The organism is Streptomyces sp. NPDC017979, from assembly GCF_044328175.1.
Lineage (GTDB): Bacteria > Actinomycetota > Actinomycetes > Streptomycetales > Streptomycetaceae > Streptomyces.
In genome coordinates this window covers 227596-284706 of the sequence record NZ_JBIRGU010000011.1, presented here as the reverse complement: position 1 = coordinate 284706, position 57111 = coordinate 227596, and the positions used below count along the sequence as shown (strand labels likewise).

The following is a 57111-nucleotide window of genomic DNA, read 5'->3' as shown; positions in this document are numbered from 1 at the left end:
GCGCCACCAGGTCGTCGCCGGTCATCGCGAGCCGGATCTCGGCCTTGCGGCGCGGCGGGCCGTCGTGGACGTCCGCCACTTGGATGCGGCCGGCTTCCAGCCGACCCGTGAAGGTGACGTCCAGGTCCTTGATGTGACAGCTCAGGGAGCGGTCGAGCGCGGTGGCGCTGCGGACGTCGCCCTCCGCCCGCGCCAGGTTGTCACTGAGTCTGCCGAGCGCGCTGCGGCACTCTTCCTTCGTGGCCATCGTGATCGACGTTACCGCAGGGCTTCGGGGTAGCGTCGGGGCATGAACGACTCACCGGCCGACGCACCGACTGCCCCGGCGGCCGACGCACCGATCGACCCGGCAGCCGTCCCGTCGAGCGCCGTGGACCAGGTTCCGCAGCCGGCTCCGGCGCCGGAGCCCGCAGAGCCCGCGCCGCTCGGCGTACCGCGGACCCCCACCGGACACCCCGAGGTGGACGCCCAACTGGAGCGCCTCGCGGACGTCGACCACCTCACGTCCGACGGGCACCTGGAGGTGTACGAGGATGTACACGAGGGCCTGCGCACCACGCTGAGCGCGCTGGACGCCGGCGAGCACGCCCCCTCGCACCGCCCCCCGCACGACCACAGGAGCTGAACCGAACGTGGCAGGAGTCGCCCGTCGCCGTCTCGACGCCGAACTGGTACGCCGCAGCCTGGCGCGCTCGCGCGAACACGCGAGCCAGCTGATCGCCGCGGGGCGGGTGACCGTCGGAGGGAACGTCGCGACGAAGCCCGCGACCCAGGTCGAAACCGCCGCGGCGATCGTGGTCGCCGCGGCGGACGACGACCCCGACTACGTCTCCCGCGGCGGGCACAAGCTCGCGGGTGCGCTGGCCGCCTTCGTCCCGCTCGGACTGCAGGTGGCGGGGCGGCGCGCGCTGGACGCGGGCGCGTCGACCGGGGGGTTCACGGACGTGCTGCTGCGCGCCGGCGCGGCCCACGTCATCGCCGTCGACGTCGGCTACGGACAACTCGCCTGGTCGCTGCAGAGCGACGAGCGCGTGACGGTCAAGGACCGCACGAACGTGCGGGAGCTGACGCCGGAGGCCATCGACGGCGAACTCGTCGACCTCGTCGTGGGCGACCTCTCCTTCATTCCGCTGGGGCTGGTGCTGCCCGCCCTCGTCGGCTGCACGGCTCCGGACGCGGATCTCGTGGTGATGGTCAAACCCCAGTTCGAAGTGGGTAAGGAGAGATTGGGGAGCGGCGGCGTCGTCCGGAGCCCCGAGCTGCGCAAGGAGGCGGTGCGGACGGTGGCCGCCCGCGCCGCGGAGCTCGGTCTGGGAGTCCTGGGCGTCACCGCCAGCCCGCTGCCCGGGCCTTCCGGGAACGTCGAGTACTTCCTCTGGCTCAGGGCGGGCGCGCCCGAGCTGGATCCGGCGGACGTCGATCGCGCAGTGGCGGAGGGACCTCGTTGACCACACCGGCAGTGAACTCACTCGCAGCGAACACACCCGCGGTGACCACGAAACGCACTGTCTTCCTGCTCGCGCACACCGGCCGCAAGGCGGCCGTCCGCAGCGCCGAACTCGTCGTGCAGGGGCTGTTGCACAGCGGTCTGGGCGTACGCGTCCTGGAGGCGGAGGCGGCGGACCTGCCGCTGCCGCCGTCCGTGGAGACGGTGCCCGAGGCCACGCCCGGCGCCCTCGACGGCTGCGAGTTGCTGATCGTCCTCGGCGGCGACGGGACGCTGCTGCGCGGCGCCGAGTTCGCCCGCGCCTCCGGAGTCCCCATGCTCGGGGTCAACCTGGGGCGGGTCGGCTTCCTCGCCGAGGCCGAGCGCGACGACCTCGACCGGGTGGTGAAACGGGTCGTCGAGCGGGCGTACGAGGTCGAGGAGCGGATGACCGTCGACGTCGTGGTGCACCGCAACGGCGACGTGGTGCACCGCGACTGGGCGCTGAACGAGGCCGCGGTCCAGAAGGTGTCGCCGGACCGGATGCTGGAGGTCGTCCTGGAGATCGACGGCCGACCGGTGACCGCCTTCGGCTGCGACGGGATCGTCTGCGCGACGCCCACCGGCTCCACCGCGTACGCCTTCTCGGCCGGCGGCCCGGTCGTCTGGCCGGAGGTCGAGGCGCTGTTGATGGTCCCGATCAGCGCGCACGCCCTGTTCGCCAAGCCGCTGGTGACCTCACCGACCTCGGTGCTCGCCGTCGAGGTGCAGGAGCACACCCCGCACGGAGTGCTGTGGTGCGACGGGCGGCGCACGGTGGAACTGCCGCCGGGCGCCCGCGTCGAGGTGCGCCGCGGGGCGGTGCCGGTCCGGCTCGCCCGGCTCCACCACGCCTCGTTCACGGACCGGCTGGTGGCGAAGTTCGCACTGCCGATCGCCGGGTGGCGGGGGGCACCGCCGCCGCAGTGAGCCCGGCGGGCTCGCCTTGCGGGCGGCGCGCCCGGGCGTCGTGCAGGTTGTCGTGGCTCTTGGGTCCGCGGCCCGGCTGCGACTGCTCGCAGAGGCCAACGCACCCGCAGGGTCGCGGCGCTGGTGTCCGGGGCGCAGGGTCCTCCACGCGGTCGTGGGAACGGCGGCAGCACGCCGATCACCAGTTCTGGTGAAGCCGCGCGGGGCCCTTCGCGGCGGGCGCCCCGGTGGCCACCGGGCCCGGCGGACGGCGGCGGCACGGGGCCGGCGTCGCGCGCCGGAGCCGAAACCTCGTATGGTCGTGTCCGTGTTGGAGGAGATGAGGATACGGTCCCTCGGGGTCATCGACGACGCCGTGGTGGAGCTGTCCCCCGGTTTCACCGCGGTGACCGGCGAGACCGGCGCGGGCAAGACCATGGTCGTCACCAGCCTCGGGCTGCTGCTCGGCGGACGGGCCGACCCGGCGCTGGTGCGCATCGGCGCCGGGTCCGCCGTGGTGGAGGGACGGATCGCGGTGCGGCCCGGTGCGTCCGCGGCCGTCCGCGCCCAGGAAGCCGGGGCCGAACTCGACGAGGGCGCGCTGCTCGTCAGCAGGACCGTATCCGCGGAGGGGCGCTCGCGGGCGCACCTCGGCGGGCGTTCGGTGCCCGTCGGGCTGCTGGCCGAACTCGCGGACGACCTGGTCGCCGTGCACGGCCAGACCGACCAGCAGGGGCTGCTGCGCCCCGCGCGGCAGCGGGAGGCACTGGACCGCTACGCGGGTGCCGCGGTCGCCGAGCCGCTCGTCGCGTACGCCACCGCCTACCGTCGGCTGCGGGCCGTCGTCGGCGAACTCGACGAACTGACCGTCCGCGCTCGGGAGCGGGCCCAGGAAGCCGACTTGCTGCGCTTCGGGCTCGACGAGATCGCGGGCGTCGAACCGCGCGCCGGCGAGGACGTGGAACTCGCCGCGGAGGCCGAGCGCCTGGGCCACGCCGAGGCCCTCGCCTCGGCGGCCGCCGTCGCGCACGCCGCGCTCGCCGGGCACCCAGAGGACCCGGAGGACGTCGACGCCACGACCCTGGTCGCCGGCGCGGGCCGGGCACTCGACGCCGTGCGCGCCCACGACCCGGCGCTCGCGGCCCTGGCCGAACGCATGGGCGAGATCTCCATCCTGCTGGCGGACGTATCCGGCGAACTCGCGGGATACGCGGACAACCTGGACGCCGATCCGCTGCGGCTGGCGGCCGTCGAGGAGCGGCGCGCCGCCCTGACGGGGCTGACCCGCAAGTACGGGGAGGACATCCACGCCGTCCTCGCCTGGGCGGAGCAGAGCGCGGCCCGGCTCACCGAACTGGACGGCGACGACGACCGGATCGACGAGCTGACCGCCGAACGGGACGCCCTGCGCGGTGACCTGTCCGGGCTGGCGCAGGCACTGACGGACGCCCGGACCGAGGCCGCCGCCCGCTTCGCCTCCGCCGTCACCGATGAGCTGGCGTCGCTCGCCATGCCGCACGCCCGGGTGTCCTTCGCGATCCGGCAGACCGAGGACCCCGAGGGCGTCGAGGTCGGCGGACGGACCGTGGCGTACGGGCCGCAGGGCGTCGACGAGGTCGAGCTGCTGCTCGCCCCGCACCCGGGCGCGCCGCCGCGGCCCATCGCCAAGGGCGCGTCCGGGGGCGAGCTGTCCCGGGTGATGCTCGCCGTCGAGGTCGTGTTCGCCGGGACCGACCCCGTGCCGACGTACCTCTTCGACGAGGTCGACGCCGGCGTCGGCGGCAAGGCCGCCGTCGAGATCGGGCGGCGGCTCGCCAAGCTCGCGAAGACCGCGCAGGTCGTCGTGGTGACCCACCTTCCGCAGGTGGCCGCCTTCGCCGACCGGCAACTGCTGGTGGAGAAGACGAACGACGGCTCGGTTACCCGCAGCGGGGTCACCGTCCTGGAGGGCGAGGACCGCATCCGCGAGCTGTCGCGCATGCTCGCCGGACAGGAGGACTCCCAGACCGCGCGCGCCCACGCCGAGGAACTGCTCGCGACGGCCCGAAGCGACCGGTGACCCCGACCGGGCTGAGGCGGCCCGCGGGCCGGGCCGGGGCGCCGACGTGATCGCCGGCCCTGCGGCTGCGGCCGCGCCGCGGCGCGCGTGCGGTGCTGGCGTCTGCGGCCCGTCTGTGGCTTGCTCGCACAGTTCCTCCCGGGACCCCCAGCGCCCCCAAAAACCTCCACCTCCCGCCCGCAGACAAGTGACGGGGGCAGCAAATCAGGGGCGCTGGGGGTCCCCCTCCGTGCCCGCAGGGCACAGGGGGCGGACTGCGCGAGCAACCACGATGCACCCGCAGAAGACAAGCGCTCCCGCAGGGACACGGCGGGGTGGTCAAGGGGCGAACGGAGCGGCAAGCATCCTCGGTGCCCGCCAGAGCGGCGGCACCGTGGAGGGTGCGTGGCTCCGTTGGTGCGGTGGGTTCACCCGTGTGAGTGATACGTGAGTGCGCGGGCCCATGCCCCATACAGGCGCATTGCCGTAACGTCCGTACGGGCTGGCATCCTTGGCGGGTGACACAGCTGCGTACGGTCCAGGTGCTGGGCGGCGGCAGCGCGGGGAGCAGCGCGCACGTCCGGTCACTGGCCTCGGGGCTGGTGGCACGGGGCGTACGGGTGACCGTGTGCGGCCCCGCCGCGCTGGAGCGCGACTACGACTTCCCCGGCGCGGGCGCCCGCTTCGTGCCCGTGCCGCGACGCAGCGACCCCGCGGCGGTGGGGGCGCTGCGGTCGGCGTTCCTCGGCGCGGACCTGGTGCACGCCCACGGACTGCACGCGGGTCTACGGGCGGCGGTGGCCCTCAGCGGCCTGCGGGTGCCGCTCGTCGTCACCTGGCACACCCGCCCCCACGCCGAAGGAGCGCGCGGGCACGTCGTTCGGATGCTGGAGCGGCGGGTGGCCCGGGCCGCCGCGGTCGTCCTCGGCACCTGCTCCGAACTCGTCGACCGGGCCCGTCGCCGCGGCGCGCGCGACGCCCGACTCGCCCCGCTCGCGGCCCCCGTCTCCGCGCGGCGCCCCGACGACGTGGACGGCGACCTCGCAGTCGACAAGGCGAAGGCCGAACTCGGCGTCGTCGACCGGCCGTTGGTGATGACCGTCGGCAGCCTCGTGTCCCACCGGGGTTACGGCACCTTGCTGGACGCGGCCCGCCGCTGGCGGGACCTCGGACTCGACCCGATGCCGCTGGTCCTCATCGCGGGGGAGGGGCGGGAGCGGGCGGAACTCCAACGGCGCATCGACGCCGAAGGGTTGCCGGTGCGGCTGTTAGGGCGCCGGGACGACATCGCGGACCTGCTGGTCGCGGCGGACGTCGCGGTCCTGCCCAGCCGGTGGGAGGCGCGCTCGCTGTTCGCCCAGGAGGCGCTGCGGCTGGGGGTGCCGCTGGTGGCCACGGCGGTCGGGGGCGTGCCCGAACTCGTCGGCACCGCCGCGGAGCTCGTCCCGTACGCCGACGCCGACGCGCTAGCCGGCGCGGTCACCGGGCTGCTGGACGACGGCGCACGGCGGGCGGAACTGGCCCGCGCGGGGCGGGCGCAGGCCGCGACCTGGCAGACGGAGGACGAGATGGTCGCGCAGGTGCTGAGCGTCTACGACGAACTAGCCCCGACCGTCTGACCCCCCGCCCGGCCCCGGAGCGCCTGGAGCACCCGTGCCTCGTGCAGGTGCGCCCCCTGAGTACCGGCGGGCACGGGAGTACCCTCATCGTCCCCCCTTTGGCACATTCGCCGTTAGCATGCCGGCGCATTGGTCTCTGCGGGTGCATCGTGGCTGTTCGCGCAGTTCCCCGCGCCCCTGAAAGTCCTCGCCGTTGCCATGCGGGAGCATTGGCCTCTGCGGGTACGTCATGGCCGTTCGCGCAGTTCCACCCCTACGCCCGGAGGGCGTGGTGGTATCCCCAGCGCCCCTAATGGGCTCCGCCTCCAGCCCGCAAGCTAGGGGCACGGCGAGGGCTTTTAGGGGCGCGGGGAACTGCGCGAACAGCTCACCACCGGGTCGCAGGCGCCACTACCGCGTACTCATCGCGGCGCCATCGCGCCTGCCCAGGCAGCCGAAGCGTGCGTGCCAGCCTCCGGCCAGCCGGGCGCACGCCCTTGGCGCGGCGGCACGCAGGACCGGGCCGCCGAGGGTGTGTGACGGCTCGTCAGGGCAGATGGCGGCGGGCGCGCAGCGCGAGGCTGAGCGCCAGGACCGTCTGCGGGTCGTCGAGGTCCGCACCGAGCAGGTCCGAGATGCGGGCCAGCCGGTTGTACAGCGTCTGACGGTTCAGATGCAGATCGCGCGCGGTCTCCGCCTTGCGACCCGCGTGCGTCAGGTAGGACTCCAGCGTCGGCAACAGCGGCGGCCGGGACGTCGCGTCATGGGCGCGCAGCGGTCCGATCGCCCGCTCCACGAAGGCCGCGAGGTCCGGATGGTCGCGCAGGCGCCACAGCAGCAGCTCGGTGTCCAGGCGCCGGGCGTCGTACCAGGGGCGGTCGGTGAGGCCCTGCGCCGCGGCCGCCGTCTCCGCGGCGTGCCGCAGGCTCGCCGGGACCGACGACCAGCCGACGGCCCGACCCACCACCACGACCGGCGGATGCGCACCCGCCCGCTCCAGGCCGGCGCGCTCGACGCCGGCGCGCAGCGCCGTGGCGATCCGGTCCGCGACCGCCTCCCGGTCCGCTTCCGAGCGCAGCCCGGCCAGTAGCGGCACCCGGCCCTCAACCGGTCGTACGCCCAGCAGCACGGGCACGCCCACCGCCGCCAGCTCGTCCTGCACGGAGTGGGCGAGCGCCGCCCACGTGCCGGCAGGGCCGGCGGGCGGCGAGAGCCGCATCACGACCGGCAGCAGCGGGCCGTCACCCGGCTTGAAGCCGAGGACCCGCGCCTGCGCCGGCGCGTCCTCGACCGCGATGCGGCCCTCGGCGAGGTCGGAGAGGAAGTCGCCCCGGCCGCGCGCGGCCAACTCCTCCTCCTGGCGCGCCTGCATCAGCACCACGGCGAGCAGCCCCGCGGCGCGTTCCGCGGCCATGCGGTGCACGGTCAGCAGCGGGGAGCCGACGGCCGGCAGCACCAGCCGGGCCCGTACCGACGTCGAGCCCTGGCCGCCGCCGGGCACGTCGACCAGGACGGTGCCGGCGGGCGGCGACTGACGCGCCTCCCGCTGGCCGCGCAGCCCCTCCCAGACCTGGAGCGGATCGGCGCCGGCGGGCGCGGCGCCCGGGCCCGCCGCGTACAGCAGCTCGCCGTTCACGGTCTCCAGGAACACCGGGCTGGCGGCGAAGTCCGCGAGGATGCGCAGCACCTGCGGGACCCCGCCGCCGTCGAGCAGCACCTCCGTGCAGCGGCGGTGCACCTCCTCCGCACGCCGCAGCAGGGCGTAGTGCCCGTTGACGATCTCGGTGTGCACCTCTTCGGTGACCGAGACGAACGGGACCTCCCGGTGGAGCTGGACCAGCGGCAGCCCGGCGGTCCTGGCGGTGTCCACGATCGCCGCGGGCAGCCGGCTGAAGCGCGGCCCGAGCTCCACCACGAGCGCGGCGATGCCCCGTTCGACCAGCCGGTTGACGAAGGCGCGCTGCTCGGCGGGTCTGGTGCCCAGGCCCAGACCCGTCGTCAGCAGCAGCTCGCCGCCCTTGAGGAGCGAGGCGATGTTCGGCACCTCGCCGGCGTGCACCCAGCGCACCGTGCGGTGCAGCCGGTCCGCGCCGGCCACGACCTCCGGCAGCCCGGCGCGCAGCCCGGGCAGCTCCAGGGCCCTGCTCACGGTGATGCCGCCCTGGGGCTCCGGTGGGGTCTCCATGGGAACGTGCCGCCTTGCTACTCGTACGACGGATCCGGCTGCTCAGACTTCAGCCACCGTAGGCGCCCGACGCCGTCAACCGCAGGGCCGTGTCGATCAGCGGCACGTGGCTGAACGCCTGGGGGAAGTTCCCCACCTGGCGACCCAGCCGCGAGTCCCACTCCTCCGCCAGCAGACCGAGGTCGTTGCGGAGGGCGAGCAGCTTCTCGAACAGCTTGCGGGCCTCGTCGACCCGGCCGATCATCGCGAGGTCGTCGGCGAGCCAGAACGAGCAGGCGAGGAACGCGCCCTCGTCGCCCTCCAGGCCGTCGACCCCGGCCTCCTCGCCGGCCGTGGGGTAGCGCAGCACGAACCCGTCCTCCGTGGACAGCTCCCGCTGGATCGCCTCGATGGTGCCGATGACGCGCTTGTCGTCCGGCGGCAGGAAGCCCATCTGCGGGATCAGCAGCAGGGAGGCGTCCAGTTCCTTGGAGCCGTAGGACTGGGTGAAGGTGTTGCGCTCCTTGTCGTAGCCCTTGTCGCAGACGTCCCGGTGGATGTCCTCGCGCAACTGGCGCCAGCGCTCCAGCGGGCCGTCGACGTCACCGGCCTCGATGAGCTTGATGGTGCGGTCCACCGCGACCCAGGCCATCACCTTGGAGTGGACGAAGTGCCGGCGCGGGCCGCGGACCTCCCAGATGCCCTCGTCCGGCTCCATCCAGTGCTTCTCCAAGTACTCGATCAGCTTGAGCTGGAGCAGGGAGGCGTAGTCGTTGCGCGCCAGGCCCGTCATGTGGGCCAGGTGCAGCGCCTCGGTGACCTCGCCGTACACGTCGAGCTGGAGTTGGTGCGCGGCGCCGTTGCCGACCCGTACGGGGGTGGAGCCCTCGTACCCCGGCAGCCAGTCCAGCTCCGCCTCGCCGAGTTCCCGCTCGCCCGCGATGCCGTACATGATCTGGAGGTTCTCCGGGTCGCCGGCGACGGCGCGCAGCAGCCACTCGCGCCAGGCGCGGGCCTCCTCGCGGTAGCCGGTGCGCAGCAGCGAGGAGAGGGTGATGGCGGCGTCCCGCAGCCAGGTGTAGCGGTAGTCCCAGTTCCGTACGCCGCCGATCTCCTCCGGCAGGGAGGTGGTGGGGGCCGCGACGATTCCGCCGGTGGGCGCGTAGGTGAGCGCCTTGAGCGTGATCAGGGAGCGGATCACGGCCTCGCGGTAGGGGCCGTGGTACGTACAGTGCTCCACCCACTCGCGCCAGAACTCCTCCGTGGCCGCGAGCGACGCCTCCGGCTCGGGGAGCGCCGGCGGCTGGTGGTGCGAGGGCTGCCAGGAGATCGTGAAGGCGATCCGCTCACCGGGGGCGACCGTGAAGTCGGAGTAGGTGGTGAGGTCCTTGCCGTAGGTGTCGGCGGGGGAGTCGAACCACACCGAGTCCGGGCCGGCGACGGCGACCGTGCGGCCGTCCACCTTGTGCACCCAGGGCACGATCCGTCCGTAGCTGAAACGCATCCTCAGGGCGGAACGCATGGGCACCCGCCCGCTGACGCCCTCCACGATCCGGATCAACTGCGGGGCGCCGTCGCGCGGCGGCATGAAGTCGATCACGCGGACCGTGCCGCGCGGGGTGTCCCACTCGGACTCCAGGACCAGCGAGTCGCCGCGGTAGCGCCGGCGGTCGGCGGCCGGGGGCCGGTCGCCGTCGGCCGGGGCGGGACCCAGTCTCCAAAAGCCGTGCTCCTCGGTGCCGAGGAGTCCTGCGAAGACGGCATGCGAGTCGAAGCGGGGCAGGCACAGCCAGTCGGCTGTGCCGTCCCGGCAGACCAACGCCGCGGTCTGCATGTCTCCGATGAGTGCGTAATCCTCGATGCGCCCGGCCACGTGCATCTCCAGTCGAACGGCCACGTCCGCCCCGTAGGGCGCTTGCTGTGGTCGAGGACGCGTCCTTGCGCGCACGGGGCCCTTCTGACCTGCGGAAATGTGGCTCGAAGCCATCCCGCCCGTCGTCCGTCGCCACCCTGCTCTGATGCGCTTCACGCGCCCCTCGGCATCGCTCAGCAGAGCGAGTGTCCGAGCAGGATACGACGCAGCGGAGGCATCCGCGTGCTGGTCTTGACAACGTGCGTCATCCGAACGGGTGAGCCAAGGGTGAGCAGCAGTTGAGGGCCGGTTCAGAGCGGGGTGAACACGTGATGCACGTCGGGTGGCGGAGCCCGGTGCGGGGCCCTCGTGCAGCCGTCGTACGGCCTTCCCGGGGGTGTCCCGCGGTCGGCGACAGCGGTGCGTGCGCGGACCGTGGCGGGGGGTGCCCGGGCGCGTGGCCGGAAGCGGCCTCCTCGTGGCGCTGATACCCTGGTACCCCGTGGACCGGTGGCCTGCCCGAGGAAGAACCCTCGGGAGACTCAGCCCCGAAACCGCAGCGACGGCACCCCCCGACCCCGAGCGGGTTTCGGTGCGGGCCGCCGGTACGCACCTCACCTCGCGACCACGGGAGCCCCCTCTTGGCGATGCCGCCCAAATCCATGACGACCAAGCACATCTTCGTCACCGGGGGTGTCGCCTCCTCCCTCGGCAAGGGCCTCACGGCCTCCAGCCTGGGTGCGCTGCTCAAGGCCCGGGGCCTGCGGGTGACGATGCAGAAGCTGGACCCGTACCTGAACGTCGACCCCGGCACGATGAACCCGTTCCAGCACGGCGAGGTGTTCGTCACCAACGACGGCGCCGAGACCGACCTGGACATCGGCCACTACGAGCGCTTCCTCGACGTCGACCTCGACGGCTCGGCGAACGTCACCACCGGCCAGGTGTACTCGCAGGTGATCGCCAAGGAGCGGCGCGGCGAGTACCTGGGCGACACGGTGCAGGTCATCCCGCACATCACCAACGAGATCAAGAGCCGCATCCGGCGGATGGCGACCGACGACGTCGACGTCGTCATCACCGAGGTCGGCGGCACGGTCGGCGACATCGAGTCGCTGCCGTTCCTGGAGACCGTGCGCCAGGTCCGCCACGAGGTCGGCCGGGACAACGTCTTCGTCGTGCACATCTCGCTGCTGCCGTACATCGGCCCGTCCGGCGAGCTGAAGACCAAGCCCACCCAGCACTCGGTGGCCGCGCTGCGCAACATCGGCATCCAGCCCGACGCGATCGTGCTGCGCGCCGACCGCGAGGTGCCGACCGCCATCAAGCGCAAGATCTCGCTGATGTGCGACGTCGACGAGGCCGCCGTGGTCGCCGCCATCGACGCCAAGTCGATCTACGACATCCCCAAGGTGCTGCACACCGAGGGCCTCGACGCCTACGTGGTGCGCAAGCTCGACCTGCCCTTCCGGGACGTGGACTGGACGACCTGGGAGGACCTGCTCGACCGGGTCCACAACCCCGCGCACGAGGTCACCGTCGCGCTGGTGGGCAAGTACATCGACCTGCCCGACGCCTATCTGTCGGTGACCGAGGCGCTGCGCGCCGGCGGCTTCGCCAACCGGGCGCGCGTCAAGGTCAAGTGGGTCACCTCCGACGAGTGCAAGACCCCGGCCGGCGCCGCCAAGCAGCTCGGCGACGTGGACGCGATCTGCATCCCCGGCGGTTTCGGCGACCGCGGGGTGAGCGGCAAGGTCGGCGCGATCCAGTACGCCCGGGAGAACAAGATCCCGCTGCTCGGGCTCTGCCTGGGCCTCCAGTGCATCGTGATCGAGGCGGCGCGCAACCTCGCCGCGATCCCGGACGCGAACTCCACCGAGTTCGACCCCGCCACCTCCCACCCGGTCATCTCCACCATGGAGGAGCAGCTCGCGTACGTGGAGGGCGCGGGCGACCTCGGCGGCACCATGCGCCTCGGGCTGTACCCGGCGAAGCTCGCCGAGGGCTCGATCGTCCGCGAGGTGTACGACGACCAGCCGTACGTGGAGGAGCGCCACCGCCACCGCTACGAGGTGAACAACGCGTACCGCGCCGAGCTGGAGAAGAAGGCGGGCATCGTCTTCTCGGGCACCAGCCCGGACAACAAGCTGGTCGAGTACGTCGAGTACCCCCGCGAGGTGCACCCCTACCTGGTCGCCACCCAGGCGCACCCGGAGCTGCGCTCCCGGCCGACCCGTCCGCACCCGCTCTTCGCCGGGCTGGTGAAGGCGGCCGTCCAGCGGCAGGCCGGCGCCTGACGATCAAGGCGATACGGTTGATCGGGGTACGCGTCACTCAAGGGACGCGTACCCCGATCGAGCATGTGGGAGGACCGACTCATGAACGAGACGACCGGGGCGGGGCCCGAGGCCGGGGCCATCGTGGACGTGCCGGAGGAGTGGCGCGTCACGGCGAGCGTGACCCCCTTCCAGGGCAACAAGACCAGCGTCCGCACCGACGACGTGGTCATGCCCGACGGCACGGTCGTCCGGCGGGACTACCAGGTCCACCCCGGGTCGGTCGCCGTCCTCGCCCTCGACGACCGCGACCGGGTCGTCGTCCTGCGCCAGTACCGCCACCCCGTACGGCAGCGGCTGTGGGAGATCCCCGCCGGACTGCTCGACGTGCCCGGGGAGAACCCCCTGCACGCGGCGCAGCGCGAGTTGTACGAGGAGGCGCACGTCAAGGCCGAGGACTGGCGGGTCCTGGTGGACGTCTACACCACGCCCGGCGGCTGCGACGAAGCCGTGCGGATCTTCCTCGCCCGCGATCTGTCGGTCGCCGAGGGGGAGCGGTACGCCGTGTCGGAGGAGGAGGCCGACATGGAGTTGGCCCGGGTGCCGCTCCAGGACCTGGTGCGCGGGGTGCTCGCGGGGGAGCTGCACAACAACTGCCTGGTGGTGGGCGCCCTCGCGGCGGCCGCCGCACGCGCCGGCGAGGGGTTCGACGCGCTGCGCCCGGCCGAGGCGCCCTGGCCGGCCCGCCCCTTCACCGTCTGACCCGACGCCACCACGCCCCGTTCGGCCCCCATCAGTCCGATGATCTGTAGATGTTATTGATCCGATCGGATGATCCATCGGGCCTGCTCCGCACGTTCCGTTGCAGAGAGTGAACTACGCTCGGAACGCCCGTGCGGATTCCCGACGGGCTCGGCTCGTGCACGGACTGGACGGGAGCGTGGCCCGTGACGGATCAGGCGACGGATCAGGCGGTGAACCGGAGCGGCCGGACTGCCGCGCCCGGTGTGGCACGGAGTCAGTTCTTCGGCCGGCAAAGGCAGTTGGGTTCCCTGCTGGCCGACGTGGAACGGGCCGGGCTGGACACCATCGCGGGCCGCAAGGCGCCCCGGGCCCGCGTCCTGCTGATCGCCGGACGCGGTGGCTCCGGCCGCAGCGCGCTCGCCGAGCGGCTCGTCCGCGAGCTCGCCGACCGCTACCGCGGCGGCGTGCTGCGCGCCCGGCTGACCGAGCCGGACGGCCGGCGCGTCCCCACCGAGGAGACCGCCCGCGCGCTGCTCGACGCCCTCGGGGTGGCCGCCCCGCCGGGTGCGGACGCGGACGAGCTGTCGCAGTCGGTGCGCGAGGCGCTGGCGGGCCGGGAGGTCCTGCTGCTGCTCGACGACGCCGCCGACGCGGAGCAGGTCGACGAGCTGCTGCCGGAGGACCCCGACTGCCTGCTGGTCGCGGTCTCCGGCGGACCGCTCACCGGCATCCCCGACGTACGGCCCTGCACGCTCGGCGGCATGGACCCCAAGGCGGCGATCGAGCTGCTGGCCACTTTCACCGGGTCGGTCCGCATCACGGTCGACCCGCAGGCCGCGGAATCCGTCGCGGAGGAGTGCGCGGGGCAGCCCGCCGCCCTGGTCATGATCGGCGGCTGGCTCGCCGCCCGACCCAAGGCGTCGGTCGCGGACGCGACGAAGCGGCTGCGGGCGCTGCCCGACGACGAGGACGCGCCGAAGGCGCTGCGGCCGGTCGCCCGCGCCTTCCGGCTGGTGTACGAATCGCTGCCGCAGCCTGCCGCGCGCACGCTGCGGCTGCTCTCGCTCGCCCCGGCCGGGCTCGTCGACGCGCACACCGCGTCCGCGCTCGGCGGCTGCTCGATCGACGACGCCCGCACCGCCCTCGGGAACTTCGTCGCCCTCGGGGTGCTGCACCGGGACGCCGTCGATGCTGCCGATGCCGCGGCCGGGGAGTCGTACCGGGTGCCCGGCGTCTTGGTGCCGTTGATGAAGTCCCTGGTCGACGCGCACGACAAGCCGTCGGAAGTACAGCTCGCCCGGGCCCGGATGCTGGAGCGCGCGGTGCGCCGGCTCCAGTCCTGCCGGGCGGTCACCGAACCGGAGGGCTCGCCCGCCCGCGAGGCCGTTGGCGCGCTGCCGAGCAGCCTGCGCTTCCCGGACGCGGCGAACGCCGCCGACTGGCTGCGGGCGCGGCAGCCCGCGCTGCTGGCCGCCGCCCGGGTCGCGGTCGAGGACGGCGAGCTGGACACCCTGGCGCGCCGACTGGTGGCCGCGCTGGTGCGGGCGCTGGCGGCGCACCGGGGCACCGAGGCCGCGGCCCCCGAGCTGTACGGGCTGCACCAACTCGTCCTCGGGGTCGCGGAGCGCCGCGGTCTGCACCGGGAGATCGCCGCGGCCCTGCTGAACCTCGGCGACCTGGACGCGCAGACCGGTCGTACGGAAGACGCCCTGGCCCGCTACCGGGCGGCGCTGGACGCCGGCCGGGCCGCCCGGGACCCGTACGCCACCTGCCGCGCGATGGAATCCGTAGGCGGCGCCCATCAGGAGCTCGGGGACTGGCAGCGGGCCGCGGACTGGTACGGCCGGGCGCTCGCCCAGCGCCAGACGCGACAGGAGCGCGCCGACGAGGCCCGGCTCTACGGGCGGCTGGGCACGGTCCACACCTACGCCGGGCGCTACGGCGAGGCCCTGCGCTGCTGGCGGGCGGCGGTCGCCGGCTACCGCAAGGTGGGCGACGTCCCGTCCCAGGCGCGGGCGCTCAGCGAGGCGGCCCGGGTGCAGGAGTACGCGGGGCGGCCCGAGGAGTCGCTGCACACCTGCCGGGAGGCGGTGGAGTGGGCGCGGCAGGCCGGTGACGTGCGTCTCCAGGCGGCGCTGCTGCTCCGGCTGGCCGACACCCTGGACCGGCTCGGTGACCCCGCGGCGGCCCGGCTGCACCGGTCCGGGGCCGAGCGACTGCTGGCGGCGGAGGAGGCCGCGGGAGCGGAAGGCGCGGAGGGGCGCGGGGGAGCGCAGGCCACCGGCGCCGCTTCGGACGCCGACGTCGCAGGAGGCGCAGGAAGCACAGGAAGCACGGCGTCCGCCCCGGGCACCGCAGAGGCCGAGGGGGCCGCCCCGACGGGGTCCGACGCCGGGACTACAAGGGCAGTCGAGGGCTCTGCCTACGAAATCCGCAGTGGTGCTCGATAGAAATATTGGTTTGCAAGGCTAGACAGCGGGAAGTCCTTCATTAAACTGGCTCCATCGCGTTATCTCGCGGTGTGTACCCGTGTGCCGTGTGTGTACGGGTTATATGGAATTGCCCCATCCCCTGAGCCAAGGACCGTGATCGACGTGAAGGTCGGCATCCCCCGCGAGGTCAAGAACAACGAGTTCCGGGTGGCCATCACCCCCGCCGGCGTGCACGAGCTGGTGCGCCAGGGCCACGAGGTGGTCATAGAGCAGAACGCCGGCGTGGGCTCCTCGATCACGGACGAGGAGTTCACCGCCGCCGGCGCCCGCATCCTCCCCACCGCCGACGAGGTCTGGGCCGCCGCGGACCTGCTGCTGAAGGTCAAGGAGCCGGTCGCCGAGGAGTACCACCGGCTGCGCAAGGACCAGATCCTCTTCACCTACCTGCACCTGGCCGCCTCGCGCGAGTGCACGGACGCCCTGCTGGAGTCCGGCACCACCGCGATCGCCTACGAGACCGTGGAGACGGCGAACCGCCAGCTCCCGCTGCTCGCTCCGATGTCCGAGGTCGCGGGCCGGCTGGCGCCCCAGGTCGGCGCGTACCACCTGATGCGCTCGGCCGGCGGCCGCGGCGTGCTCCCGGGCGGCGTCCCGGGCACCGCCGCCGGCAAGGCGGTCGTCATCGGCGGCGGCGTCTCCGGCTGGAACGCCACGCAGATCGCCGTCGGCATGGGCTTCCACGTCACCCTGCTGGACAAGGACATCAACAAGCTGCGGGAGGCCGACAAGGTCTTCGGCACCAAGGTGCAGACGATCGTCTCCAACGCCTACGAGCTGGAGAAGGCCGTCGTCGAGGCCGACCTCGTCATCGGCGCCGTCCTCATCCCGGGTGCCAAGGCGCCGAAGCTGGTCAGCAACGAGCTGGTCGCCAAGATGAAGCCCGGAAGTGTCCTTGTCGACATCGCGATCGATCAGGGCGGCTGCTTCGAGGACTCCCACCCGACCACCCACGCCGACCCGACCTTCACGGTCCACGAGTCGGTCTTCTACTGCGTCGCCAACATGCCCGGCGCGGTGCCGAACACCTCCACGTACGCGCTGACCAACGCGACGCTGCCGTACATCGTCGAGCTGGCCAACCGCGGCTGGGTCGAGGCGCTGCGCCGTGACGCGGCTCTCGCTCTCGGCCTCAACACCCATGACGGCCAGGTCGTGTACGGCCCGGTCGCCGAGGCGCACGGTCTCCCGCACGTCGAACTGTCCTCGCTCATCGGCTGAGTCGACAGATAGACCGGACCGGCCGGTTCAACCGGTCCGACCGGTGCGGTCGGTCCGCCGCGGACGGTCAACGGGTGCCGTCAACACCCCACCTCTGGCCGGATCTTGCCCCTGCAAGGTCCGGCCGGACGTGTGTACGGGCGCATGCGCTCGCGCCGGATCGTGCAACTCGCCGCGAACACCGGCTTTGCGCCGATGTGCACACCTTGGATCCGTGGGCCGAGTCACACCGAGACGGTCGTGCGCCCTTGACAGAAGGGTGTTCCGTTGCCGACACATCAGGTCGGGTCCGGTGGATTGTGTTGCTGCGGAGCGGTGACACGCCATAGAGTCGCCAACCGTCGGCATGGTGCCACGCTGACCTATCGATAAAGTCCTGGTCATGTCCAAGGGGGTAAGACGACTTGTGAATGAGTCGACATTTACTTCCGGGGGTGGTCACGCGGGGATGCCCGCGGTGGGTCCGGGCCCCGCGTCCGGACGTGCGACTGTCGACTCTGTCGGCTCCAGGGGGTCCATGGGATTCGCCGGAGCCGTCGGTGCCGTCGCCGTGCGGACCGTCACCACGCGCCAGGACGCCGTGCCCACCAAGCACATGACGACAGCCCACACGATGAAGATGATGGACGGCCTACACGTGAACGCCACGGCCGGCAACGAGAGTGGCCGAGAGTCCACCCACTTCGCCGCCTACGAGGACCTCCCCGAGGGGCACTTCTACGACCCCGACGCCGAATACGAGCCCGACCCCGAGTACGCGGCCACCCTCGCGCCCGACGCGGCGCGCCAGCGCCGCGAGCGCATCGGCCCCACAGGACGACCCCTGCCGTACTTCCCGATCCCGGGCCCGCTGACCGACCACGGCCCCGCGAAGATCATCGCGATGTGCAACCAGAAGGGCGGCGTCGGCAAGACGACGTCGACCATCAACCTGGGCGCCGCGCTCGCCGAGTACGGACGGCGCGTCCTGCTCGTCGACTTCGACCCGCAGGGCGCCCTGTCCGTCGGTCTCGGCGTGAACCCGATGGAGCTGGACCTCACCGTCTACAACCTGCTCATGGAGCGGGGCATGTCGGCGGACGAGGTGCTGCTGAAGACCGCCGTCCCCAACATGGACCTGCTGCCGAGCAACATCGACCTCTCGGCCGCCGAAGTGCAGTTGGTGAGCGAGGTCGCCCGCGAGTCCACGCTCCAGCGGGCGTTGAAGCCGCTGATGTCCGACTACGACTACATCGTCATCGACTGCCAGCCCTCGCTCGGCCTGCTCACGGTCAACGCGCTGACCGCCGCGCACAAGGTGATCGTCCCGCTGGAGTGCGAGTTCTTCGCGCTGCGCGGCGTGGCGCTGCTCACCGAGACGATCGAGAAGGTCCAGGAGCGGCTCAACCCCGAGCTGGAGCTCGACGGCATCCTCGCCACGATGTACGACTCGCGCACCGTGCACAGCCGCGAGGTGCTGGCGCGGGTGGTCGAGGCGTTCGACGACCACGTGTACCACACGGTCATCGGGCGGACGGTCCGCTTCCCGGAGACCACGGTCGCCGGCGAGCCGATCACCACCTACGCCTCCAACTCGGTCGGCGCCGCCGCGTACCGCCAGCTCGCCAGGGAGGTGCTCGCCCGGTGTCACGCCGAGTGAGTCTGCCCGGAGCCGACGAACTGTTCCGTACGACCGGGGGGATGGCGCTCCAGCCGTCCTCGCCGCGGCGCGGGGCGAACGGCGAGCCGCGGGTGCCGGCGCCGGCGGGGGAGAGCGACCCCACCGAACGCGGCGCCGACGGGGAGCCCGCGCCGCGTTCCGCGCCCGCTCCGTCGCAGGAGCACGCCGCGGCGGAGGCGGAGGGCGCCACGGAGGGCCGTAGCAGGGGCGAGGAGCCCGCGACGCCGGTGCCGGGAGCGTCGGCCAATGCCCGCCGCTCCCAGGGCGCCCAGGAGCCTCCTGCGGGCGCGGGCGCCGGCGGGCGGCGCGCCCGGGGGCGTACGAACCGCCGGCCCAGCGGCCGCGAGCGCCACGACGAGAAGATCACGGTCTACGTGTCCGCCGAGGAACTGATGGACCTGGAGCACGCCCGCCTGGTGCTCCGCGGTGAGCACGGGCTCGCCGTGGACCGCGGGCGCATCGTCCGGGAGGCCGTCGCCGTCGTCCTGGCCGACCTCGAACAACGCGGCGACGCGAGCATCCTCGTCCGCCGACTGCGGGGCCGCTGAGGGTAGCCTGCGCGCTGCCCCGCCGTGCTCCCCCTGGACCGCCCATGCCCCCGCCCGACCCGTCGCACCGTCCGTCCCGCCGTCCGCTGGGGCGGGGGCCGGGCACGCCTCCGGAGCCGGAACGGCCCGAACCGCCGGAGCGGTCGGATCCGGAGCAGCCCGAGCCGAGCGGTGGGACGGCCGCCGCGGGCGCCCCGGACGGCAGGTTCACGGTACGGCTGGTGAACTTCGAAGGCCCCTTCGACCTGCTGCTCCAGCTGATCTCCAAGCACAAGCTCGACGTGACCGAGGTCGCGCTCTCCAAGGTGACGGACGAGTTCATGGCCCACATCAGGGCCATGGGCGACGACTGGGACCTCGACCAGACCACCGAGTTCCTGGTGGTCGCGGCGACCCTGCTGGACCTCAAGGCCGCCCGGCTGCTGCCCACGGCCGAGGTCGAGGACGAAGCGGACCTGGCGCTGCTGGAGGCCCGGGACCTGCTCTTCGCCCGGCTGCTCCAGTACCGCGCGTACAAGCAGATCGCGGACGTCTTCGAAGCGCGGCTGGACGCCGAGGGCCGCCGCTTCCCGCGCACCGTCGGCCTGGAGGACCACCACGCCGAGCTGCTGCCCGAGGTGGTCATCAGCATCGGCGCCGAAGGCTTCGCGAAGCTCGCGGTGAAGGCCATGCAGCCGAAGGCGAAGCCGCAGGTGTACGTGGACCACATCCACGCGCCGCTGGTCAGCGTGCGGGAGCAGGCCCAGGTCGTGGTGGCGCTGCTGCGCGAGCGTGGCCGGGCGACCTTCGGCGAACTCACCCGCGACGCCCCGGACACCCTGACCGTCGTGGCCCGCTTCCTGGCGCTGCTGGAGCTGTACCGGGACAAGGCCGTGGCGCTGGAGCAGGGGACGGCGCTCGGTGAGCTGCTGGTGCGGTGGACCGGCGGGGACGGGGCGGCGGGCGTCACCGACGAGTTCGACCGGCCCCCCGATGCCGTGTCCCCGAAGCCGGGGGCGCGCGCCGAGCGAGAGACGACGACGGAGGTCACGGCGTGAGCACCCCCCAGCCGGCAGCACAGTCCGTGGGCGAGCTGAAGCCCGCCCTGGAGGCCGTCCTGATGGTCGTCGACGAGCCGGCCACCGAGGAGCACCTGGCGAAGGTGCTCCAGCGGCCCCGGCGCGCCGTCTCCGACGCCCTGCGGGAGCTCGCCGACGAGTACGCGGTCCAGGGCCGCGGCTTCGAGCTGCGCCTGGTCGCCGGCGGCTGGCGCTACTACACCCGCCCCGAGCACTCCGCGGCGGTGGAGCGCTTCGTCCTCGACGGTCAGCAGGCCCGGCTCACCCAGGCCGCGCTGGAGACCCTGGCGGTGGTCGCGTACCGCCAGCCCGTCAGCCGTTCCCGGGTCTCCGCCGTGCGCGGGGTGAACTGCGACGGCGTGATGCGGACCCTGCTCCAGCGGGGTCTGGTCGAGGAGGCGGGCGCGGAACCCGAAACAGGTGCGATCCTGTACAGGACGACGAACTACTTCCTGGAGCGGATGGGCCTGCGGGGCCTGGACGAGCTGCCGGAGCTGGCGCCCTTCCTCCCCGAGGCCGAGGCGATCGAGGCCGAGACGCAGGAAGGCGTCCCGTCGTTCGATCCGGACGCTCCGGACCCAGACGCAGATGACAAGACGACGGAAACTTGATGCGAAGCAGCGGCAGGAACAGCAGCGGCGGTAAGAGCGACGGGCGCGGGAACTACCGCGGCGCGGGCAACAACCGCGACGACAGGCAGAAGCGCGCGGGCAAGCCCCGTCCCGAAGAGCGCCGCTACGACGTCGGCGGTTCCGGTTCCGGCCCTGCTTCCGGCGGCGGGGCCGGCTCGGGCGGCGGCGGTCCGAAGAAGGGCCGCGGCTCCGCGGCCCGCGGCGGCGCCAAGGGCGGGCCGAAGCAGTCGCCGAAGGCCGGCGGCGCCGGGAGGTCGACGGCGGGCCGCGGCGGACGTTCGGCCCCCGCGCGCTCGCGCGAGTACGACGCCCGCGTCGAGGAGCGCAACCGCGAGCGGTACGCGAACAAGCCGCAGGTCAAGACGGCCAAGACGTTCCCCGGCGCGGAGCAGGAGGGCGAGCGCCTGCAGAAGGTGCTGGCCAGGGCCGGCATGGGCTCCCGGCGCGCCTGCGAGGAGCTGATCGACCAGGCGCGGGTGGAGGTCAACGGCGAGATCGTCACCGAGCAGGGCCTGCGCGTCGACCCGGAGAAGGACGAGATCAAGGTCGACGGGCTGACCGTCGCCACCCAGTCGTTCCTCTTCTTCGCCCTGAACAAGCCGGCCGGCGTCGTCTCCACCATGGAGGACCCGGACGGCCGCCAGTGCCTGGGGGACTACGTCACCAACCGCGAGACGCGGCTGTTCCACGTCGGTCGGCTGGACACCGAGACCGAGGGCATCATCCTGCTCACCAACCACGGCGAGCTCGCCCACCGCCTCACCCACCCCCGTTACGGGGTGAAGAAGACCTACCTCGCCGCGATCCAGGGCCCGCTCCCGCGCGAGCTGGGCAAGCGGCTGAAGGACGGCATCCCGCTGGAGGACGGCTACGCCCGCGCCGACCACTTCCGGGTCGTGGAGAACACCGGGAAGAACTACCTCGTCGAGGTCACCCTGCACGAGGGGCGCAAGCACATCGTGCGCCGAATGCTCGCCGAGGCGGGCTTCCCGGTGGACAAGCTGGTCCGCACGGCCTTCGGCCCCATCGCCCTCGGCGACCAGAAGTCCGGCTGGCTGCGCCGGCTGACGAACACCGAGGTCGGCATGTTGATGGGCGAGGTCGGCCTCTAGGCGGAAGTCGAACGTCCCCCGGTGCCCCCGGCGCACCAGGGGGCACCCCAGAACACCCGAGACCCGCGGCGCACGGCGCCGCGGGTCTTCTTTTCGCCTTGTGCCGCACACCGCCATTCTTTATAGTCATGATGACTATAAAGGGGGGCTGGGTTTGAGTTTCACGGAAGTCCTGGACTTCTTACAGCGGCCGTTGTTCACGCTCCTTGACACCCCGGTCAGTTGGACCGAGGTGCTGGGATTCGGCAGCGGCGCCCTGACCGTCTGGCTCACGACTCGTCAACACATCGCCAACTGGCCCGTCAGCATCGCGAACGGCCTCTTCTTCATCGTGCTGTTCGGCCAGGCCGGGCTGTACGCGGACGCCGGCATCCAGGTCGTCGGCATCTCCCTGGCCTGCTTCGGCTGGTGGACCTGGCTGCGCGGGGGCGGCCCCGGCACCGACAAGCTCCCGGTGCGGCGCACCGGTCGCACCGAGTGGATCGGGTGGCTGGCCGCGATCGTGCTCGGCACCACGGGGCTCACCCTGCTCCTGGACCACGCCACCGACTCCACCGTCCCCTTCTGGGACGCGGTCACCGCCGTGCTGTCCCTGCTGGCGACCTTCGGGCAGAGCCGCAAGCGGCTGGAGGCGTGGTGGCTGTGGATAGCCGCCGACCTCATCTACATACCGCTGTACGTGCACAAGGACCTGTATCTGACCTCGCTGCTGTACGTCGGGTTCCTGACGCTCTGCGCGATCGGGCTGCGGAACTGGTCGCGAGACCTCACCGCGGCCTCCCGCCCCGCGGCGGCGAGCCCGTGACACCGCACCCGAGCCGCTCGTGCCACCCGGACCCGCCCACCCGGCCCCTCCCGTCCTCCCGCCCCCGTTCGACTCCAGGAGCAGCACGCATGCACCGCCGCGCCTCCCCGTCCGCCGCGCAGTCGGGCCCGGCCCCTGACGACCTGCACGACGTGCATGACGTCCCGGACTACGACCCGCGGGCCTTCCCGCCCTTCGCGGTCACCGTCGACCTCGCCGTCTTCACCGTCCGCTCGGCCCGGCTGAACGTGCTGCTCGTCGAGCGCGGCGAAGCGCCGTACCGGGGCGACTGGGCCCTGCCGGGCGGGTTCATCCGCCCCGACGAGTCCGCGGGCGCGGCGGCGCGCCGGGAGCTGGCCGAGGAGACGGGGCTGTCCCCGCACACCGTCCGCGACCTCCACCTCGAACAGTTGCGGACCTACAGCGACCCGGACCGCGACCCGAGGATGCGCGTCGTCTCCGTCGCGTACGCGGCGCTCCTGCCCGACCTGCCCGAGCCGCGCGGCGGCGGCGACGCCGCAGAGGCCCGCTGGACGGCCATCGCGGACGTCTCCGCGCTCGCCTTCGACCACGACCGCATCCTCGCCGACGCCCGCGACCGCATCTGCGCCAAGTTCGAGTACACCTGCCTGGCCACCAGCTTCTGCCCCCCGGAGTTCACCCTCGGCGAGCTGCAACAGATCTACGAGACCGTCTGGGGCGTCGCCCTCGACCGGCCCAACTTCAGACGGAAGGTCCTCGCCACCCCCGGGTTCGTCGAGCCGGTAGACGGGCCGCCACGACGCACCGGAGGCCGGGGCAAACCGGCCGCGCTGTACCGGGCGGGCACCGCGTCCGCCCTGCACCCACCGCTTCTGCGCCCGGAAGGACGGCAGACATGAGCACCCTGAACACCACCCGCACCACCACCCGACAGGCCGCCACCGGGGCGCTGATCGGCCTCGCCCTCGGCGACGCCCTGGGCTTCCCGACCGAGTTCAACGACGTCCCGCAGATCCTCGCCAAGTGCGGCCCCTGGCGGGACATGGCGCTGCCCAAGCCGGCGTTCGTCACCGACGACACCCAGATGACGCTGGCCGTCGGCCGCGCCGTGCGCACCGCCATGGACCGCGGGCCGCTCTCGCCCGACCGGCTCGTCGGCCCGCTGCGGGCCGAGTTCACCGCCTGGTACCGCGACCCGCAGAACAACCGCGCCCCCGGCCGTACCTGCCTGGACGCCTGCGAGGCCCTCGAAGACGAGCGGCTGCCCTGGCAGCGGGCCAGCATCATCGGCTCCAAGGGCTGCGGGGCGAACATGCGCGTCGCCCCCGTCGGCCTCGTCCCGGGCCTCAGCGACGAACAGCGCGCCGGCGCGGCACAGCTCCAGGCCGCGCTCACCCACGGCCATCCCACCGCGCTGGCCGCCGCCGACCTGACCGCCCGCGCCGTCCACCTGCTCGCCCGCGGTGCCGAACCCCTCGGCCTGGTCGGCGTGCTGCGCTCGTACGCGTACGAGAACCGCCACCGCTACCTGGAGCGCTGGCTCGGCGACCTGTGGACCCGCTCCCACGACGCCTCGCCCCAGGACTTCATCGCCCGCGGCTGGGACGAGTGCCTGGCCGTGCTGGACCGCCTCGCGACCGCCCTGCCCACCGCGAACCCGGAGCACGACCCCTGCCTGACCACCGGGGACGGCTGGATCGCCGAGGAGGCGCTGGCCACCGCGCTCCAGTGCTTCCTGCTCTTCCCCACCGACCCGCTGACCGCCCTGCGCCGCGCCGCCTGCACCCGCGGCGACTCGGACTCCATCGCCGCGCTCGCCGGCGCCTTCGCCGGCGCCCACCTCGGCGCCTCCGCCTGGCCGCGCCACTGGGCGGACACCATCGAGTACGGCAGCGACCTGGTGTCCCTGGGGGCGCTCTGGGACTCCTGACCGGGCCTTGAGATCCTGGTGCGGTGAACCCGCTGCACCTGGATCTCGGCGCCGTCGTCGCCGAACAGCCCGACCCCCTGCTCTTCGCCACCGTCTCCGGTGCGCACCTGTACGGCTTCCCGTCCCGCGACTCGGACGTGGACCTGCGCGGTGTGCACCTGCTGCCGGTGGCGCAGTTCGTCGGGCTCGGTGCGCCCGAGGAGACCCGTTCGCGCACCTGGGACCGCGACGGCGTCGAGCTGGACCTGGTCACCCACGACCTGCGGAAGTTCGTGACGCTGCTGCTGCGCCCCAACGGCTACGTGCTGGAGCAGTTGCTGTCCCCGCTCGTGGTGCACACCGGCGAGGCGCACGCCGAGTTGGTCGCCCTCGCGCCCGGCGTCGTCACCAGCAACCACGCCCACCACTACCGGGGCTTCGCCACCACCCAGTGGCGGCTGTTCGAGAAGTCGGGGGAGCTGAAGCCGCTGCTGTACACCTTCCGCACCCTGCTCACCGGCATTCACCTGATGCGCAGCGGTGAGGTGCAGGCGTCCCTGCCGGTGCTGTTGGACGAGGTGGGCGAGGCCCCCGGCCGCCTGCGGGAGCTGATCGCCGCGAAGGAGGCCGCCGAGCACGGCCCGGCAGCGGCGGCGGGCGTCGACCGGGCGGCGGTGGCCGCCCAGGTCGAGACGTTGCACGCGGTGCTGGAGCAGGCCCGCTCCGACAGTGCGCTGCCCGCCGCGCCGTCAGTGCGCGAGGCCCTGGGGGACTTCGTCGTACGGATCAGGCTGGCGCGCTGAGGCGCGCCGCGTCCGGATGAGGAAGTCCTCGACGCGGGCGCGGTCCGGGGCCGGTGGGAGGGGGCTGCGGGCGGCCGCGGCGGTGGCCTCGTCGGCGAGCCGGGTCATCCAGGTCTCGCAGTGCTCCCAGGGAACTTCGCCGCGGCGGACCGCGAGCAGGCGCTCCCGCGCGTCGCCGACGTCGAGGACGAGCTCTCCCGTGCGCAGCAGGTCACGGCAGCTCAGCAGCAGGCGCAGCAGGTGCATCACCTGCTTCCCGCGCGGCGGGCGCTCCGCCCGGAGGTCCGCGGCGTGCTTCTTGGCCTGGCCCTCGGCGTACCGCACGAAGGTCCGCAGGACCTCCCGGGACAGGAACGCGTCGCGCAGCGAGAGCAGTTCGCGGCCGGTGGCGTCGACCCGTTCGACGAGCGGGGAGTGCAGACACTCCAGGACGGTCGGATTGGCGCGCAGCGCCAGCTCGCAGAACCGTTCCAGCTCCCAGGAGAACTGCTCGGGCAGCGGGCCGTCCACATGCGTCGGCGGCTTCTCGAAGCGCCAGAAGAGCGGGGCGGGCGCGAGGAAGACCCCGCGCCGGTCCGTGTCGCTGTCCTCGGTCGCCAGCCCGAAGGCGCGCGAGCCCATGACGCAGGAGTACACCGTGTGGTCGCGTACGAGGTCTTCGGGTCCGGGGCCGGAGCGCATGGCCACACGCTACGTGCCCCGGCGCCGCGTCAGTGCAGCAGGATCGCGTCGGCGGTGACGGTGATCTGCTGCGGCGGCAGCGGACGGGCGGCCGGGCCGTGGGCCACCGAGCCGTCCCCGACGTGGAACTCGCTGCCGTGGCAGGGGCAGTCGATCGTGCCGTTCGCCACCTTGTTGACCAGGCACCCCTCATGGGTGCAGACGGCGGAGTACGCCTTGAACTCGCCGGCCGCCGGCTGCACCACCACGACCTTCTCGGCCTGGAAGACCTTGCCGCCGCCGACCGGGACGTCCGCCTTCATCGTCAACTGCTTGCCGGCGGATCCGCTGGCGGCGGGCGAAGGAGCGCCGGTCTGCTCCGCGGAGCCGCCGCCCCCGTCGCACCCGGCGGCCAACCCCGCCGCCCCGGTGACCCCCACCGCAAGGACCGTCCGTCGTCGCGCGTCCATGGCCGTACTCCCTCACTCGCTCCGTGCCCACCTGCGGGGCGCGCATCTTCCCACCGGCCGCGCGCCCGCCGCCCGCAGGAACACGCGCGGTCAGCCGCGCCCCCTCCGACGGGCCAGCGACGGCCCGCCGCACCGCCCGCCCAGCGCATACCCTGACCCTGATCACCTCCCCGGCGCCGCAGCCCCGCGAGCCGTCGCCCCGCGCAAGGACATCGCCCAGTGAGAACCGCCCTCGTCATCGGAACCGGCCTGATCGGGACCTCCGCCGCGCTCGCGCTCGCCGGCCGCGGCATCACCGTCCACCTGGTCGACCACGACCCCGAGCGGGCCCGCACCGCCGCCGCGCTCGGCGCCGGCACCGAGGAGCCGCCCGAGGGGCCGGTGGACCTCGCGATCGTCGCCGTGCCGCCCGCGCACGTGGCGTCCGCGCTGATCGACGCCATGCGGGCCGGGCTCGCCCGCGGCTACCTCGACGTCGCCAGCGTCAAGGGCGTGCCCCGGCGCGAGCTGGAGGCGGCGTCCGTCGACCTGTCCGCCTACATCGGCACGCACCCGATGTCCGGCAAGGAGCGCTCCGGGCCGCTCGCCGCCACCGCCGACCTCTTCGAGGGACGGCCCTGGGTGCTCACCCCCACCCGGGACACCGACACCGAGGTGCTGAACCTCGCGCTGGAGTTGGTCGCGCTCTGCCGGGCCGTCCCCGTCGTCATGGACGCGGACTCCCACGACCGGGCCGTCGCGCTCGTCTCCCACACCCCCCAACTGGTCTCCTCGATGGTCGCGGCCCGGCTTCAGGAGGCGGACGAGACCGCCGTGCGCCTGTGCGGGCAGGGCATCCGCGACGTGACGCGGATCGCCGCGTCCGACCCCCGGATGTGGGTGGACATCCTCTCCGCCAACCCCGGGCCGGTCGCCGACGTCCTCGCCGGGCTCGCGGCCGACCTCGACGAGACCGTACGGGCGCTGCGGGCGCTCCAGTCCGCCGACGCGGACGAGCGCCGGGACGGCGTCGTGGGCATCGAGGACGTGCTGCGGCGCGGCAACGCGGGCCGCGCCCGGGTGCCCGGCAAGCACGGCGCGGGACCGACGGCGTACGAGGTCGTCGCGGTGCTCATCGGCGACCGCCCCGGCGAGCTGGCGCGGATCTTCGCGGACGCCGAGCGGGCGGGCGTGAACGTGGAGGACGTGCGCATCGAGCACGCCACCGGGCAGCAGGCGGGCCTCGTCCAGCTCATGGTGGAGCCGTCCGCGGTGCCGGTGCTCATCGAAGCGCTCCGAGACCGGGGCTGGTCGATCCGGCAGTAGGACCCCGGCCCCGCCCCGTACCGACGCACGGGCCCGGTGAGCGGGGCCTGCATCCGCCGGCCCCGCTCACCGGGTCCCGCGCAGCTCCCGGCAGTCGGTAACCTTGTTCGGGGCCTTCGAAGCGCCCATCGGCGGGCCCGTCGCGAACGCACCGACGGACACCCCGCCTCCCACCACTGAAGGAAAGGTGTTCGACACCGTGGAATCCGCCGTGATCGTTGCCATCGACGGACCCGCCGGCACGGGCAAGTCGAGCACGTCCAAGGCCGTGGCAGCGGCCCTCGGGCTGCGCTACCTGGACACCGGTGCGCAGTACCGGGCGATCACCTGGTGGATGATCTCGACCGGCGTGGACACCGCCGACCCCGCAGCCATCGCCACCGCCGCGGGCAAGCCCGCGATCGTCTCCGGCACCGACCCGGCCGCCCCGACGATCGCGGTCGACGGCGAGGACGTCTCCGCGCCCATCCGCACCCCGGAGGTCTCCGCGAAGGTCAGCGCGGTCAGCGCGGTCCCCGAGGTGCGCTCCCGGATCACCGAGCTCCAGCGCTCCATCGCCGCCGAGGCGGGGACCGGCATCGTCGTCGAGGGCCGGGACATCGGCACCACCGTCCTGCCCGACGCCCATCTGAAGATCTTCCTGACCGCCTCCCCGGAGGCCCGGGCGGCCCGCCGCACCGCCGAGCTGGCCGGCGCCGACCTGGCGGCCACCCGAGCGGCCCTGATCAAGCGGGACACGGCCGACTCCAGCCGCAAGACGTCCCCGCTCGCCAAGGCCGAGGACGCGGTCGAGGTCGACACCACCGAACTCACGCTGGACCAGGTCGTGGCCAAGGTCACCGAACTCGTCGAGCAGCGCCGGACGGCCCTTCGGTGACCGCCCCCGCTGCGTCCCCGAAGCCGCCGCAGACGTCCGCCCTGCCCTCCGCCAACGGCGCGGCGGTCGGCCGGGGCATCGGCATCGGCCTGATGAACGGCCTGTGGAGCCCGCGGGTGCTGGGCGCCTGGCGCGTCCCGTCCGCCGGCCCGGTGATCCTCGCGGTGAACCACTCGCACGCGATCGACGGCCCCATGCTCATGGGCACGGCGCCCCGACCCGTGCACTTCCTGATCAAGAAGGAGGCGTTCGTCGGCCCCCTCGGCCCCTTCCTGCGCGGCATCGGGCAGCTGGAGGTCGACCGGTCCGGCACCGACCGCACCGCCGTCACCGGCGCGCTCGGCGTCCTGGAGCGCGGCGGCGTCCTCGGCATCTTCCCCGAGGGCACCCGGGGCGAGGGCGACTTCTCCGCGCTGCGCGCCGGGCTCGCGTACTTCGCCGTCCGCTCCGGCGCCCCCGTCGTCCCCGTGGCGATCCTGGGAAGCACCGAGCGCCCCGGACGGTTGATCACGGCACTGCCCCCGCTGCGCGGCCGGGTGGACGTCGTCTTCGGCGAGGCGTTCGAGGCGGGCGACGGATCCGGCCGCCGTACGCGCACGGCGCTGGACGAGGCGACCCTACGCATCCAGGACCGGCTGACCGCCCACCTGGAAAACGCCAGGCGCCTGACCGGCCGCGCCGGGTAAGACTTGAGAGCGGATCACGCGACCGTGATCCGGCCAGACACGAGGAAACGGACTTCATGAACGACCAGCACGACCACGGAGCGCTCGGCGACGCCGAGTACGCGGAGTTCATGGAGCTCGCCGCGGTGGAGGGCTTCGACGCCGAGGAGGTGGAGGACGCCATCGACGAGGCCGGTCACGGCCCGCTGCCCGTCCTCGCCGTCGTCGGCCGGCCCAACGTCGGCAAGTCGACCTTGGTGAACCGCATCATCGGCCGCCGCGAGGCCGTCGTCGAGGACCGGCCGGGCGTCACCCGCGACCGCGTCACCTACGAGGCCGAATGGGCCGGCCGCCGCTTCAAGGTCGTCGACACCGGCGGCTGGGAGCAGGACGTCCTCGGCATCGACGCCTCCGTGGCCGCCCAGGCCGAGTACGCCATCGAGGCCGCGGACGCGGTCGTCTTCGTCGTGGACGCCACCGTGGGCGCGACCGACACCGACGAGGCCGTCGTCAAGCTGCTGCGCCGGGCCGGCAAGCCGGTGGTGCTCTGCGCCAACAAGGTCGACGGCCCCAGCGGCGAGTCCGACGCCACCGCGCTGTGGGCGCTGGGCCTCGGGGAGCCGCACCCGGTCTCCGCGCTGCACGGCCGCGGCACCGGCGACATGCTCGACGCCGTCCTCGAAGCGCTGCCCGAAGCCCCCGCCCAGACCTTCGGCGGCGCGGTCGGCGGGCCCCGCCGCATCGCCCTGATCGGCCGCCCCAACGTCGGCAAGTCGTCCCTGCTGAACAAGGTCGCCAACGAAGAGCGCGTGGTCGTCAACGAACTCGCCGGCACCACCCGCGACCCGGTCGACGAGCTGATCGAGCTGGGCGGCGTGACCTGGAAGTTCATCGACACGGCCGGCATCCGCCGCCGGGTCCACCTCCAGGAGGGCGCGGACTACTACGCCTCGCTGCGCACCGCCGCCGCCGTCGAGAAGGCGGAGGTCGCGGTCGTCCTGATCGACGCCAGCGACTCCATCAGCGTCCAGGACCAGCGGATCATCACCATGGCCGTCGAGGCGGGCCGCGCGATGGTGATCGCGTACAACAAGTGGGACACCCTCGACGAGGAGCGCCGCTACTACCTGGAGCGGGAGATCGAGACGGAGCTCGCGCAGATCGCCTGGGCGCCCCGGGTGAACGTCTCGGCCCGCACCGGCCGGCACATGGAGAAGCTGGTCCCGGCGATCGAGACCGCGCTCGCCGGCTGGGAGACCCGCGTCCCCACCGGCCGGCTGAACGCCTTCCTCGGCGAGATCGTGGCCTCCCACCCGCACCCGATCCGCGGCGGCAAGCAGCCCAGGATCCTCTTCGGGACGCAGGCGGGCACCAAGCCGCCGCGGTTCGTCCTCTTCGCCTCCGGCTTCCTGGAGCACGGCTACCGCCGCTTCGTGGAGCGCAGGCTGCGCGAGGAGTTCGGCTTCGAGGGCACCCCGCTGCACATCTCGGTGCGCGTGCGGGAGAAGCGCGGCCGCAAGAAGTAGCCCCGCGCGGGCAACGTGGACGAGGGCGCTGCCCGGGACCTTCTCCCGGGCAGCGCCCTCGGTGCTGTGGCGCCGTCCCCCTGATCGGCTTCAGCGCCCCCCGGGGGCCGGGGGCAGCGCCGGGTGCTGCCGGACCGGGTAGGGCTGCCAGGCCGTCGCCCCGTACGGCGGGTGGACGGCGAGGCGGGTGCCCGGGTGGCCGGCGAACCCGTGGAAGACGAGGTTCTCCTCGCCGGTCCGGTCCCCGGGCAGGGCCCGGAACGACCTTCGGTACTCCAGGTACAGCGCGTCGAAGATGGGGGTCGGCGATTGAACCGCCGACCCCTCGTGCGTGGGGCGCATCGCGGGGATGTGGCTCGGGTACGGCTGGCGGATGGGATCGTAGGTCTGCACACTCCTGCAACGACCCACGACCCCGGCCCGTCACTCACGAAACGTTATGTTCCCGTTCGAAGTGCAGTACTAGGTGCATTTGGTGCACCGGACCTGCGGCGGGCGTCCCGGCGGGGCGGCGTTGCTCAGGTGCCGGCGAGCGGCATCGCGGCGGCGACCAGGAGACCGCGGGCCGCGGCCTTCTCCAGCGCGTCGCGCAGCAGGTCCTCGCGCGGCTGCTGGCCGATGGCGCCCACGGGAGCCGCGAACACCAGCACCGTCTTCGACTTGTTCGCCGCCGTCCGCCAGCCCTCCGTGACCTGGAGCGCCTGGTGGGCCTGCCACCAGGCGACGCCGCCGGCCTGCAGGATGGCGTGCAGCTTGCCCATGGCGAGCAGCACGGACCAGCCGGGGAGGGGGGCCGGCAGCCGGTTCACGTCGTGGATCGGGGCGAAGCCCTGCTCCATCAGCAGCGGCAGGAACTCGTCGCCGTCGCCGCCGGTGGTGCCGGGGCGGGCGATCGGCGCGGTCGGCTCCACCACCAGCGCGGGGTGCAGATCGCCGTTGACCAGGATCAGCCCGCTGGTGACGCCGAGGACGGCCTGGTTCGGCGCGGCGTCCAGGGACGCGGGGTCCACCGTCGGGGAAGCGGCCTGGGGCGCGCCGGTGATGGACCGCACGGCGCCCTGGAGCTGGTCCTCGGCGAGCTGGACGACCTGGGACGGAATGCAGCTGGCGTGCGCGAAGGCGAGTACGGCGGTCTCCTCGCCGACGAACAGCACGGTGCTGGTGCGCTCTTGCTCGGGGTCGCCCGGGGTGCGGCAGGAGGTGCAGTCGTAGCTGCCCGGGGCGGAGTCGCCGGCGAGCAGCCGATCGGCTTCCTCGTCGCCGATCTCGGCGCGGACGTCCTCGCTGACGTCGAGCATGGGGGGCACGGGTGGCTCCTCGGACTTGTTCGGGTGCGCCGGGCGGTTCCCGGCTCATAAAGGGTTCAACGGGTGATCTGTGGCAGGAGTCACGCGCCTGGGAGTGCGGAATCGAGCCGCCCGGTGCGCACGGTGACATCGCCGGCGGAATCGATCACTCCAGGTCAACTCGTGGCGGACGCAAGGGTTCTGGTGGGGTGAACCACCTCACGTTTGACCCCGGTGGACTGTCCGAGTATCCGCACTTAAGGGTGTCAACGGGGCGTCAAGATCGCTGAATGGCTGTCAAGTTACCCTTGGTAATGCGCAACTGGCCTGCGACAACGGCGAATTGGTTGAGCTGTGGGGCGCGGACTCCGTACATTCCTCCGCCGGGTGCAGAGAGCACCGTCCTGGGTCGACCCGCCCCGGTGCCGTACCGCCAGTACGGCCCGAGCGCCACCACCGTCCGTGTCGTCGGCAACGCCGTCGTGCGGGCACCTCCCCGGCGGGTCGGGCGGTACGGGTCGTCGACGCCGGAAGCGTCGTGGCCCGCGCCGCACGGGAGACCCCGGGTCCTTCGAGAGGTCTGTGATGTCCGCTCATTCCCGTCACTCCCGCACCCGCTCGTCCGCTGCCCGCGGGCGCTACCCGGCGGCCCTGGCCGGCGCCGCCCTCGTCGCACCCCTCGCCCTCGTCGCCACCACGGCCGGCGAGGCGGCAGCGGCGGACAACGGGGTGTGGGACCGCATCGCCCAGTGCGAAAGCGGCGGAAACTGGCACATCAACACCGGAAACGGCTACTACGGCGGACTTCAGTTCTCCGCCTCCACCTGGAAGGGATTCGGCGGCGGCGCGTACGCCAAGACCGCCGACCGGGCCACCAAGGCCCAGCAGATCGCGATCGCCACCAAGGTCCAGCGCGTTCAGGGTTGGGGCGCCTGGCCCACCTGTTCCCGCAAGGCCGGCGCCTACGGCAGCGCCCCCGCGTCCACCCCGGTGCAGCCGGCGAAGCCGTACAAGGCCAACACGAAGACGAAGACGAAGGCGCAGGCGAAGCCGAAGGCGTACGCCGGACAGCGCACGAGCGAGTCCCCGCGGCGCACCGAGGCCCACACCGGCCGTGCCGCCGCGCGCGCAGGCACGTACACCGTCCGCCAGGGCGACACCCTCAGCGGCATCGCCGCCGCCCACGGCAAGGACTGGCGCGACCTCCACCGGGCCAACAGCTCGGTCGTCGGCGCCGACCCGAACCTCATCGTGCCCGGCCAGCGCCTGAGCGTCTGAGCCCGGAGCCGTACCGCACCACCACCCCCCACGCCGCAGCCCCGCCCGCCGTTCCCCGGGCGGGGCTGCGCCCGCCCCCGCGCCGGTCCCGGCCCGAGCAGGGGCGCCGGCGCAGTAGAGTCCTGTTCGACCACATCTGAACAGGGGGCGCGGCAGCGCATGCGCATTTCATTCCTGCTGCACAACGCATACGGCATCGGCGGCACGATCCGCACGACCTTCAACCTCGCCCAGGCCCTCGCGGAACGGCACGACGTGGAGATCGTCTCCGTCTTCCGGCACCGCGACGAGCCCCTGATGGGGACGCCGAGCGGCGTCGTCATGCGCGAGCTCGTCGACCTGCGCCGGGGGAGCCCGGACTACGCGGGCGACCTGCCGGACTACCGCAAGCCCGCGCGGGTCTTCCCGCGCGGCGACGGCCGGCACAAGCAGTACAGCCGACTCACCGACGACCGCATCGGGGCGCACCTGCGCTCGCTGGACGCGGACGTCGTCGTCGGCACCCGACCCGGGCTCAACGTCCACATCGCCCGCCAGACCCGCCGCGGCCCGGTCCGCGTCGGCCAGGAACACCTCACCCTGGACGGCCACAGCTACCGGCTCCGCCGGGAACTCGGCTTCCGCTACGGGCTCTTGGACGCGGTCACCACCGTCACCGAGGCGGACGCCCGCGCCTACCGCACCCGGCTGAACCTGCCGGGCGTACGCATCGACGCCGTCCCGAACAGCGTGCCGAAGCCGACCGTCACCCTCGCCGACGGCAGTGGCAAGGTCGTCGTCGCGGCGGGCCGGCTGACCCGGGTCAAGCGCTACGACCTGCTCGTCGAGGCGTTCGCCAAGGTCGTCGCCGCCCGCCCGGACTGGCACTTGCGGATCTACGGCAGCGGGGACGCCACCGGCAACGAGCGGGACGCGCTGACCGCGCTGATCGAGGCGCGGGACCTCAAGGGCCACGTGTCCCTGATGGGCAACGCCAACCCGCTGGAGCCGGAGTGGGTCAAGGGCTCCATCGCCGCGGTCACCTCCAGCAAGGAGTCCTTCGGGATGACGATCGTGGAGGCGATGCGCTGCGGGCTGCCGGTGGTCGCCACCGACTGCCCGCACGGGCCGCGGGAGATCATCGCGGACGGCGTGGACGGCCGGCTGGTGCCGGTCGGCGACGCGGACGCGGTCGCCGACGCGCTGCTGGAACTCATCCAGGACGACGACCTGCGCCGGCGCACCGGAGCCGCGGCCCGCGACGCCTCGATGCGGTTCGACCCGGCGCGGATCGCCGAACGCCACGAAGCGATCTTCACCGAGCTGGTCGAGCGCGCCCGGACCCGGGGCCCGCGCGGTGCGCTCCGCGACCTGGCGCTGCGTCTTCGCGGCACGGCGTACGGCAGCGCGTACGCCCTGCGCTACCTGGCCGCCGCCGTCCTGCGCCGACTCCGCAAGGCGTGAGGCGCCGGGCGCACGGCGCCTAGCACACGGGGCCCCGCCGCCGTCGCGCGGCGGGGCTTGGCAGACTGCGGACCATGTTGGAGACCTCCGCTCGACTGCTGCGCCTGCTCTCGTTGCTCCAGGCGCGCCGCGAATGGTCCGGTGCCGAGCTGGCCCGGCAACTCGGCGTCACCGCGCGCACCGTGCGCCGGGACGTGGACCGGCTGCGGGAGTTGGGCTATCCGGTCAACGCCAGCCCCGGCACCGGCGGCGGCTACCGCCTGGGCGCCGGCGCCGAACTCCCGCCGCTGCTGCTCGACGACGACGAGGCGGTGGCCGTCGCCGTCGGGCTGCGCACGGCCGCCGGCAACGGCATCGAGGGCATCGGCGAGAGTTCCGTACGCGCGCTGGCCAAGCTGGAGCAGGTGCTGCCGGGCCGACTGCGGCGCCGGGTGGGCGTGCTGAACTCCGTCACCGTGCCGCTGCTGCGGGAGCCGAGCAGCCGGCTCGACGCGGCCGTGCTCACCGAGTTGGCGAACGCCTGCCGGGACAGCGAGCGGCTGCGGTTCGCCTACGAGGACCACAACGGCGCGACCTCCCGCCGCACCGTCGAGCCGCACCGGCTGGTGTGCAGCGAGCGCCGCTGGTACCTGGTGGCCTGGGACGTCGACCGGGAGGACTGGCGCACCTTCCGGGCCGACCGCATCGTGCCGGCACCCCCGCACGGCCCGCGCTTCGCCCCGCGCACCCCGCCCGCGGACGACCTGGCGCAGTACGTGGCGCAGGGCATCTCCACCCGCGCCTACACCACCCGGGCCGTCATCCGGCTGCACATGCCCTACGAGCGGGCGGCCGAGCTGGTCTCCCCGGCGGACGGAGTGCTGGAGCGGGTCGACGAGGACCACTGCCTGCTGCGCACCGGGGCGACCAACCCGGACGTGATGGTGGTTCACGTGCTGCTGATGGGCGTGGACTTCGACGTCGTCGAACCGGACGAGTTGAAGGACCACATCGCGATGGTGCGGGACCGCCTCTCCCGCGCCGTCGACTGACACCACTTCGAAGAGCTCCCGGCGGCCCCGTGGGAAAGTGCGGGGGATTGTGTAAGGAAGCCGTGAATGGGTCGGCTGCGGCAATTCGTCGGCCGGGGGCTGCGGCAATTCGCCGCCGGAATTCTCCATGATCGTCCGCCCGTCGGGAATTGCCGCCCGAGCGGTGCGGAAGTGCCCGTACGAGTGACGGCGTTTGGGCTGATCGTGTCCCGCCGCCTTGTGACAGAAGTGTGACGAGCGGATGGCGCGGGGACGACCGGCCGGCGACCGCCGCTCCGCTTCCGTCACCGTCCGCTGCCACCTACCGTGGAAGGCATGGCACCCATACCGAGCCCCTCCGCCGAGCCGGACGACGCCACCGGTGCGTACGTCGGGCTGCGCGCCGACGACGCCGAACGGCGGGCCCGTCAGCGCGGCTGGACCACCGTCCGCTCGCTGCCCCCGGGCGCGATCATCACCCTCGAATACCTCAAGGGCAGGATCAACTTCGAAGTCGAGCACGACACCGTGGTGCGCTGCTGGCGCGGCTGAGCGCGTGCGCCCGGACACGGGGAAGGGCCCCGGCCTGGTCGGCGCGGGGCCCTTCGAGCCACGACGGTACGGGGGCGGGCTCAGCCGCCCGACATCGTCCGGGACGCCGACGGCCGGTGGCTGCCCGAGGGGCTCGGCGCCCGCTCGGCGCGCACCTGGTGCGGCCGGGCCTGGGGGCGCCGCGCCGTCGCCGTGCCGGACGGCCCGGCGGCGGCACCCGTGCCGGTGGGAGCGGCGGTCGGTCCTGGCAGGGTGGCGCCCAGGTTGACCACCGGCTCCAGCCGCTGGTCGCCCTCGGCCTTCGCCGTCGTGCGCGGCGCCGCCACTGCGGGCCTGGGCCCGCCCGCGGCCACCGGCAGCGAGGGGACGAGGGCGCGCCGTGCGAGCCAACGGTCGCGCTGACCCAGGATCCACGCCTCCGCGCGGCCGATCAGCGGCTCGCACCAGGGCAGCGCCAACAGGATCAGCAGGCCGGCGGCCCAGCCGAGGAGCACGTCGCTCAACCAGTGCGTACCGATGTAGACGGTGGTGAGTCCGACGCCAAGCGAGACCGTCGCCGAGAGCGCCGACAGATAGCGGCGGGTCGTCGGGGTGGTGGCCAGATAGGCCAGGATTCCCCAGGTGACGACCGCATTGGCGGTGTGACCGGAAGGGAATATATCCCCGCCGGCGAACATCTCGGACGAACCGATCTGCGTCGCGTAGTGGGGGCCGAGCCGGCCCAGTCCGATCTTGACGCTGCCGACGGTCACATTGAGCAGCAGCAGCGCGACGCCGAGCGCCAGCAGGGGGCGCAGCGTGTGCTGGCGCCAGGAGCGCCAGCCCAGCCAGGCCGCCACCATCACCGCGGTGGGGCCCCGCTGGCCGAGGACCACGAAGTAGTCGAGGAAGGCGTGCAGTTGCGGCCACTGCTGGTAGGGCCGGAACAGCATGACCTTCCAGTCGATGAGCACCAGCCACGTCGACGCCAGCACGGCCACGACGATGGCGACGTAGAACACGGCCGTCCCGCCGAAGAGGGCGAGACGGGTGCGGCTCATCCGCGGGATCTCTATCTTCGGCGGTTCCGGCTCCCGGTCCAGCCGGGCGAAGATGTCGGTACGCACCCAATCGACGTTACAGCGAGTGAGGGTGCGACCCGGCCGATCCAGACGGTTTGTGATGACGATGTGATGTGGAGTATGTCTCCTGACGCGGAATTTAAGACTGGCCATTCGGGAAATTCCGGAGCTGAGGTGTCGTAATGCTCGGGGAGGCCGTCCCGAAAGCCGCTTAACTCGGCGGGATCTGAGCGGCCAATTGTAGTTCATCGCATCCCCGTATGAATTTTTCCTCATCTGTGCGGGCGCCGTGGCCGACCCGCTGAGGACGGTGGCCGGTACCCGACGGTGACGGGGTGGCGTACGCCACACGCGGGCGCGCGACGGCGTGAGAGGTGGGCCACGCGCCGTGCAGGTGAACTCGCGTACGCTGACGGCTCACTCGTCCGTCGACGCCGGACCGCCGCACGGGACCGTCCCCAGCCCCGTTTCCCCCGGCCGGGTCCACCGCGGACGGGGGAGGCACTGGAGGTAGTGGATGTCAGGGACGACCGCGGCGGCGGCCCGCCCGCGCTCCGTCGGCGACGGCGGCAACCGCTGGGCCGTCCTCGTCGTCCTGTGCGTCAGTCTGCTGCTGGTCGCCGTGGACGCCACGGTGCTGCACGTCGCGGTGCCCGCCGTCACGGAGGACCTGCGGCCGAGCGGCGTGGAACTGCTCTGGATCGTCGACGCCTATCCGTTGGTCTGCGCCGCACTGCTGATCCTCTTCGGCACCCTCGGCGACCGGGTCGGCCGCCGTCGGGTGCTGCTGCTGGGGTACGCCATCTTCGGCGTCGCTTCCGCCTTCGCCGCGTTCGCCACCAGTCCCGAGGTGCTGATCGCGGCCCGCGCCCTGCTCGGCGTCGGCGGCGCGATGATCATGCCCGCCACGCTCTCCGTGCTCCGCGCGGTCTTCCCCGACCGCCGCGAGCGGGCGATGGCGATCGGCATCTGGACCGCGGTCGCCGCCGTGGGCGCCGCGACCGGGCCGCTCCTCGGCGGCTTCCTCGTCGAGAACTTCCGCTGGGGCGCGGTCTTCCTGATCAACATCCCCCTGATGCTCGTGCTGCTGCCGGTGGCCCGCTGGCTGCTGCCGGAGTCCCGCAGCGGCGCCGAAGGCCCCTGGGACGTACTGGGCGCGCTGATGGCCGCGGCCGGTGTGCTCGGGCTGGTCTTCGGGGTGAAGCGGCTCGGCGTCGGGCACGGGGTCCTCGACGCCGCCACCGCCGTGCCGCTGCTGGCCGGCGCCGCGCTGCTGGCGGGGTTCGTGCAGCGCCAGCGCAGCCGCCGCCATCCGCTGGTGGACGTGCGGATGTTCGCCGCCGCCACCTTCTCCACCTCCGTGGGCTGCATCGTCCTCGCCATGCTGGCGCTGGTCGGCCTCCAGCTGATCGCCGTCCAGTACCTCCAGCTCATCCTGGGGCTGAGCCCGGTGGAGACCGGGCTGCGGCTGCTGCCGCTGACCTTCGCCGCGATGGCCGCGGGCGCCACTGGCTCGTACACCCTGCGCCGGATCGGGCCGCGCCGCATGGTCTGCGGCGGCTTCCTGCTGACCGCAGCGGCCGTGCTGCTGCTGACCCTGATGGGCCAGCACGACCGGCCGCTGCTGCTCACCGCCGGCTTCGTGCTCCTCGGCTTCGGCCTCCAGACCACCCTGTTCGCCTCGTACGAGTCGATGCTCAGCGAGGCGCCGGCGAAGCAGGCCGGCGGGGCCGCCGCGATCGGCGAGACCTCGTACCAACTCGGTGCCGGCATGGGGATCGCACTGCTCGGCAGCGTGATGAACGCCGCGTACGCCCCGGCCTTCGGCTCGCTCGTCGGGGTGCCGCCGGCCGCGAGTGCCGCCGCGTCGCACTCCCTCGGCGAGGCGTACCAGGTCTCCGACCGGCTCGGCGGCGCGGCGGGGGAACTGCTGCGCTCCACCGCCCGCACCTCCTTCGTGCACGGCCTCCACGTCACGCTGGTGGTCAGCGCGGCGCTGCTGCTGCTCGGCGCGGTCGCCGCGCTGAGGTTGCCGCGGGGCATGGAGTGCGCCGCGGTTCGGCCCGCCCCCGCCGAGCCCCGCAAGGCCGGGGGCGTCCGCCGGGCCGCGCTCCCTGCGAGCCGCGAGCCGGGGGACGTCACCGGCGCCGGCCGCGAGGTGGCCGGCCGCCCCTAGTCGACGTCCGCGAGCCCCGCCTGTCCGTCGGGCCTGCGCCCCTAGACGTAGCCGCCGTAGTCCCGCGGGAGCGTTGGTCTGTGCGGCTCGTCTGTGGTTGTTCGCGCAGTTCCCCGCGCCCCTGACTTGCTGCCCCCGTCACTTGTCTGCGGGCTGGGGACGGAGGTCCTTAGGGGCGCGGGGAACTGCGCAGACCCTACACCCTTACAACTCGAAAAGCACCAGGTCAGACGCAGAAAAGCCCCGTCCGGCGCGTGGCCGAACGGGGCGGTTTCTGGGGGTTGCAGCTAGGGGTGGATCACGTCGTCAGGGCTTGGTCCTACTCCGTGCCGTAGCGCGTCCTCAGGGCACGCGTACTGCACGCGCGGGGGGCCGCTCTGACGTTCCACAGTGCCTACAACCACGGGCGCGCTGGTCTCACGGGCACAGTGGACACACCACGCGGTGAACGGCTCGGCGGTCTCTGCTGCGTGTAGCCATTCGCGGGTCATGCGACCACCGCCGTGATGCCCTCGGGAACGTAGGCGTAATCGATGCCCACAACGGCGAGCGCGACCGCTATACGGCGCTGCGCCTGCTGCTGCCGTTCGGACCAGTCCTTCATGTACGGCGGGATACGGAACGTTCGGGGCGGGACCGGCATGGTCCGGACGAGAACGTGCACGGGGATAGGCGTGCGGGGCGCGCAGATGACGACCATGGCGGGTCGAGCAGGCTTCACGGGGGCACGGTGTCGACCCCGAGCCGGGACGAGTAGGCGCAGCAGCCACGTACAGGCGCGGACGATAAGGTCTCGCATGTCGCTTCAGCTCCTCAGAAAGCTGATCGGCGGAGCCCCGATAGACCGGTCGCAACGGTCTGTCGGGGCGATTTCATGCCTGACGGTAGGCCAACCGGTATAGGTCCGTCTAGGCATGTTCAACCCTGTCTAGTTCGCGCAGGGTGAGACCCGGTATCTAGGCTTGCCTCATGGCAGCGGACGAGATTGACCCTCGGGCACCAGAGCCCCCGTATCGGCAGATCGCTGCCGCCTTGGCTGAAGAGATCAATCGGGGCGTGCTTCCGCCTGGTCGTCCGGTTCCCTCGGAAAAGGAACTGGTCGAGCGGTTCGGGGTGGCCCGCAACACGGTGCGTTCAGCTCTCGCGGTACTGCGGGAAGACGGTCTTGTCTTCACCGTGCCCAGTCGCGGGACGTACGTCAGGGACCAGTCCGTCACGGACGACTAGGGCGACGAGTGAGCCCCGCCCATCCGCCACGGGGGTAACGGGCGGACGGGGCCAGTTCGGGGACGCGCCCCCTCATCCTCTCCGCTGAGTGCCAGACGCCGGCGGAGAGGGCTAAACACCGCTGCCACCCCCAAGTAACAGCGGCCCTGAACTAGCGGCTGCTAGCTAGGCTGGTTGCCGTACTTATCCGCAATCTTGTTCGCTGCGATCGTGGCAGCGTTTTCCGCCAACGCCCGGATTTCCGGGGGCAAGCTGGTGTCACGTGCTGCTGCGGCGGCTGCTCCCATAGCGCCAATTGCTTGCAATGCTTCGTCGGGCTCTTCGGCCATTGCATTGCTCCTTACTGGTCCAGATGGCGCGTAAAAGGCCATCGCCCCTCCCTCTTGATGTGGTGGCCCCGGATGAACAAGTGCGCTCTTGGCATCCGGGGCCAGGAGACGCGCCCGATTGCGTCCCCATTTCCCCCAGCCGGACAGGGTTTACAGCCGGGGGAGTTTAGACCCGCTGTCGCGGTGCACCCTTACCACCGCGACGGCGGAATTCCTTTTCGTCGGGGGTGGGGCTTCCCTCTCCGTAGGGCATGGGCTGCGCTGAAGCTACGGAGAGGGACACCCCACTTGCCCATCTGCTGTCCGAGCCATTGGCCGTACACGCCGTACTCGCGAGCCAGCCTGTACAGGGATGCGCCATCTACGTACTGCGCTGTGACGACTGTTCGGAGATTTCGTACGCGGTTCCTTGCTTCCTCATTAGAATCCGGCACGGTTATTCCCATAGTCGATCGGATAGATTGATCAGCGCAAGCCCGAGGATTGCACCGAGGAAGATCGAAACCAACCTCACGACGTGTCGCCTGCGGGTGGGCGGTACTGCACGGTGTCTTGCACGGTCCGAACGAAATCCTCGTGTCCGGTCTGACCGTGGTGGAACTCCGCCCATAGCGCCGTGTGTTCGAAGTCGTGCACGTCCGTTTCGGTGCCGGGCACTTTTTCGCCACATGACGGGTCTCCTGAGATGCACCGAAGGGACACGTGTACGGGTGCAGAAAAGTCGGTGAACAGACTCACGTGGTCACCCCCTTGATAGTGCGCGGGTCGACGTCGTCAACGGGGTCCCACTGCACCGTGTCCGAGTAGACGCGGTCATATCGACGATGGCCAGTGCTGCGGAAGTGGAAATCGGTCCATGCATCAGCAGCATCCGGAGTCAGCCCAGTTGATGCATTTTCCGGTTCCGCACCGCAGACGGGATTCCCCGAGACGCACTCGACGTATGCCTGAACGCCTTTGTGCTCCAGTACGCGGAGTTTCCATTTGAAGAACCGCCAGTGTCTGGGCATTACAACCCCCGTTCGCTGTTGGCGTTCAATTCAGCGACGGCGGGGCGCAGGATGTCGGACAGTATGGCGCTGAGGTCGTTGCGCCATGCGTCCCATTCGAGTCCACCTCCGCGCGGGCGGAGCGAGTAACGGGCGCCGCTATGGGCCATGACGACGCCGATCCGTTCAGTTGCGTTGTCGCGGACCACCGTGCCGTTTGCGAGCTCGGGAAGTCCCATCACGGCACCCTCTTCGTGTCCGTCGACCGGCGGTGCGGGTGCTCACGCTTGATGCGGCGGAAGCTCTCACGCGTCCCGCTGGAGATCCCGGGGCGGCTCAGTGCCTTGTCCGCAGCTGTACAGATCACGCACCTAGTCGACATGGCGCATCCAGTGCGGTGAGCGGCCGAACCGGCTGGTGCCCACCAGCTCGGTGCGGAGCTGCCGGAGCAGACCAGCGCGCGCAGCGATCAAGGTGTTCCGGCTCCGGTCGTACCCGGTACGCGGGATGACGTCGGGCACCAGGGCCCAGCAGCCACCCACACAGATGAGAGCAAGCAGTAAGGCCACGTCGTCGCGCTGTGAGCGGTGCGCGTCACTCATCTGGCTAGTCCCTTCGCTGAGCCGTTGTGGAGCTTTGTGACTGGCCACGCTCTTCCACGATGGCTAACGGCGCCACAGCAGAACTACCGCAGACGTGCCGCGCGTTGGCCGCACTGGCTACGCTGACCAGGGCAGACGGCTTCCGGACGAGAGGGCGGGCCGCGATGGCGAAGCGAGAGAGGTTGACCGCGCGCCGGAAGGCATGTGGCTACACCCAAGAGGGGCTTGCAGAGGCACTGCATGTCGACCGCTCAACCGTTCAGCGTTGGGAAAAGGGGGAAGTCGAGCCCCTTCCCTGGGTACGGCCGAAGCTCGCCAAACAGCTTGATGCGTCACCCCAAGAACTCGAAGAACTACTAACGCCCACTCTTGACAAAATTGACGATAGGAATCGAAGCCGCGAGCCTGCGCAGGGATTTCTTGCACATTCAGATCTGGCGGAGTTGCGAGGTTCGGAGTACGCGCAAGCAATTCGAGAGATGACGCAACGCCTGATCCAGTTGGATAATGAACTCGGCGGAACTTCAATCGCCGATGCGGCAGCGCGGATATTCAAGTCGGTTCATCTGCGCCTAGGCAATGGGGACTACGAGTCAAAATTTGAGCACGACATCCAGTCAGCGGCAGCCGAGCTGGCAGAGGTCGCAGGGTGGGCTTTGTTTGATGCCGAGAATCACGGAGCAGCAAGGCGCTTCAACCATGAGGCGCTGATGCTTGCCAAGCTCTCGGGAGATCGCTCGATTGAACTCTTGATCATGCAAAATATGGCTATGCATGCGGGTTGGCTCGGACGATTTCGAGAAGAGCTAGCAATCAGTCAGTCCGTAATTGAAATGAATTCCCTCTCTCCGCGGGTTGAAACTATCTTCCGCATTCGCGAGGCCAAGGGGTTGATGGGAGTCGGGCGGGAATCAGAAGGCGTTAAAGCCTTTAGTAGGGCGCGTAGCGTTCTTGAAGATGGGGCGAGAGATAGTGACCCATCGTGGTCATGGTGGGTTACCTCGAATGAGATTGACGGGCATCATGGGTACGCACTGCAATTAGCTGAGCGTTACGCCGAAGGAATCCCGCATCTGCAACAGGCAGTATGGCAGCCCAGCAAAGCGAAAGTTGGATACCGTCAAATTTCGGCGGCAAGACTACTCGACTGCCTGATGCGTGCAAGTGCGTGGCACGATGCAGAAGAGTTGGCAAACGCCATTACTCCTGTAGTGCACGAAATCGCTTCGGCGCGAACCGTCAATCTCTTGAGAAAGATCGTTCGACTAGGAGAAGGGGATTCTATCGCCCCAGAATACATTCGTGATGTTCTCGCGAATCTCAAGATCGCCCTAGATGATGACCCCTATAATTTTTGACTATAAGGAAAGAGGATACACCGCACCCGCGACCCTGTCGGACAGCAGGTGCGGTGCTCGGTAGCACAAATCAGCCGTTGAGTACGTTCATTAGGCGCGCGGCACCCTTCCCGCCGAACACAGCGATTCCGCAGTAGAATTCGATCCGGGTTCGGTAGACTGGCTTGTCGTGTGCCTCGCCCAGATCGGTTGCCTGGATTCCGCCGTTCGTCAGGCCCGTGACCGCCGCGTCAGCCTCGGTGGTCCCGAATCGCACGGCGTAAATGTCTCCGGTTTCCTTGCCGCCCGTGCCAGCGGTCAACGGCAGTACGTCGGTTCCATCTAGCTTCTGGCCAGCGTCCAGCAGCGGAATGCCATTCCACATTGTGGTGCGCTTCCCTGCAATGTCGCTCATCAAGAGTTCACCGCCGCCCAGGCGTCGGAATCCGGAGCGAATTCGTGCGATAAGCTCGCCGTTCATGTAGAGCGCGCCGTTCGACCCGTTGATACCGCGCACGGAGGCGGCGAGCCTGTCCAGGGCATCGAAGAATTCATGGCCGTTGGCAACGGGGCCGACTCCGTTCGCGTCGATGACCTGTCGCCCGATGAGCCGCTTCCGCAGACCGTCAAACCCCTTCGGGTTCACCATGGTGTCACCGTTGAAGAACTGGTCTGAGAAATGCATGGACGCAGCCTTGATCTTCATGACGGTTTGAATGGTTCGCTGATCATTGAGGTTACCTCGGGTCTTGACGATGAATCGGTCAACGTCCGCGTCACCGCCGAGGATTGCCAGCGTCTCGATCCGCTGGTTCACCGAACCTGTACTCTCCGGGTATGCCTCATTCACGGCCCGGAACGAGACACCCGGAAGCGTGGATTCCTCGTTGTAGGCGAAGGCGGAGCCCTCAAATGTGATCAGCGGAAGGCGGTCGAGAATGGGTGACTCTTGAGCGAAGGTTTCTATCACGCCCTGCTGAAGGTCGTTGGTGGTGAGCTTCGCGGACTCTGCAAGTGTCAATGCCATGATGAACTCCCGTATCTAGTGAAATGTTGTTGCTGGCGGACGGTCAGTCAAAGATTCCGTCATCGTCGTCTTCATCGAATTCCGGTGCTGTGATCGCGGCGCGGGAACTCGGCGAGAGCCCCAGTTCGCGGATGTAGCGCGCGAGCTGCGTCCGGTACTGCCCCGCGATCGTTGCGGCCCCGTTCTTTACCGTGCCGCGCTCAGCGGTGACCATGAGCCCGCGTTCGGAAATGTCCCGCTCGGCTTGGTCGATGCGCGCTACGCACACGCACATGTCTTTCACTGTGGTGTGGTCGACTTCTCCGATACCGGCCGCGACTTCCAGAATGGGAACCACGCGCCGCCACTCCTGCGAAGCCAGGTCACGACAACGGACGTTTGCTGATTCAACTTTGGGATCGGGCGAGAACCGGAAGACTCCTACCCAATCCGGTTCGGCGAGGACAGCGCGCGGAACAACCACACCTTCCGTGATCGCTGTTTTGGAAGGGTTCCCTTCACGTGCCCGCTGGATCGCGGGTTTCGGTCTGTATCTGTCTGCCATTCACTCTCCCTTTGTGGCGATGGGCCCGATTTCGGGCAGCCAAAAACGCTTTCAGCCCCGGAGATAGTTTTTTCGCTCCCACTCGTGCAGCTGTGGGAGGGGCAGGGGGACCCCGCCCGGGGGTCACCGCGTCAGAACGGCGGACGCTCGCCCGACTCCCGACGTGACCGAGCCTCAGCGGCGAATCCGCCCGGCTGACGCTTCGCTGTCTCTCGGTTGTGGCATGACGTGCACAGTGGGCGCAGATGCTTCGGAGCGTTCGGGTTCGCCTCGCTCCGCTCGACCAGTTCTCGCCGGCTCACGGGGTGATGGTCGGCGACCGTCGCCGAGCTGCCGCAGAGCACGCACCACGGGTTCGCGTACAGGTACCGTCGCCTGGTCGCAGGCCACCAAGGACCGTACGAACTGGTTCCAGGCGTCGTACGTTGCCTGGTTGCCTCACGCTCGTGCTCGGGACAGCGACCACCGCGAGGGGTTAGCTCGGGGCACCCGGGTACCGAGCATGGGGGGCGTGGTCTACGGGGCATGGCCACCTCCAAAGGGCCGGTAGCACCGAACGTTCCGGTAAAGGGCAGGTAGAAGACGGGGGAAAAGACCTGTTCGGCGAACACGCCAACGTGATGGGCTCGGTTCATGGCAAAGAAACGAATCTCCTGCCCAAATCCTGCGTTCGAACTCCGTGCGGGACCTGTGCACTTGACCATTCAGCGCATTCCGACATGGCTCGTTGCTATTACGGCCACAGTCGGTGGTGGGCTCGGAACGTGGTGGACGCAGAGCTAAGCCGCGCGCCCGAACTCCGTTCTCGACAGTCCCTGCTCTCCGTCCGATGAGTGTTTCGCAGCACTCAGACCACTTGTGCCCCCTGTCGGGCGGGTGTGCGGTAGTCCCGTGTTGTCTCCCCCTACTAGTAAGGAGGATCGGAGGTTTCCCGCTCGGCACGACGCTGGTTGTCTCACGGGCTTCAGAACGCGCTCACGCATGTAGAGATGTCGAGTTGGGGGCCGTTTCTAGTTTCTCTTAGACTTTTCTATGCAAACTGAAAAAGTGGTAGAACTCGACATCTCGACATCCGCGCTGTTGCTCTTTCGCCGCCAAGGCAGTCGCTAGGCCACGGAACGGCTCCGTGCGCTCCGCTGCGGGCAGCAGAAAGCCCCGGATGGTCGCGGGGACCATCCGGGGCTGTTAGGGCGGCTACGGCCGTACTGCGCCCCGTTACCGGGGACCGAGCCTGATCCGTGCACCCATGTCGGCACGGACTACAGGTGATCGTAGGTGGTGCGGCGGGGTGGCTACGCCGCTTCGGCGAACCGGTCCGCGTCGGCGTGCTCGGGCTCGGCCCACTGGATCGAAACCCGCGCGTCTCCGTCGAACCGCACGCCACGGCTCGGGGCTTTGGTGACCGTCACCGTGTCAATCGCCAGTCCGATGAGGTCCCTACGTGCAATCGGGTCGGACGCTTCCCACATCTCGTGCGCGCGTCCGTTGACGAGTAGCGACAGGTCGACCGTGCCGGAGCCGGCAAGCTCGGTGAGGCGTTCCTCCGCTGCGTCGAGCCGTCGTTCCGCAGCGTTCTTGTGGGGGATGCGGTACTTGGCGGAGCGCCCCGTGTAGAACCCGGCCCGGTCATCGCTGTGCCACTGTTCGAGCGCGGCTTGTGCGGCGCGTACTTCGGCGCGTGCGTCGGCGACTTCCTGTGTCTCGTCGGGCTGGTTGAGGGCTTGCCACCGTTCGGCGACTGCGACCAACAGCGGGTCGTGGTCATTGGCCTGGTGCAGCTGGTCGGACCACGTGGGCACGATGTACCGCTCGATGACAGCGCGGCTCACGGTCGCGGGGGCGGGGCACGCTTGGGGCCCGTCAGCCCTGCGCAGACAGACGTACGACGCGCCGTTGAGGGTCATGGCGCCCCTGCATCCGGCGCACCGCATGCGCCCGGACATGCTGTGTGCGACGCGGCCCGGTCGCTCCGTGCGCGGGGCCATGCTGGGCACCTGGTTGCCGGACAGCACGCGGCGTGCTCGGGCAGCGAGTTCGGCAGGGATCATGTCGGGCAGCACGTCGGGCGTGACGACGCGGACCTTCTCGCCCTTCTCGTTCAGGAAGTGTTTCCGGTCGGTGTACGCGGTGCCACCGCTCGGAGAGAACGTCAGCCACCCCTCATACACGGGGTGCGTGATGATGGACCGGATCGCATCCGCCCGCCACACGGCGCCCATGCCGGTGCGGAGCCCTTCGGCGTTGAACTTGCGGCACAGCGCGCGAGAGCTTGTCCCCTTGGCTATCTCCGTGAAGACGCGAACGATCACCTCCCACGGGGTGACTTCCTTCTGCCCCTTCACCAGGCACATGTAAGGGGCCGTGTTGGGGCGCAGCTTCCGGGTTCCGGGGTCGACCACCAGGCCGAACGGGGCCCGACCGAGCCACTTGCCCTCGCGCCGCTGCGTCGCCTTGGTGCTCTTGACGTTGTAGCTCAGCCGCTGCGAGTACTCACGTGCGTTCTCGGCGCGGTCGATGATCCAACGCCTGTCGCGTTCGTCCATCGAGTCAAGACGTTCGTAGTCGAAGATGACCCGCGCACGCCCCAAGATCGGCACGACTGCTTCCGCGCCCTTGCGGCTGAACCTGTCGAGCGCGAACACCCACAGGCACGGCACCTCACCGGCCAGTACCGCAGTCATCGCCGCGTCGTACTTCGGGCGCCGGATGTCCGACCACGCCGACAGGTTCTCTTTCCACACCTTGCGGACGCAGTACCCGTTCTCGTCGGCCCAACGTCGGCCCCGGTCCTCCTGGTCCCGGATGCTGAGAGCGCGCTCCCCCTCGCGCACCACCTTGGACTTCCTGAGCAGTAGATCCACCTGGGGGCGACCGTGGCACGTGCACACACCAGCGCTTGTAGTTGTTTCCTCCATACTCTTTAGGGGGAGCGAAGGTTGCTTGCTGGAGCGCTTGGGAAGCGTGGCGGTAGTCATGAAAACCCCTGCTGACCTGCGGGTTCGGCCCGCGCCGGGCAGTTCCCAGGGTGTTGGAACTACCTGCGCGAACAACCCACCACCGGGCCGCAGGCGCCATCGCTGCACACCCATCACGGCGCCGCCGCGCCTGCCGAAGCAGCGGCACTGCTGAGACCCGCCGGCCCGGCGGGGCGTCGCGGGCCGCGCGCACGGCTACTGCCGCGGCAGCGATTACCGCTGCTAGTTTCCTGGGCACAGCGCACCGCAGACGACGCGTCCGAAAGGCCCCCGCCATGTCCGCACCCGATCAGCTCGCGCCCTTCGACCCGTACGACCCCCTCGGCATCGACGACCTGCTCGGCGCCGAAGACCTGGCCGTCCGCGACACCGTGCGCGCCTGGGCCGGGGACCGGGTGCTGCCGCACGTCGCGCACTGGTACGAGCGGGGCGAGCTGCCCGAGATCCGGGAACTCGCCCGGGAACTCGGCGCCATCGGCGCCCTCGGCATGTCCCTGGAGGGGTACGGGTGCGCCGGTGCCAGCGCCGTTCAGTACGGGCTGGCCTGCCTGGAACTGGAGGCCGCCGACTCCGGGATCCGCTCCCTCGTCTCCGTGCAGGGCTCGCTCGCCATGTACGCGATCCACCGGTACGGCTCCGACGAGCAGCGCGAGCGCTGGCTGCCGGACATGGCGGCCGGCCGGACCATCGGCTGCTTCGGGCTGACCGAGCCCGACCACGGCTCCGACCCCGCCGGCATGCGCACCCGCGCCCGTCGCGACGGCTCCGACTGGGTGCTCACCGGCCGCAAGACGTGGATCACCAACGGCACCGTCGCCGGTGTCGCCGTCGTCTGGGCCCGTACGGACGACGGGATCCGCGGCTTCCTCGTACCCACCGACGCCCCCGGCTTCGCCGCCCCCGAGATCAAGCACAAGTGGTCGCTGCGGGCGAGCGTGACCAGCGAACTCGTCCTGGACGAGGTGCGGCTGCCGGCCGACGCGGCGCTCCCCGACGCCCGTGGGCTGCGGGCGCCGCTGGGCTGCCTCAACCACGCGCGCTACGGCATCGTCTGGGGCGCGATGGGCGCCGCGCGCGCCTGCTTCGCCTCGGCGCTGGAGTACGCCCGCACCCGCGTGCAGTTCGACCGGCCCATCGGCGGCTTCCAGCTCACCCAGGCCAAGCTCGCCGACATGGCGGTGGAGTTGCACAAGGGCGTGCTGCTCGCGCACCACCTCGGCCGGCGCATGGACGCCGGGACGCTCCGTCCGGAGCAGGTCAGCTTCGGGAAGCTCAACAACGTGCGCGAGGCCATCGAGATCTGCCGCACGGCCCGCACGATCCTGGGCGCCAACGGGATCTCGCTCGAATATCCGGTGATGCGGCACGCGACCAACCTGGAGTCGGTGCTCACCTACGAAGGCACCGTGGAGATGCACCAACTCGTCCTCGGCAAGGCGCTCACCGGCCTGGACGCCTTCCGGTGACCGGGCGGCGCGACGGGGGGACTCCGGCACTCCGGCCGGGGTCGCGCCCGATGCGCCGACCGGTCAGCTCTGGTTGAAGAAGCCGTCCTGGGGCCGGCCCGGGGCCTGGCCGTTGACGACCTCGGTGTGTGCCGGGCTGAGCAGGAAGACCCGGGTGGCGACCCGGTCGATCGAGCCGCGCAGACCGAAGGTGAGCCCCGCGGCGAAGTCGACGACGCGCTTGGCGTCGGCGGGCTCCAGCGACGTCAGGTTCACGATGACGGGCACGCCTTCACGGAACAGCTCGCCGATGCCCCGGGCGTCGCGGAAGCAGGTGGGCGAGACGGTCGCGATCCTGCGGCCGTCCTCCTGGGCGGAGTCGGAGGCGGTGCGCACCCGCGGGTCGGTGACCCAGGGGTCGCCGCCGTCGGCGCCCTCGGCGTACTCGCCGTCGTAGCCGTCGGCGTAGTAGCGGTCGTCGCTGTCCTCGACGAGCCCCAGCCAGGCACTCGCCTTGCGCACAGATCCCATCGACGCCTCCTTTCGCTGTGGTCCGCCCTCCGGCGGTCTGTCGTCATCCCTGTCCCTATGGTCGACCATCATGCGGATCGGGTGCCAAGTGGATAGCCGCCGTGCAGGGGATTCGTGACGGTACTGGTGCAGAGGATATGGCGGTTCGTCAGGGTTCTTCCCAGATACACCTGATGATCGTCGCAAAATATGAAAGTCGGGCCAGATGGGTGAGTCGGCCGGCGCGGAGGCGTACGCGTGTCTGGTTACGATGCCCCGGCGGCGCATGCGAACGCCGCTGAACGGCTCCACGGGGGGAATGCCTTGTTCGGAATTGTCAGGCCCTGTGCCCATCGACTCACCCAAGGGCTCAGGGCCGATTGGATGGCGCACCTGTGCGGACTGTGCCTCGCGCTCCGCGCCGACCACGGGCAGTTCGCCCGGGTGGTCACCAACTACGACGGACTGATCATCTCGGTTCTGACGGAGGCTCAGTCCGTGCGCACCGCGGACGCCCGGCGCACCGCCGGGCCCTGTCCGCTGCGCGGGATGCGCACGGCGTCCGTCGCCCGGGGCGAGGGGGCGCGGCTGGCGGCCGCGGTGTCGCTGGTGCTGGCGTCGGCGAAGGTGCGCGACCACGTGGCCGACGGGGACGGGGTGCTGGCGCGCCGTCCGATGGCCGCTGCCGCACGCCGGGTGGCCTCGGGCTGGGACCGGGCGGGCGCGCGCACCGGTGCCGAGCTGGGCTTCGACACGGCCGTACTGCTCGACGCGGTCGACCGGCAGGGCGGCATCGAGTCGCTGGCCGGCCCCGGCACTCCGCTGCTGACCGTCACCGAGCCGACGGAGACCGCGACCGCCGCCGCCTTCGCGTACACCGCCCGGCTCGCCGGCCGACCCGGCAACGCGGCGCCGCTGGCCGAGGCCGGTCGCCTCTTCGGCAGGCTCGCGCACCTGTTGGACGCGGTGGAGGACCGGGCCGCGGACGCGGCGGCCGGCGCGTGGAACCCGCTGACCGGCACCGACACGTCGCTCGCGGAGGCCCGCCGGCTCGCGGACGACGCGGTGCGGGGGGTGCGGCTCGCGTTGCGCGACGTCGAGTTCGTCGACGGCCGGCTCGCCCACCAACTGCTCACGCACGAGCTGGAGGTGGCCGTCGAGCGGACCTTCCGCCCCGTCCAACAGGGGCCCGGAGGGCAGGGCGGCAATCCGTACGCCGGCAACCCGCACGAGGGGAATCCGTACGCCGGCAACCCGTACGGCGGGCAGGCGGCGGGGAACGCGGGCGGGGGGAATCCGTACGCGGGCGGGTCTGGGGGCGGGACCGGCAGCGGCTCCGGCTCGGGAGGTTCGGGGGGCGGTGGCGGCGGCTGGGGCCGGTTCGGCGACCAGCCGTCCGAGCCCGACCGCACTCCCCAGCCGCGCAGCTTCCTCGGCGGCTGTGCGGCCGCCACCTGGATCAGCTGCACCTGCCAACCTCTGTGCCGCAACCGCTGGGAAGGGCCGTGGTCGCGCAAGCGCCGCAAGGGGCTGGGAGGGGAGTGCTGCGACCAGTGCTGCTCGTCGTCGTCATCGTCATCGGGCGGCGGCAGTGGCGGCGGCAGCGGCAGTGGGGGCAGCGGCGGCAGCGGTGGCGGTGGAGGCGGTGGAAAGGACTCGTCCTGCTGTGACTGCAATTGCGACTGCGGCAGTTGCTGAGCCTGCCGGGCTCTCGCATCTGACGAGGAGGCGCTGAGGGGAGCGGTACGTGTCGCTGCTGCGGGTGCCCCGGGCGCACGAGGACGCGCGGGCACGGGCCGCTGTGAGGGCGGCGGTCAGTTCCGGATCAACAGGAACGCAGACAGGACTGCGTACAGGAATGCACACGGGAACAGGAACACACTCGACCGAAGTCGATGTGGCGGCGGGTGAACAGCCGTCGCTGTGCATGCATGTGACCAGTGGAACAGGCATGTGTCGGTGCGTCAACTGTTCCCCGCGGCACCGCCCACACTCCGGACGGCCTTGACACGCCACACCGAACAGCGCCTAGCCTGCGGTCACGAGACCGTGCTGAGGGGCGCGGTCCGTGTCGTCGCTCGACCGCTGCTCAGCCCCACGCCGTCCGTGCCGTGGGTGAATGCTCCTGTGCTCGATCCATGCGTCCACGGAGCCTTCCCCCGTCCGCACGCGGACCGCGCCGCGGGGCGCTGTGAGGTCGTCACCCGCCGCCGTCGGTGCCGCGCCAGGCGCCGCACCCGTACGGCCGGCCCTCGCCCTGCGTGAACCGTGGGCGCCCCGCGCCCGGCGCCCTGGCCGTGGCGCGGTCGACGCAGCGGCGCGACCGCAGCGGGTCGGGCCGCACCGTCCGACCCGCGCCAGGAACCGACCCCTCCGGAGGAGCCATGCCGACCCGGCACACCTCGCCCCCGTCCCAGCCCCTGTCCGCGTCCGCGTCCGCGCCGGCCACCCGGTCCCGGCACCGGATGCTCCACCTCGCCGTCGCGCTCGACGGACCGCCGCGGTTCGACCCCGGCCACTTCACCGACCTGTCACGCCTCGCCGAGAGGGGCGCCCTGGACTTCGTCACCCTCGGCGACTCGTTCGCCCGGCCGGGCCCCGACGCGCTCGCGGTGCTCTCCCACGTCGCCCCCGCCACCCGACGGATCGGCCTGGTGCCGACGGTGACCACCACCCACACCGAGCCCGGCCGCATCGCCGCCGCCCTCGCCACCCTCGACTGGATCAGCCGGGGCCGCGCCGGTTGGCACGTCGGCGTCTCCACCACCCACGCCGAAGCGGCGCTCTTCGGGCGCCGCCCCGCCGCCCCGACCGCCGCCTTATGGCAGCGCGCCTGTGCGGTCGCCACCGACGCCGCCCGGCACTGGGACGGTCTGCCGCAGGACGCGGCCCCCGGACCCGTGCCCCGGCCGCCCCAAGGACGCCCCGTCACCGTCGTCGACGTCACCGGGACCGGTCAGGACGGATTGCGGTGCGCCGCCCGCCACGCCGACGTGGTCCTGGTCCGGGCGCCGTCCGCGGAGCGGGCCGCAGCGCTGCGCACCCGCGTCCGCCACGAGGCGCTGGCGTACGGCCGGGACCCCGACGACCTGCGGGTGCTGCTCTCGCTCGTGGTCGACCTGGGGGAGCGGGAGTCCGCCCGGGAGCCGGGCCTGCTCGATGCGGCGCCCTCGCTCGCCGCCCACGGCTCGTACTACAGCGGCGGACCGGTCGACCTCGCCGGGCTGCTGGCGCGCTGGCACGACGCCGGAGCGGTCGACGGCTTCCACCTGGCGCCCATCGCACCCCACCGCGACCTGGAACGCATCGTCAACGGCACGGTCGCACTGCTGCAACACCGCAGCCTCTTCCGCACCTTCCACCCCGGCGGCACCTTGCGGGAGCACCTGGGGCTGCCGCGGCCCGCGGTCGGTCGCGCGACCGCCGGCCGTTCCGCGGCCCGGACGAGGAGCGCGTCATGACCGGTACGCACCGTCGGATGCACCTCGCGGTCCACCTGCCGGCGACGGCGACCGGCCGCGGACCGCTCGACTTCGCGGCGCTGGAGCGGCTGGCCCGAACCGCCGAGCGCGGCCTGTTCGACTACCTGGTCGTCGGACCCGACGCCGCCCCCGGGTCGCAGCAGCCGCACCCGGGCGGCGTCCCGTACGCGGCGCACGAACCGATGGCGGTGCTCAGCGCGCTCGCGGCCGTCACCGAGCGCATCGGGCTCGTGGCCGGCGCGGCCCCAGGCGCCCACGAACCCTTCGAACTCGCCCGCGCGCTGGCGACCCTGGACCACCTCAGCGGCGGGCGGGCCGCCTGGCACCTGGTCGGCCCCGGCGGGCCGGGCGACGGCCACACCGCGGAGTTCGTCGGTACGGCCCGGGAGCTGTGGGACTCCTGGACCCCGGACGGCCGGCCGCGGACCTTCGACCACCGGGGCCGGCACTTCACCGTCAGCGGCGAGTTCACCGTCCCGCGGAGCCCGCAGGGACATCCCGTGGTGATGCACGCCCTGGGCCCGGACGACGCCGCGGGGTGCGGGTCCGCGCTCACGACCGCCGACGTGCTCTGCCCCGCGCACCGCACGGCCGAGGACGACCGCACCCCTCGCGCCGACGCCGCACCCCGGTCGACGGCGCACGTGCGGACTCCGGACGACCTCCTGGTGATGGCCCGAGCCGTCTGCGTCCTCGGCACGACGGACGCCGAAGCCCGCGACCACGCCCGCGTCGCCGGGGTCGACGACAACGATGCCGCCGGGCCGCCGGCCTTCGTCGGTACGCCGGACACGGTGGCGGCGGCCCTGGCGGAGCACGTCGCCCGCGGCGCGGCCGACGGCTTCGTCCTCGTCCCCCGGCACCCCTTCGACCTCCTCGACACCCTGGAGGTCTTCGTCTCCGAGGTGGTGCCGATGCTCCAAGAAAGGGGCGCGTTCCGCACCGAGTACGCCGGGCGCACGCTCCGCGGCCACCTGGGGTTCCCCGAGCCGGTGTGGCGGGGGTGAACGCCCGGCCGGCCCGCCGCGCCGGCACCCGACCCGTCACCAGGGGCGCGCTCCGGCGCGCCCCGCTCGCCCTCGAACGTCCAACCGACGTCCTCCATGCGGACGGGGGCTCGACGGAGCGTTCCGTTCTGGGACCATGTTCACAGCGTGGGGAGCTCGTTGGACACGGGGGGTCGCACCGCAGTGAAGCGCATCGGAATCACCGGTCACCGGGCCATTCCCCAGGAGGGGCACGCCGACATCCGGGCGGGCCTGCTCGCCGTGCTCCGCCGCCACGAGGGCCCGCTGGAAGCCTTCTCCAGCCTCGCCGTCGGCGCCGACCAGATGTTCGCGGACGTCGCCCTGTCCTGCGGCGCCGAGTTGACCGTCGTCATCCCCAGCGGGGACTACGAGAACGACTTCGCGCCGGGGGAACTGGTCGACTACCGCCGCTACCGCAGCCGCGCCACCCGCGAAGTCCAACTGCCCTTTCCGCACGCCACCGACGAGGCGTACTACGCGGCCGGCACCTACATCGCCGACAACTGCGACCGCCTGCTGGCCGTCTGGGACGGCGGCCCGTCGCGCGGGCTCGGCGGCACGGGCGACATCGTCGAGTACGCCCGCGAGTTGGGGAAGCCGGTGACGGTGATCTGGCGCGAGGGGCTGCGCCGGCCCTGAGGCCCGGCCCGCCGTCGACGGTCCGACCGCGGCCCGACCGCATTCCCCACGGCCCAACCGCGTGTCCCTCCCGGCTCAACTGCGGTGGCGCACCAGCCAGTCCGTGTGCTGTGGCGAGACGATGCGCTCCGTCTCGTACACCGCGGACGGCCACTGGAACTCGTCCACCGAGGTCTCCATCGCTGTGTGCAGCGCCGCGAGGTCCTCCTCCACCAGGGAGTGCGCGGCGATCAGCGGCTTGCGGCGGCTGATCTCGCTCCAGGCGATGCCCGCGGCCGACGCCGCGGAGAGCGCACCGAGCAGATCCAGCGACTCGGCCACTGAGAACGTGTGCAGCAGCGAAAGGACCAGCGCCAGCAGGGTCAGCACCACGATGGCGGTCGACCACAGCGCCGTCGACTTCCGGGACGTCTCCGCACTGCGGTGGTACCAGTTCCGCTGTTCGATGAGCCGGTCCCGGATGTACGTCTCCTTGCGGAGGTTGAAGGGCCGGTCGCGCAGCCTTCGCATCGCCGGAGTGATCAACTCCGCGGCCGCCACCTCGGGAACTTTCGTTCGAGGGTCTTCCCAGCCGACCTTGGACAACTCCCCGAGCCCTTCCTCTAACCGTTGGACGAACAATTCGTCAGGGTCGTCGGCGCGGTCATCGAAAGGTGTTCCATGCACGGAATAGCGCCAGCACAAGGACTTGATGTACTCGGCGGCGGACCTGTTCAGTTGCCATTGCGACTTCGCTCGGCGGCGGGCTGCGCCCGTGCCGAGGGCGAGCACCCCGGCGTACGCCAACACGCCGAGTGCACCGGCGAGTTGGACGGAGCCCCCGAGCTCCCAGGAGGCGGGCAGCGCCGCGGCGGCGGCGCCCAGTACCAAGAGGAGCAACTGACGGCGCGTGGCGCCCACGGCTTCGCGCTGGCGGGAGATCGCTATGGTGTCCGTGTGATGGAAAAGCGCAGGTAGATCGCTATTGCGGAACACCGTGCTGTGCGGCTGGCCGGGAATGCCCGACATGCCTCCCCCTGTCTGCCTGGCTGCCTGTCTGTCGGGTATTGCCATCACCCGGGAGACGGAATCGCTTCCTCCGTGCATACCTGTCAGAATGTGAAGCAACTCTAATCGTTGGTTGTTCACGGCTTGAGTTGCTACCAGTGAACTTGAGAGTAGAGTCGTGCCGCCAGACCCCGCAATGGTGCCTGGTTATCCATGCTGTACAGCAAGATCGTGCGCGATCGTGTACACAGAACAAAGGACGGCCCCCATGACGATCTCCGCATCCTTCGCCGCAGCGAAGCGCAACCGTGTCTCCCTGCCCCAGTCCGCGCGTGGTACGGCGAAGAAGGCGACCGGGACCGCTCCGGCCACCGACCGCGCCGTGCGCATCGCGACGTTCAACTCGTCGCTCTAGT

At 71.5% G+C, this 57111-nt stretch carries 51 protein-coding genes (1 of these 51 only partly in view); 35 read left to right on the top strand and 16 right to left on the bottom strand.

The window, feature by feature from the left end; translation table 11 throughout:
• Nucleotides 1–247 carry the 5' portion of an SCP2 sterol-binding domain-containing protein gene (locus ACH4E8_RS26560; RefSeq protein ID WP_398452533.1) on the bottom strand. Its footprint begins 101 nt before the window's first position, so only the first 247 of its 348 coding nucleotides appear in the window; it begins with the start codon at nt 245–247; its stop codon lies beyond the left edge, outside the window.
• A 42-nt stretch (nt 248–289) separates the two neighbouring features.
• Between ACH4E8_RS26560 and ACH4E8_RS26555 the strand changes: the two genes are divergently transcribed.
• The 5 genes from ACH4E8_RS26555 (at nt 290) to ACH4E8_RS26535 (ending at nt 6031) form a co-directional block, all read left to right on the top strand.
• Nucleotides 290–625, top strand: coding sequence for a hypothetical protein (locus ACH4E8_RS26555; RefSeq protein WP_398452530.1), 336 nt, complete (start codon nt 290–292; stop codon nt 623–625).
• Nucleotides 626–632: 7 nt separating this feature from the next.
• Nucleotides 633–1448: a TlyA family RNA methyltransferase gene (locus tag ACH4E8_RS26550; protein ID WP_398452527.1), complete on the top strand. Its 816-nt coding sequence runs from the start codon at nt 633–635 to the stop codon at nt 1446–1448.
• Nucleotides 1449–1489: 41 nt separating this feature from the next.
• Nucleotides 1490–2395: an NAD kinase gene (locus ACH4E8_RS26545; RefSeq protein WP_398452524.1), complete on the top strand. Its 906-nt coding sequence runs from the start codon at nt 1490–1492 to the stop codon at nt 2393–2395.
• A gap of 295 nt (nt 2396–2690) precedes the next feature.
• A complete protein-coding gene (gene recN, locus ACH4E8_RS26540; RefSeq protein WP_398452522.1) occupies nt 2691–4433 on the top strand; it encodes a DNA repair protein RecN in 1743 nt (580 codons plus the stop codon).
• A 497-nt stretch (nt 4434–4930) separates the two neighbouring features.
• Nucleotides 4931–6031, top strand: coding sequence for a glycosyltransferase family 4 protein (locus ACH4E8_RS26535; protein WP_398452520.1), 1101 nt, complete (start codon nt 4931–4933; stop codon nt 6029–6031).
• 526 nt (nt 6032–6557) lie between these two features.
• Here the strand turns inward: ACH4E8_RS26535 and ACH4E8_RS26530 are convergent.
• Nucleotides 6558–8195, bottom strand: coding sequence for a PucR family transcriptional regulator (locus ACH4E8_RS26530; RefSeq protein WP_398452517.1), 1638 nt, complete (start codon nt 8193–8195; stop codon nt 6558–6560).
• A 49-nt stretch (nt 8196–8244) separates the two neighbouring features.
• A complete protein-coding gene (locus ACH4E8_RS26525) occupies nt 8245–10053 on the bottom strand; it encodes a glycoside hydrolase family 15 protein (protein ID WP_398452586.1) in 1809 nt (602 codons plus the stop codon).
• 620 nt (nt 10054–10673) lie between these two features.
• Between ACH4E8_RS26525 and ACH4E8_RS26520 the strand changes: the two genes are divergently transcribed.
• The 13 genes from ACH4E8_RS26520 (at nt 10674) to ACH4E8_RS26460 (ending at nt 25265) form a co-directional block, all read left to right on the top strand.
• On the top strand, nt 10674–12323 hold the full coding sequence (locus tag ACH4E8_RS26520; protein ID WP_398452515.1) for a CTP synthase: 1650 nt from the start codon (nt 10674–10676) through the stop codon (nt 12321–12323).
• Between the two features lie 81 nt (nt 12324–12404).
• Nucleotides 12405–13064 carry an NUDIX domain-containing protein gene (locus tag ACH4E8_RS26515; RefSeq protein WP_398452513.1) on the top strand — a complete coding sequence of 220 codons (660 nt, stop codon included), beginning with the start codon at nt 12405–12407 and terminating at the stop codon, nt 13062–13064.
• A gap of 212 nt (nt 13065–13276) precedes the next feature.
• Entirely contained in the window at nt 13277–15496 is a 2220-nt protein-coding gene (locus ACH4E8_RS26510; protein WP_398452584.1) for a tetratricopeptide repeat protein, read from the top strand.
• A 144-nt stretch (nt 15497–15640) separates the two neighbouring features.
• The gene (ald, locus tag ACH4E8_RS26505; protein ID WP_398452581.1) at nt 15641–16756 is read left to right on the top strand and encodes an alanine dehydrogenase; all 1116 of its coding nucleotides are present in this window, start codon (nt 15641–15643) and stop codon (nt 16754–16756) included.
• A 517-nt stretch (nt 16757–17273) separates the two neighbouring features.
• Nucleotides 17274–18395, top strand: a complete 1122-nt coding sequence (locus ACH4E8_RS26500; RefSeq protein WP_398452510.1) for a ParA family protein — start codon at nt 17274–17276, stop codon at nt 18393–18395.
• Nucleotides 18380–18964: a hypothetical protein gene (locus ACH4E8_RS26495; RefSeq protein WP_398452508.1), complete on the top strand. Its 585-nt coding sequence runs from the start codon at nt 18380–18382 to the stop codon at nt 18962–18964. Before ACH4E8_RS26500 ends, ACH4E8_RS26495 begins: the two co-directional genes overlap by 16 nt.
• 44 nt (nt 18965–19008) lie before the next feature.
• A complete protein-coding gene (locus tag ACH4E8_RS26490; protein WP_398452506.1) occupies nt 19009–20001 on the top strand; it encodes a segregation and condensation protein A in 993 nt (330 codons plus the stop codon).
• On the top strand, nt 19998–20633 hold the full coding sequence (gene scpB / locus ACH4E8_RS26485) for an SMC-Scp complex subunit ScpB (RefSeq protein ID WP_398452503.1): 636 nt from the start codon (nt 19998–20000) through the stop codon (nt 20631–20633). The genes ACH4E8_RS26490 and scpB overlap by 4 nt, the downstream gene beginning before the upstream one ends.
• A complete protein-coding gene (locus ACH4E8_RS26480; protein ID WP_398452501.1) occupies nt 20633–21766 on the top strand; it encodes a pseudouridine synthase in 1134 nt (377 codons plus the stop codon). The genes scpB and ACH4E8_RS26480 overlap by 1 nt, the downstream gene beginning before the upstream one ends.
• A 154-nt stretch (nt 21767–21920) precedes the next feature.
• Nucleotides 21921–22571: a nicotinamide riboside transporter PnuC gene (pnuC, locus tag ACH4E8_RS26475; RefSeq protein ID WP_398452498.1), complete on the top strand. Its 651-nt coding sequence runs from the start codon at nt 21921–21923 to the stop codon at nt 22569–22571.
• 89 nt (nt 22572–22660) lie between these two features.
• Nucleotides 22661–23452: an NUDIX hydrolase gene (locus tag ACH4E8_RS26470; protein WP_398452496.1), complete on the top strand. Its 792-nt coding sequence runs from the start codon at nt 22661–22663 to the stop codon at nt 23450–23452.
• Nucleotides 23449–24483: an ADP-ribosylglycohydrolase family protein gene (locus tag ACH4E8_RS26465; protein WP_398452494.1), complete on the top strand. Its 1035-nt coding sequence runs from the start codon at nt 23449–23451 to the stop codon at nt 24481–24483. Before ACH4E8_RS26470 ends, ACH4E8_RS26465 begins: the two co-directional genes overlap by 4 nt.
• 23 nt (nt 24484–24506) lie before the next feature.
• Nucleotides 24507–25265: a DNA polymerase beta superfamily protein gene (locus tag ACH4E8_RS26460; protein ID WP_398452492.1), complete on the top strand. Its 759-nt coding sequence runs from the start codon at nt 24507–24509 to the stop codon at nt 25263–25265.
• Here ACH4E8_RS26460 and ACH4E8_RS26455 read toward each other — a convergent pair.
• The gene (locus ACH4E8_RS26455) at nt 25212–25946 is read right to left on the bottom strand and encodes a DNA polymerase beta superfamily protein (RefSeq protein WP_398452490.1); all 735 of its coding nucleotides are present in this window, start codon (nt 25944–25946) and stop codon (nt 25212–25214) included. The genes ACH4E8_RS26460 and ACH4E8_RS26455 overlap by 54 nt on opposite strands.
• Nucleotides 25947–25975: 29 nt before the next feature.
• Complete coding sequence (locus tag ACH4E8_RS26450) at nt 25976–26395, bottom strand: Rieske 2Fe-2S domain-containing protein (protein ID WP_398452487.1); 420 nt, start codon at nt 26393–26395, stop codon at nt 25976–25978.
• 219 nt (nt 26396–26614) lie between these two features.
• Between ACH4E8_RS26450 and ACH4E8_RS26445 the strand changes: the two genes are divergently transcribed.
• The 4 genes from ACH4E8_RS26445 (at nt 26615) to der (ending at nt 30768) form a co-directional block, all read left to right on the top strand.
• The gene (locus ACH4E8_RS26445; RefSeq protein WP_398452485.1) at nt 26615–27700 is read left to right on the top strand and encodes a prephenate dehydrogenase; all 1086 of its coding nucleotides are present in this window, start codon (nt 26615–26617) and stop codon (nt 27698–27700) included.
• 187 nt (nt 27701–27887) lie between these two features.
• Entirely contained in the window at nt 27888–28577 is a 690-nt protein-coding gene (gene cmk / locus ACH4E8_RS26440) for a (d)CMP kinase (protein WP_398452482.1), read from the top strand.
• A 92-nt stretch (nt 28578–28669) separates the two neighbouring features.
• The gene (locus tag ACH4E8_RS26435; protein ID WP_398452579.1) at nt 28670–29263 is read left to right on the top strand and encodes a lysophospholipid acyltransferase family protein; all 594 of its coding nucleotides are present in this window, start codon (nt 28670–28672) and stop codon (nt 29261–29263) included.
• 56 nt (nt 29264–29319) lie between these two features.
• Nucleotides 29320–30768: a ribosome biogenesis GTPase Der gene (der, locus tag ACH4E8_RS26430; RefSeq protein ID WP_398452480.1), complete on the top strand. Its 1449-nt coding sequence runs from the start codon at nt 29320–29322 to the stop codon at nt 30766–30768.
• Between the two features lie 90 nt (nt 30769–30858).
• Here der and ACH4E8_RS26425 read toward each other — a convergent pair whose 3' ends face one another.
• Both ACH4E8_RS26425 and ACH4E8_RS26420 read right to left on the bottom strand, forming a co-directional pair.
• The gene (locus ACH4E8_RS26425) at nt 30859–31161 is read right to left on the bottom strand and encodes a hypothetical protein (RefSeq protein WP_398452477.1); all 303 of its coding nucleotides are present in this window, start codon (nt 31159–31161) and stop codon (nt 30859–30861) included.
• 125 nt (nt 31162–31286) lie between these two features.
• Nucleotides 31287–32075, bottom strand: coding sequence for a hypothetical protein (locus tag ACH4E8_RS26420; RefSeq protein WP_398452476.1), 789 nt, complete (start codon nt 32073–32075; stop codon nt 31287–31289).
• 564 nt (nt 32076–32639) lie between these two features.
• Between ACH4E8_RS26420 and ACH4E8_RS26415 the strand changes: the two genes are divergently transcribed.
• The 4 genes from ACH4E8_RS26415 (at nt 32640) to ACH4E8_RS26400 (ending at nt 36337) form a co-directional block, all read left to right on the top strand.
• The gene (locus ACH4E8_RS26415; protein ID WP_398452474.1) at nt 32640–33332 is read left to right on the top strand and encodes a transglycosylase family protein; all 693 of its coding nucleotides are present in this window, start codon (nt 32640–32642) and stop codon (nt 33330–33332) included.
• Between the two features lie 159 nt (nt 33333–33491).
• Nucleotides 33492–34775 carry a glycosyltransferase family 4 protein gene (locus ACH4E8_RS26410; protein ID WP_398452471.1) on the top strand — a complete coding sequence of 428 codons (1284 nt, stop codon included), beginning with the start codon at nt 33492–33494 and terminating at the stop codon, nt 34773–34775.
• A 74-nt stretch (nt 34776–34849) separates the two neighbouring features.
• Nucleotides 34850–35806 carry a helix-turn-helix transcriptional regulator gene (locus ACH4E8_RS26405; RefSeq protein ID WP_398452469.1) on the top strand — a complete coding sequence of 319 codons (957 nt, stop codon included), beginning with the start codon at nt 34850–34852 and terminating at the stop codon, nt 35804–35806.
• 315 nt (nt 35807–36121) lie between these two features.
• Nucleotides 36122–36337 (top strand): I78 family peptidase inhibitor, encoded by a 216-nt coding sequence (locus ACH4E8_RS26400; protein ID WP_398452467.1) that lies wholly within the window; start codon nt 36122–36124, stop codon nt 36335–36337.
• A gap of 80 nt (nt 36338–36417) precedes the next feature.
• On the opposite strand, the gene ACH4E8_RS26395 is transcribed toward ACH4E8_RS26400, so the two are convergent.
• Nucleotides 36418–37443, bottom strand: coding sequence for a phosphatase PAP2 family protein (locus tag ACH4E8_RS26395; RefSeq protein WP_398452464.1), 1026 nt, complete (start codon nt 37441–37443; stop codon nt 36418–36420).
• 472 nt (nt 37444–37915) lie between these two features.
• Between ACH4E8_RS26395 and ACH4E8_RS26390 the strand changes: the two genes are divergently transcribed.
• Nucleotides 37916–39574, top strand: coding sequence for an MFS transporter (locus tag ACH4E8_RS26390; RefSeq protein ID WP_398452462.1), 1659 nt, complete (start codon nt 37916–37918; stop codon nt 39572–39574).
• A gap of 969 nt (nt 39575–40543) precedes the next feature.
• The gene (locus ACH4E8_RS26385; RefSeq protein WP_398452459.1) at nt 40544–40801 is read left to right on the top strand and encodes a GntR family transcriptional regulator; all 258 of its coding nucleotides are present in this window, start codon (nt 40544–40546) and stop codon (nt 40799–40801) included.
• 161 nt (nt 40802–40962) lie between these two features.
• Here ACH4E8_RS26385 and ACH4E8_RS26380 read toward each other — a convergent pair whose 3' ends face one another.
• The 3 genes from ACH4E8_RS26380 to ACH4E8_RS26370 form a co-directional block, all read right to left on the bottom strand.
• Complete coding sequence (locus ACH4E8_RS26380; RefSeq protein WP_398452456.1) at nt 40963–41130, bottom strand: hypothetical protein; 168 nt, start codon at nt 41128–41130, stop codon at nt 40963–40965.
• A gap of 1009 nt (nt 41131–42139) precedes the next feature.
• Entirely contained in the window at nt 42140–42358 is a 219-nt protein-coding gene (locus ACH4E8_RS26375) for a hypothetical protein (protein ID WP_398452453.1), read from the bottom strand.
• Nucleotides 42359–42490: 132 nt separating this feature from the next.
• The gene (locus ACH4E8_RS26370) at nt 42491–42721 is read right to left on the bottom strand and encodes a hypothetical protein (protein WP_398452451.1); all 231 of its coding nucleotides are present in this window, start codon (nt 42719–42721) and stop codon (nt 42491–42493) included.
• Nucleotides 42722–42885: 164 nt separating this feature from the next.
• On the opposite strand from ACH4E8_RS26370, the gene ACH4E8_RS26365 reads away from it, so the two are divergent.
• The gene (locus tag ACH4E8_RS26365) at nt 42886–44079 is read left to right on the top strand and encodes a helix-turn-helix domain-containing protein (RefSeq protein ID WP_398452445.1); all 1194 of its coding nucleotides are present in this window, start codon (nt 42886–42888) and stop codon (nt 44077–44079) included.
• A gap of 70 nt (nt 44080–44149) precedes the next feature.
• Here ACH4E8_RS26365 and ACH4E8_RS26360 read toward each other — a convergent pair whose 3' ends face one another.
• The 3 genes from ACH4E8_RS26360 to ACH4E8_RS26350 form a co-directional block, all read right to left on the bottom strand.
• The gene (locus tag ACH4E8_RS26360; RefSeq protein WP_398452442.1) at nt 44150–45085 is read right to left on the bottom strand and encodes a major capsid protein; all 936 of its coding nucleotides are present in this window, start codon (nt 45083–45085) and stop codon (nt 44150–44152) included.
• Nucleotides 45086–45128: 43 nt separating this feature from the next.
• A complete protein-coding gene (locus ACH4E8_RS26355) occupies nt 45129–45629 on the bottom strand; it encodes a phage terminase small subunit P27 family (protein WP_398452440.1) in 501 nt (166 codons plus the stop codon).
• A gap of 1292 nt (nt 45630–46921) precedes the next feature.
• On the bottom strand, nt 46922–48604 hold the full coding sequence (locus ACH4E8_RS26350) for a recombinase family protein (RefSeq protein WP_398452438.1): 1683 nt from the start codon (nt 48602–48604) through the stop codon (nt 46922–46924).
• Nucleotides 48605–48879: 275 nt separating this feature from the next.
• On the opposite strand from ACH4E8_RS26350, the gene ACH4E8_RS26345 reads away from it, so the two are divergent.
• Nucleotides 48880–50070, top strand: coding sequence for an acyl-CoA dehydrogenase family protein (locus ACH4E8_RS26345; protein WP_398452435.1), 1191 nt, complete (start codon nt 48880–48882; stop codon nt 50068–50070).
• A gap of 63 nt (nt 50071–50133) precedes the next feature.
• Here the strand turns inward: ACH4E8_RS26345 and ACH4E8_RS26340 are convergent, their stop codons facing one another.
• Nucleotides 50134–50580, bottom strand: a complete 447-nt coding sequence (locus ACH4E8_RS26340; protein WP_398452432.1) for a cell division protein SepF — start codon at nt 50578–50580, stop codon at nt 50134–50136.
• A 303-nt stretch (nt 50581–50883) separates the two neighbouring features.
• Between ACH4E8_RS26340 and ACH4E8_RS26335 the strand changes: the two genes are divergently transcribed.
• The 4 genes from ACH4E8_RS26335 to ACH4E8_RS26320 all read left to right on the top strand — a co-directional run bounded on the left by ACH4E8_RS26335 (nt 50884) and on the right by ACH4E8_RS26320 (nt 55708).
• Entirely contained in the window at nt 50884–52257 is a 1374-nt protein-coding gene (locus ACH4E8_RS26335; RefSeq protein ID WP_398452430.1) for a DUF5685 family protein, read from the top strand.
• Between the two features lie 767 nt (nt 52258–53024).
• Nucleotides 53025–54020, top strand: a complete 996-nt coding sequence (locus tag ACH4E8_RS26330; RefSeq protein WP_398452576.1) for an LLM class flavin-dependent oxidoreductase — start codon at nt 53025–53027, stop codon at nt 54018–54020.
• Nucleotides 54017–55048, top strand: coding sequence for an LLM class flavin-dependent oxidoreductase (locus tag ACH4E8_RS26325; RefSeq protein ID WP_398452427.1), 1032 nt, complete (start codon nt 54017–54019; stop codon nt 55046–55048). The genes ACH4E8_RS26330 and ACH4E8_RS26325 overlap by 4 nt, the downstream gene beginning before the upstream one ends.
• 183 nt (nt 55049–55231) lie before the next feature.
• Complete coding sequence (locus ACH4E8_RS26320; protein WP_398452425.1) at nt 55232–55708, top strand: hypothetical protein; 477 nt, start codon at nt 55232–55234, stop codon at nt 55706–55708.
• Nucleotides 55709–55783: 75 nt separating this feature from the next.
• On the opposite strand, the gene ACH4E8_RS26315 is transcribed toward ACH4E8_RS26320, so the two are convergent.
• Nucleotides 55784–56716 carry a DUF4231 domain-containing protein gene (locus ACH4E8_RS26315; protein ID WP_398452423.1) on the bottom strand — a complete coding sequence of 311 codons (933 nt, stop codon included), beginning with the start codon at nt 56714–56716 and terminating at the stop codon, nt 55784–55786.
• Between the two features lie 247 nt (nt 56717–56963).
• On the opposite strand from ACH4E8_RS26315, the gene ACH4E8_RS26310 reads away from it, so the two are divergent.
• A complete protein-coding gene (locus tag ACH4E8_RS26310; RefSeq protein ID WP_398452420.1) occupies nt 56964–57110 on the top strand; it encodes a hypothetical protein in 147 nt (48 codons plus the stop codon).
• Nucleotide 57111: the final 1 nt, after the last annotated feature.

Coding starts and splice junctions, on each gene's coding strand:
- ACH4E8_RS26355 (WP_398452440.1), bottom strand. CDS start 45,629: ATGGCAGACAGATACAGACCGAAACCCGCGATCCAGCGGGCACGTGAA.
- ACH4E8_RS26375 (WP_398452453.1), bottom strand. CDS start 42,358: ATGGGACTTCCCGAGCTCGCAAACGGCACGGTGGTCCGCGACAACGCA.
- ACH4E8_RS26480 (WP_398452501.1), top strand. CDS start 20,633: ATGCGAAGCAGCGGCAGGAACAGCAGCGGCGGTAAGAGCGACGGGCGC.
- ACH4E8_RS26470 (WP_398452496.1), top strand. CDS start 22,661: ATGCACCGCCGCGCCTCCCCGTCCGCCGCGCAGTCGGGCCCGGCCCCT.
- ACH4E8_RS26405 (WP_398452469.1), top strand. CDS start 34,850: ATGTTGGAGACCTCCGCTCGACTGCTGCGCCTGCTCTCGTTGCTCCAG.
- ACH4E8_RS26340 (WP_398452432.1), bottom strand. CDS start 50,580: ATGGGATCTGTGCGCAAGGCGAGTGCCTGGCTGGGGCTCGTCGAGGAC.
- ACH4E8_RS26530 (WP_398452517.1), bottom strand. CDS start 8,195: ATGGAGACCCCACCGGAGCCCCAGGGCGGCATCACCGTGAGCAGGGCC.
- ACH4E8_RS26465 (WP_398452494.1), top strand. CDS start 23,449: ATGAGCACCCTGAACACCACCCGCACCACCACCCGACAGGCCGCCACC.
- ACH4E8_RS26435 (WP_398452579.1), top strand. CDS start 28,670: ATGAACGGCCTGTGGAGCCCGCGGGTGCTGGGCGCCTGGCGCGTCCCG.
- ACH4E8_RS26525 (WP_398452586.1), bottom strand. CDS start 10,053: ATGCACGTGGCCGGGCGCATCGAGGATTACGCACTCATCGGAGACATG.
- ACH4E8_RS26490 (WP_398452506.1), top strand. CDS start 19,009: ATGCCCCCGCCCGACCCGTCGCACCGTCCGTCCCGCCGTCCGCTGGGG.
- der (WP_398452480.1), top strand. CDS start 29,320: ATGAACGACCAGCACGACCACGGAGCGCTCGGCGACGCCGAGTACGCG.
- ACH4E8_RS26310 (WP_398452420.1), top strand. CDS start 56,964: ATGACGATCTCCGCATCCTTCGCCGCAGCGAAGCGCAACCGTGTCTCC.
- ACH4E8_RS26515 (WP_398452513.1), top strand. CDS start 12,405: ATGAACGAGACGACCGGGGCGGGGCCCGAGGCCGGGGCCATCGTGGAC.
- ACH4E8_RS26345 (WP_398452435.1), top strand. CDS start 48,880: ATGTCCGCACCCGATCAGCTCGCGCCCTTCGACCCGTACGACCCCCTC.
- ACH4E8_RS26330 (WP_398452576.1), top strand. CDS start 53,025: ATGCTCCACCTCGCCGTCGCGCTCGACGGACCGCCGCGGTTCGACCCC.
- ACH4E8_RS26325 (WP_398452427.1), top strand. CDS start 54,017: ATGACCGGTACGCACCGTCGGATGCACCTCGCGGTCCACCTGCCGGCG.
- ACH4E8_RS26500 (WP_398452510.1), top strand. CDS start 17,274: ATGGGATTCGCCGGAGCCGTCGGTGCCGTCGCCGTGCGGACCGTCACC.
- ACH4E8_RS26350 (WP_398452438.1), bottom strand. CDS start 48,604: ATGACTACCGCCACGCTTCCCAAGCGCTCCAGCAAGCAACCTTCGCTC.
- ACH4E8_RS26370 (WP_398452451.1), bottom strand. CDS start 42,721: ATGAGTGACGCGCACCGCTCACAGCGCGACGACGTGGCCTTACTGCTT.
- ACH4E8_RS26400 (WP_398452467.1), top strand. CDS start 36,122: ATGGCACCCATACCGAGCCCCTCCGCCGAGCCGGACGACGCCACCGGT.
- recN (WP_398452522.1), top strand. CDS start 2,691: ATGGTCGTGTCCGTGTTGGAGGAGATGAGGATACGGTCCCTCGGGGTC.
- ACH4E8_RS26385 (WP_398452459.1), top strand. CDS start 40,544: ATGGCAGCGGACGAGATTGACCCTCGGGCACCAGAGCCCCCGTATCGG.
- ACH4E8_RS26315 (WP_398452423.1), bottom strand. CDS start 56,716: ATGTCGGGCATTCCCGGCCAGCCGCACAGCACGGTGTTCCGCAATAGC.
- ACH4E8_RS26360 (WP_398452442.1), bottom strand. CDS start 45,085: ATGGCATTGACACTTGCAGAGTCCGCGAAGCTCACCACCAACGACCTT.
- ACH4E8_RS26455 (WP_398452490.1), bottom strand. CDS start 25,946: ATGCGCTCCGGCCCCGGACCCGAAGACCTCGTACGCGACCACACGGTG.
- ACH4E8_RS26390 (WP_398452462.1), top strand. CDS start 37,916: ATGTCAGGGACGACCGCGGCGGCGGCCCGCCCGCGCTCCGTCGGCGAC.
- ACH4E8_RS26555 (WP_398452530.1), top strand. CDS start 290: ATGAACGACTCACCGGCCGACGCACCGACTGCCCCGGCGGCCGACGCA.
- ACH4E8_RS26380 (WP_398452456.1), bottom strand. CDS start 41,130: ATGGCCGAAGAGCCCGACGAAGCATTGCAAGCAATTGGCGCTATGGGA.
- ACH4E8_RS26365 (WP_398452445.1), top strand. CDS start 42,886: ATGGCGAAGCGAGAGAGGTTGACCGCGCGCCGGAAGGCATGTGGCTAC.
- ACH4E8_RS26450 (WP_398452487.1), bottom strand. CDS start 26,395: ATGGACGCGCGACGACGGACGGTCCTTGCGGTGGGGGTCACCGGGGCG.
- ACH4E8_RS26415 (WP_398452474.1), top strand. CDS start 32,640: ATGTCCGCTCATTCCCGTCACTCCCGCACCCGCTCGTCCGCTGCCCGC.
- ACH4E8_RS26520 (WP_398452515.1), top strand. CDS start 10,674: ATGCCGCCCAAATCCATGACGACCAAGCACATCTTCGTCACCGGGGGT.
- ACH4E8_RS26410 (WP_398452471.1), top strand. CDS start 33,492: ATGCGCATTTCATTCCTGCTGCACAACGCATACGGCATCGGCGGCACG.